Source organism: uncultured Exiguobacterium sp., from assembly GCF_964277885.1.
In the GTDB taxonomy this organism is placed as follows: Bacteria; Bacillota; Bacilli; order Exiguobacteriales; family Exiguobacteriaceae; genus Exiguobacterium_A.
The window spans coordinates 228,443-286,113 of the sequence record NZ_CAXYJR010000005.1 but is presented as its reverse complement, the minus strand read 5'-3'; the positions used below and the strand labels follow the sequence as shown (position 1 = coordinate 286,113).

The window sequence follows — 57,671 nt, the reverse complement described above, 5'->3', positions numbered from 1 at the left end:
AACGCGTTCTTGCTGAATTGTTTCCGAACACAACACACTCAACGATTGACGACGAAACAACAGATACGGAATGATAGTTATTAACATGAGAAACGGCTGAAAGGCCGCTTCTCATTTTTTTATTCCTACCGATCGATTACTAAACGTAAAGACAAAAAAGCCTCCTTCCTTAATGGAAAGAGGCATGAACGATTTAGTTACGGACGAACAAGGCAACGCTCTCGACGTGTGTCGTATGCGGGAACATATCGACCGGTGTCACTTCGACGAGTGTATAACCGAGTTCTGTCAACAGCTTCGCGTCACGCGCTTGTGTCGACGCATTACATGAGACGTAGACGATCCGCTTCGGTGCGACATCCGCAGCAGCACGTAAGAATTCTTCGTCACAGCCTTTACGGGGTGGATCGACGACGATGACGTCCGGCTGGATACCGGCTTTAACGAGATCCGGCATGACCTTCTCAGCTGCACCGTACTCGAACGTCACGTTCTCGATCCCGTTCGCTTGTGCGTTCCGGCGTGCATCATCGATCGCTTGCGGTACGATCTCAATGCCGTAGACGTGCTTCGCTTGTTTTGCGAGTGACAAGGAAATCGAACCGATCCCACAGTAGGCATCGACGACTGTCTCATCACCTGTCAACTGAGCGTACTCGAGCGCTTTCGCGTAGAGTTTCTCTGTTTGCAGCGGGTTGACTTGGAAGAACGAATGCGGTGAGATCTCATATGTCAATCCAGCGATCTGATCGCGGATGACAGACGGTCCGTACAAGACGACGTTCTTTTTCCCGAGGATGACATTCGTATCATCCGGGTTGATGTTGTGCTGGATCGACGTGACGTTTGGTAACGCCTTTAAGATCCCTTCAACGATCTTATCGATCCCGCGAAGTTGTTTGACCTTCGTGACGAGCACGACCATCAACTCGTTCGTGTGATACCCATGACGTGCCATGATATGACGGATGACACCTGCTTTTTTCTTCTCGTCGTACGCTGGGACTTTTAAGTCAGCGAGGACTTTACGAACCGCTTGGACGGCTTCGTCGTTTTCTTTGTTTTGGATCAAGCAGTAATCCATATCGATGATCCGGTGACTCCGTTTTTGATAGAAGCCAGCCATCAATTTGTTCGATTGGAAGGCAACTGGTACTTGTGCTTTGTTGCGGTAACCCCATGGATCTTCCATCCCGATCGTCTCATGGACGGGAATTTCAAGACCTGCTAGGCGCGCGAAAGCGTCACGGACACGATTGTGCTTGAACTTGAGTTCTGCATCGTATGACAAGTGCTGCAATTGGCAACCGCCACACTGGTTGTAAACCGGACAAGGCGGCTCGACACGATCGACACTCTTCGTCTTTTGACGGATGATGCGACCGAATCCGTAAGACTTCGTCGTTTTCGTGATCTTGATCTTGACCTGCTCCGTCGGTAATGCGCCCGGGATGAAGACCGTATAACCATCAATGCGCGCGACCCCTGATCCTTCATGTGTCAGGTCGACGATCTCGACGACGTGTTCATCGTTCTTTTGTACTGGAATCATGAATATCCTCCTTAAAAACCTCGCTTCACGCGAGGTTCATTTCTGCTTCTTGTAGTTGTGTATTAATCTGTTCCATCTCTTCGATCCGGAACTTTGGTGTCATGACTTCGAAATGAGAGCGAAGATTCGTCATCTCGCCTTCGCAAATGCCGCCAAATTCACCATCGATGTTCAAACTCATCTCTGATGTATTCTTCATGCGGACGAATGAGGTCGTGACATGCTCGATGCAAGGGTCCGAGAAATGATCCCCTTTCAAGGCAAGACGCATGACACGAATCAATTCGACGAGGTTACATTTCTTCAGAATAAAGAGATCAAACCGACCGTCATTAAGTGACGCGTTCGGTGACAACTTCTCGAATCCGCCGACGGAGTTCGTATTGGATGTCAAGAACAGCATGACTTCTCCTTTGAATATACCCTTTTCATGCTCCAGTTCGACATATGTCGGTCGGATTTGCGGAAGTTTCTCCATCCCTTTGACGTAGTACGCGAGCTGTCCGAGTGCCGTCTTCAGCTTCGAAGGCACTTCGTACGACAGTTCTGTCATGATGCCACCACCAGCGATGTTGATGAAGTAATGAACGCCTGCCGATCCCTCAATCTTACCGATATCGACCGGCATCGTATGTCCTGTGCAAATGACATCCATCGCCCCTTCGATCGTCAATGGAATACGCATCGCCCGACCAAAGTCATTCGTCGTTCCAACTGGTAGTACACCAAGCTTCGGACGCTTGCTATAAGCTGCCATACCGCTGATCACTTCGTTCAACGTACCATCGCCGCCTGCAGCGACGACAAGGTCAAAGTCTGCTTCGCATGCTCGTGCTGCTTCATACGTCGCATCGCCGACCGCTTTCGTCGAGTAGACAGATGTCTCATAACCCGCTGCTTCGAGTCGGTCGAGGATATACGGTAAATTTCGTTTAACCATCTCTTTCCCGGAAGTCGGGTTATAAATCACGCGCGCTCTAGGTCTCATAAGATTTTCTCCTTTTTGACTCAACCGTTCATTTGATACATAACTGTTTTATTTTACATGAACTTTCGAGACATTACAAAGCCAAAAAAGACAGCGCCCGTTTCCTCGCAGAAGTAAAGGAGGAACGGACGCTGCTCAATCAAGTACTTATTTTAATTTTTCAAGCTCTTCGTAGAAGAGTTGATCAAGGAGAGCAGGGTTCGCCATTCCTTTTGTTTTCTTCATGATTTGACCGATGACGAAGCCTTTTTTTCGGTCACGTCCACCGAGTAATTCCTCGACGACGGCGGGGTTCGCTTCGAACATCTCGACAATCAGACCACGTAATAATCCTTCATCCGAAATTTGTGCAAGACCGTTTGCTTCGACGTATGCACGTGGCTCAACACCTTCTTCGATGACGGCCGTGAAGACTTGTTTGGCGATTTTCGAAGAAATCGTGCCGCTTGCAATCAAGTCGATCATCTCTGCCAGACGAGCTGGTGTCATCTTGACTGTTTCGAACGTTTCCGTCGATTTATTCAAGTGACCTTGGATTTCACCGATCGTCCAGTTAGCTGCTGCTTTCGGCTCTGCGCCTGCTTCGAGTGTCGCCTCGAAGTACTCTGCCATTTCACGTGTGACCGTCAGTTGTTTCGCATCATACGCTGAAAGACCGAGTTCTTTTTGGTAACGCACGCGGCGGGCATCTGGAAGTTCCGGAATACCGGCACGAATCTCTTCTTTCCACTCATGATCCAGCACGAGCTTGACGAGGTCAGGCTCTGGGAAGTAACGGTAATCCGACGCCCCTTCTTTGACACGCATGAGGACGGTTTGTTTTTTCGTCTCATCGAAACGGAGTGTTTCTTGACGCATCACACCACCTGCAAGCAATAGTTTGCGGTGACGATCCTCTTCGAACTCAAGACCTTTTAAAACGTTTCCGAACGAGTTCAAGTTTTTAAGTTCTGTTTTCGTACCGAATTTCTCTTGACCGTATGGACGAACGGAGATATTACAGTCACAACGAAGTGATCCTTCTTCCATCTTAACGTCCGAGACGCCTGCATATTGCAAGACTTCCTTGAGACGTTCGAGGTAGGCGACCGCATCTTTCGGTGAACGCATGTCCGCTTCACTGACGATCTCAATCAGCGGTGCACCTGTCCGATTGAAGTCGACGACTGAGTGATTCGCACCCGTGTGGTTCATCTTACCAGCATCTTCTTCTAGGTGGACACGTTCGATGCGGAAACGTTTCGTTTCGCCATCGACTTCCGCATCAATGTAGCCATCGAAGCCGATCGGTTGATCGAACTGTGAGATTTGATACGCTTTTGGCGTATCTGGATAGAAGTAGTTCTTCCGGTCGAATTTCGTTTGATCGGCCACTTGGCAGTTGAGTGCCATTGCTGCACGCACAGCGAGCTCAACGGCTTTTTCGTTGACTTTCGGTAAGACACCCGGGTGTCCAAGACAAATCGGACACGTTTTCGTGTTCGTCTCCGCGCCGTACTCCCGCGCACAACCACAGAACATCTTCGTGTTCGTGCTCAGTTCGGCGTGGACCTCGATCCCGATGATCGTTTCAAAGTTCATGATACATTCGCTCCTTATAACTTCGGAAGCGCGAATCCACCTGTCGCAAGCTCAAACGCATGCGCAGCGCGATAGATCGTCGCCTCATCGAAATGTTTTCCAATGATTTGTAAGCCGACCGGAAGACCGTCGACGAATCCAGCTGGAACCGAGATGGCTGGGACACCTGCTAAGTTGATTGGAATCGTCAAGATGTCATTCGCATACATCGTGACCGGATCATCGAGCTGTGCACCGAGTTCGAATGCTGGTGTCGGTGCTGTTGGTCCGATGATGACGTCGTAGTTCGCGAGGACATCGTCGAAGTCTTTTTTGATCAACGTCCGAGCTTGTTGTGCTTTTTTATAGTAGGCATCGTAGTAACCTGAGCTGAGCGCGTACGTTCCGAGCATGATCCGGCGTTTGACTTCGTCTCCGAATCCTTGCGAGCGAGAATACTTGAAGACATCCTCGAGTGCGTCCGCTTCGGCACGGACCCCGTAACGAATACCGTCAAAGCGCGCGAGGTTCGAAGATGCTTCTGATGAAGCGAGTAAGTAGTACGTCGCAAGCGCATATTTCGAGTTCGGGAGTGAGACCTCATCGACTGTCGCACCGAGTGCTTCGAGTTTTTGGATTGCTTCCCGGATGTTGGCTTTGACGCCTTCACTGACACCCTCACCGAAGTATTCTTTCGGAACAGCGATCTTCAGTCCTTTGATATCGCCTGTCAACGCTTGTGTGTAATCCGTTGCCGCGACGTTCGCAGACGTCGAATCCATCTCACAGTGTCCTGCGATTGCGCTCAAGAGATAGGCATTGTCTTCGACTGTCCGTGTTAACGGACCGATTTGGTCAAGCGACGACGCGAACGCAACGAGACCGAAGCGTGAGACGAGACCATATGTCGGTTTCAAGCCGACGACACCACAATAGGCAGCCGGTTGGCGAATCGAACCACCTGTATCCGAACCAAGGCTGAACAAGACTTCGCCTGCTGCGACAGCTGCTGCTGAACCACCCGAAGAACCACCTGGAACATGTTGCGTATTCCATGGGTTGCGGACTGGTTTGTACGCTGAGTTCTCGTTTGAAGAACCCATCGCGAACTCATCCATGTTCAATTTTCCGATCGTGATCGCCCCTGCTTCGTGCAGACGCTCGACGACCGTCGCGTCATGTGCTGGTACGAAGTTCTCGAGGAATTTCGAACCACATGTCGTCGTCATCCCTTTCGTGACGATGTTATCCTTGACGCCGATTGGAAGACCAAACAATGGATTCGCTTCGTGTTTCGCGACATCATCCATTCGTTTCGCTTGTTCGAATGCTTCTTCATTCAATGAGAGAAACGCACCGATTTTTCCATCGACACGGTCGATTTGATCAAAGGATTCTTGGACGAGTTCAGAAACTTTGACTTCGCCATCCTGAATGAGTGTGTGTAGTGTTTTGACACCATGTTCAAAAAGTGACATCGGGTCATTTCCTCCTTATTCGAACACCGCTGGGACGCGGACTTGTCCGTCTTCCCAATCGGGTGCGAGTCGTTCTACTTCCGTACGCGGAAGTGATGGACGTACTTCGTCCTTACGTAGGACGTTCTTTAAATCGAGGACATGAGTCGTCGGTTCGACGCCTGTCGTATCGAGTTCATTTAATTGTTCGGCGAACCCGAGAATCTTCTCGAGTTGTCCTGTGAATTGTGCTACTTCTTCATCTGTCACGGCAAGGCGTGCCAAATGCGCCACGTGGCGGACTTGCTCCTCATTAATCTTTGCCATGTCATTCCACCTCCGGAACTTTTGCGATATATTTTACACTATTTCTAATCATAGCACTTTTCGTCCAGACAAAAAAGACGATGGTGCATCGGGGGGAGGTCCGCACCATCGTCTTTATAGGGGTAGCAAAGCTTCCGGGCGGAAAGCTTCTAGTTATGAAATACCCGGTTTAAATCAGACGAAACAAAAATACTGAATATTCACACTAAGACATCGACGAGCAGATAGACATTGAAGACGATGACGATCGAGACAATGATCCAGGCCAACGCGTTCATGAACCGACTATTCCGATGTTCTCCCATGTACCGCTCACTTGCTGTTGCCCGAATCAAGGGAATCAACGCAAACGGAATCCCGAACGATAAGGCAACCTGACTCAGGACAAGTGCCCGTGTCGGATCAAAACCGGAGAATAGCAACAGGATTGCCGGCAGCATCGTCACGGTCCGTCGAACGAACAACGGCAGTTGGAGATGGAGGAATCCCCGCATGATCGCGTCCCCCGACATCGTCCCGACGCTTGATGAAGCGAGACCTGAGACGAGTAAGGCAATCGCAAACAGATACGGTGCGATGCCACCGAGCGTGACATGTAGTCCTTCATAAATTTCTTCAAGCGAACCCGCTTGATACTTCGTGCCGTAAAAGACACTGGCCGCGATGACGAGCATCGCTCCGTTGACTGCTCCGGCAATCAACATCGCACCCCAAATATCGAAGCGTTGGATCCGTAGCAACGGCATCTTGTTCGCGACATGCCCCATCCGTCGTTTCGTTAAATCGGAATGAAGATAGATCGCATGCGGCATGACGGTCGCTCCAAGCATCCCGGCAGCAAGGACGATGCTCGACGTACCTTCGAATCCCGGTAGCAATCCTGCCGATAGATCACGGAAGACCGGATGGACTTCGAATACTTCAATCGCAAACGCAGCGGCGATGATTAAGACGAGTACCGCGATGACGGCTTCGAAATGCCGGAGTCCCTTTTGCTCGAATCCAAGGATGACGAACGACAAGACTGCCGTCAACAATGCCGCCATCCGTAAATCGATCGCAAATAGTAAATGAAATCCGAGTGCGGCTCCAACGAACTCCGCGAGATCGGTTGCCATCGCGACGAGCTCCGCTTGTACCCAGTAGAAGAAGCGAGAGACCGGCGATAACTCTTCCCGGATCACTTCCGCTAAACTAAGATTGCTGACGATTCCAAGTTTGGCTGATAGGAACTGAATGACGACGGCCATCAAGTTCGAGGCAACGATGATCCAGAGCAACAGGTAGCCATACTGGGCACCTGCCGTCATGTTTGTCGCAAAGTTTCCCGGATCGAGGTACGCGACGGCAGCAACGAACGCCGGTCCGATATATGTTCGTTTTCTTAGTAAATCTTGTGTAAGTGGCTGTGTCGCCATCTCGTTCACCTCACTTTTTGTTTTTTATTATACGCTCATTTTGCGCAAGTGCAACAAATATGTTTATGGTAAATAATAACGTATGAAGTAAACAAAAAAGGAGTGTCTCCTGTAATCAGGAAACACTCCTTTTGGTTAGTTAGACGATCTTCCGCTCAGGCTCTGCACCTTTTAGTTGTGCTTGTACTTGATCGAATTCATCGTAGATCGCTTGACTCGGTTCCTTCGTCACGAGACTACCGATGACGAGCGCAATCGTCGAAGCGATAAAAGCTGGAATCATCTCATACATTTCCGAAATGTATGATGGCAATCCGGCAACGTTCTGATTGATAAGGATCCAAGCGATGACGACGACGGATCCCGTAATCATTGATGCGAGTGCTCCCGTTTTGTTCATTCGGCGCCAGAGTAAGCTAAACAGCACGACTGGACCGAACGCCGAACCAAAACCAGCCCACGCGTATCCGACGAGCGTCAAGATCGACTTCTGCGCACCGAACGATAAGAAAATCGCGAGAAGCGCAACGACGAGAACCATGACGCGACCCATGACCATCAGTTCGCGGTCTGAGGCGTCACGCTTGAAGAAACGGTGATAGAAATCATTCGTTGCCGCACTCGAAGAGACGAGTAACTGCGTCGAGATCGTCGACATGATCGCAGCGAGTAACGCTGCCAGCAACAGTCCCGTAATGAATCCAGGGAAGAGATCACGTGATAATTGAATGAATACATTCTCTGGATTTTTTAGTCCAGCACTTTGTTGCGTGTAATAGGCATATCCGATCAAACCTGTCACCATCGCACCAACAATCGAGAACGTCATCCAGATCATCCCGACGCGACGCGCCGACTTCATCTCGTGTAAGTTACGGATCGCCATGAAACGAACGATGATATGCGGTTGACCGAAATATCCGAGTCCCCAAGCGAGGAGCGAGACGATACCAATCGTCGTCGTCCCTTTGAAGAGTTCCAGTTTCGAGCCGTCCGTCGACCGAATCGTCTCAAGTGTATCGTTGATCCCGCCACTTAAAGTCAGCGCGACAGCTGGTACGATCAGCAACGCGATGACCATGATCATCCCTTGGACGACGTCCGTCCAACTGACGGCAAGGAAACCACCGAGGAAGACATACGCGATGACGACGCCTGCTAAAATCCAAAGACCTGTCGTATAATCCAGTCCGAAGACCGCTTCAAACAAACGACCACCAGCGACAAAACCACTTGATGCGTACATTATAAAGAATATTAAGATAACTCCAGCTGAAACAGTACGCAAAACGCCACTTTTATCGTGGAATCGTTTTTCAAAGTAATCGGGAATCGTGATCGCATCCCCTGCATGTGCCGTATACGCACGCAGACGCGGCGCGACGAGTAACCAGTTGGCATAAGCGCCAAGCAATAAACCAACGACGATCCATCCACTGGACAGACCAGTTGCATACATCGCACCCGGTAATCCCATCAACAGCCAGCCACTCATGTCACTTGCTCCAGCAGAGAGCGCTGTGACGACGGGACCGATCGTACGTCCCCCAAGCATGTAGTCATTCATGTTCTTCGTCCGATAATACGCAATGACGCCTAGTGCGACCATCAGTCCGAGATACAGCAAAATCGCGAACCACATTCCGTTCATCCTTGCTCCCCCTTTTTTTCGTGATATAAGAAAAACGGGCATGCAGGTCGCACACCCGTTTCATCTATTAAACACCATTTCAGAACATTTCTGAAGTTGTTTTTGCTTGAAGATGTAAAGTCAAGTAATCTGGTCCGCCCGCTTTCGAATCCGTTCCAGACATGTTGAATCCACCGAATGGTTGGTAGCCAACGATTGCGCCTGTGCACCCACGGTTGAAGTAGAGGTTACCGACGTGGAAGTTCGCACGCGCGTACTCTTGGTTCGTCCGGTCTTGCGTGATGACAGCACCTGTCAATCCGTATTCCGTGTTGTTTGCGATGTCGATTGCTTCTTTGAAATCCTTCGCTTTCGTGAAGGCAACGACTGGTCCAAAGATTTCTTCTTGCATCAAACGATCCGTTGGTTGAACGTCCGCGACGACTGTCGGTGAGACGAAGAATCCTGTTGAATCATCCGCCGTACCACCTGCGACGATGCGTCCTTCTTCTTTTGCGACGTCGAAGTACGACGTAATTTTCTTGAACGCTGCTGCGTCGATGACCGGTCCGACATTGTTTGAGACATCTGTCGGGTTACCGATGCTCAGTTTATTCGTGTTCGCGACGACTTTTTCGAGCAACTCGTCATAGACAGAGTCGAGTGCGACGACACGTGAACAAGCTGAACATTTTTGACCCGAGAATCCGAATGCCGCTTTCGTGATCATGTCCGCTGCGTAATCGAGGTCAGCCGACTCATCGATGACCATCGTATCTTTTCCGCCCATTTCCGCGATGACGCGTTTGAGCCAGATTTGACCTTCGTTTAGTTTCGATGCCCGCTCGTTGATGCGAAGACCGACATCACGTGATCCCGTGAAGCTGATGAAACGTGTTTTCGGATGGTCGACGAGGTAGTCACCGACTTCTGCCCCTGAACCGGGTACGAAGTTCAAGACGCCTCCCGGAAGACCAGCCTGCTCCATCACTTCGACGAATTTCGCTGCGACGACCGGTGTCGTCGATGCAGGTTTCAAGAGGATCGGATTCCCTGCCACGATTGCTGCGACAGCTGTTCCAGCCATGATCGCGAGTGGGAAGTTCCATGGTGAGATGATGACACCAACACCGAGTGGAATGTAATCGTAACGGTTGTATTCGCCTGGACGACTCTCGACTTTTTTGCCGTCTTTTAAGACGAGCATCTGACGTGCGTAGTACTCGAGGAAGTCGATCGCTTCTGCTGTGTCGGCATCGGCTTCATTCCAAGGCTTCCCTGCTTCTTTGACGAGGTAGGCAGAGAACTCATGCTTCCGCTTACGGATAATGTTCGCTGCTTTGAATAGGACGTCCGCACGTACAGACGGATTGACGAATTTCCATGTTTCGAAAGCTGTGACTGCTGCTTGCATCGCTTCTTCTGCATGTTCCTGTGTCGCTTTCGAGACACGTCCGACGATCTCTTCTTTGTTAGCCGGATTGACGGAGACGATTTTATCTTCCGTCGTCACATGTTTCCCACCGATGACGAGCGGATAATCTTTGCCGAGTTCTTGCGTGACGAGTGCAAGTGCCTCTTCGAACGCTTTCTTGTTTACTTCTTGTGAGAAGTCCGTGAATGGTTCGTGTTTGTACGGAATCATCTCTATTCCCCCTTTAATCTCTACTTTAAATCGCTTACATTCTCCATTGTACAGAAGCATGAGTCCGCTTACAATTATTCTAGTCAAAAAAATAGAGGAGCGACCGATTTGGTCTCTCCTCACTTCTCTATTTATTCCTTCGCTTGTGAAAAGACGATCTCTTCGTGTTCGATCGAGACTTTAACGTCTTGTCCTTGGAACAACCAGTCATCTTGATCAGAGACAACGAAGTGGATGCCGTCAACGACCTCTTCGACCGCTGCCCGTTCGACTTCTTCCATATGAACGCCGACCGAGAAACCTTGTGTTAAATCCGTTGAGCCACCATATTTTGCGAAGAAGCGAATCGTATCGCCCGATTTTGCTTCCATCTCATCTTTGAAGTATTGCAATGCATCATCTGTAATATGAATTTTCATATCTTTCACTCCCCTTTCGTTTAGTGTACCGATATCCTACTCAAAAAAGCGAATTTCCTGTATGGTAGAGACAAGATTAGCTATGAAATCATCACGGAACACTCATCTTAGGAGGAATTCGAATGAAACGATCGCTCGTAGTGCTGCTTGCGACCAGTCTCGTACTCGTCGGTTGCGGAAACGATTCCCCGTCTTCTACAGATACCAAATCCCCGAAGACGACGGAAACGAAACAACAGAAGGCTGAACAAGCCGTTCTTGACGTCTATCAAACATACGAAAAAACGCTCGGTCAATCCGGAAGAGCAGATGCAAAAGACCTTGCATCGATTGAATATACAGGTGACGCAAAACAACTTGAGCCCCTCGCCGTCGGTGCAAAGAACTTGAACGTCGTTCCTGGCAAGGTCGTCAAGTCGTTCCAAAAGGGCGACGTCGCTTATATCATCCATGAATTTAAGGATGCGAAAGGATCGATTCTCCCGAACCGCGGATCGAAGCTGTTATTGAAGAAAGACGACGAGTGGAAAATCGTTCTGACACCGACGACATTCGATCCGTCCGTCTTCTCGACTCTAGGCGACATATTCACTGGATTTAACGCTGATGAGTATGGGGTCAATGCGAAGGCGGCTGATGAGATCGGAAAAACCGATGAAAAAGAGCAGGATGCCGTCTTTTCTCGTGTCAATGCGCAAACCGATTATATGGCGCTTGAGATGAACAGTAACATTTTGATGATTTACGGTGAGGCGCTTAAGAACGAAGGAAATCCTGAGACGCTCGTCGATTACTATCAAGACTATGCGGATTGGTATGAAGAAGAACAGCCACTCCTCATGAAGACAGCGAAAGCCGGGACGGATTATGAGAAATACTTGATTGCCCTCGATCCTTTAAAAGAAAGTCTTCAAAAGAAGCTTGAGAAATATGCGGATCAATTAAACATGGAATTAGGATAAGGAGGAATTTTCATGCAAGCACCTACATTCACCCTTCCGAACGCACAAGGAGAACCGATTTCCCTCGAGGATTATCGTGGAAAAAAAGTCGTACTCTATTTCTATCCGAAGGACTCAACACCTGGTTGTACGACCGAGGCATGTGATTTCCGTGATGCAACGCAAGCGTTCGAAGAAAACAACACCGTCATTCTCGGTGTTTCTGCTGATAGTCAGAAACGGCATCAAAACTTTATCGCAAAATACGAATTACCGTTTCAATTGTTATCAGATGTCGATCACGAAGTCTGTGAGCAATACGATGTCTGGCAACTGAAAAAGAACTACGGTAAGGAATATTATGGAATCGTCCGTTCAACTTTCTTAATCGATGAATCCGGTGAAATCGTCAAGGAATGGCGTAGTGTGAAAGTAAAAGATCACGTCGCAGAAGCACTTCAGTACGTACAAGAGCAAAAATGAGTTCAAGAACCAGTTGTTAGATGCAACTGGTTCTTTTTGTATTTAAAAATTCTAAAAACTCCTAATTTTATCCTTAAATAAAAATAATTTCTCGCAAAAAACGTTGGTATCACACATAAATTTAATAATTTTGAAATAATCTGAAAATATTCTATTGATTTTTCTGAATATTGTATTTATTATTGATAACAAGTTGATCCGGTGCTTTCCACAGCTTAAGAATAAAAGGCGATGACCCCTCTTATTTTTAGTCGGACACCGGATCGCTATCCTATCGGTTCTTATCGTTTCACCATATATATCTATTTCTTTTGGGAGGGATTTACTTTATGAAGAAGAAAAAGGCACTTGCACTCGTCGGAGCACTGACAATCGCTGGATCAAGTCTTGCGGCATGTTCAACGACAGATGAAGGTAAAAAAGAAGGCGGCTCGACATCAGGAAGCAAGTCTACGGACAAACAAATTCTGAACCTCGTCAGCGGCTCGGACATTCCAGCACTTAGTCCGACGGTCGCGACGGACTCCGTATCATTCACAGTACTGAACAACGTTCAAGAAGGTCTATTCCGTCTTGATGATAAACAGGAAGCGACACCAGGTGTTGCAGAAAGCGTTGATGTTTCAGAAGATGGACTTACATACACGTTCAAACTTCGTGATTCAAAATGGTCGGATGGTAGCGACGTTACAGCAAAAGACTTCGAATATGCATGGAAACGTGTCCTTGATCCGAAAAGCGGTTCACAGTATGCATACATCATGTATATCATCGATGGCGCAGAAGCGTATAACACAGGTAAAGGAAAAGCAGATGATGTCGCTGTTAAAGCGGTCGACGACAAAACACTTGAAGTCAAGCTGACACAACCAGCTGAATACTTCAAAACATTGACTGGTTTCGGTTCATTCATGCCGCTCAAGCAAGAATTCGTCGAAAAACAAGGGAAAAACTTCGCGACGAAGCCTGATACATTCCTTTACAACGGACCATTCGTTCTCTCGGATTGGAAGACGGAAGTCGGCTGGAGCTACAAGAAGAACGACCAGTATTGGGATAAAGATAATGTCAAGTTAGAAGAAATCAACTATAAGGTCGTAAAAGAAGTCTCAACAAGCGTCAATCTCTACGAAAAAGGTGATATCGATTTAGTCGGTCTGACAAGTGAGTTCGTTGATCAGTACAAAGACAGCGAAGACTTCGATACGCGTCTTGATGCAAACATGTTCTATATCCAAATGAACTTCAAGAATGAACTCTTGAAAAATAAGGATATCCGTAAAGCAATTGACTCAGGATATGATAAGAAGCAGATGACTGATGTTCTCTTGAACAACGGTTCGATTCCTGCGTACTACTACGTACCAAAAGACTTCGCAAAAGGTCCGGACGGTAAAGACTTCCGTGATGGTAACGAAGGTTTCGGTTCATTCGATGCTTCTTCTGCAAAAGCATCATTCGAAAAAGGTCTTAAAGAAATCGGTAAGAAATCAGTCAAACTCGAACTTCTCTCGTATGATGATGACAACTCGAAGAAAATCTCTGAGTACCTTAAGGGCGAGTGGGAGAAAAACCTTCCAGGTCTTGAAGTCACAATCAAACAACAACCGTTCAAGAATAAACTTGAACTCGAATCAAAAGGTGAGTTCGAATTATCCTTCGCAGGATGGGGACCTGACTACCAGGATCCGATGACGTTCCTCGACATGTGGGTAACGGGTGGACCTTACAACCGAGGAAAATACTCAAGCGATAAGTATGATTCACTTATCAAATCGGCTCAAAAAGAAGTAGATGCAGCAAAACGTTGGCAGTCCCTCAAGGATGCTGAAAAAGTACTCCTTGAAGATGATCAAGCAATTTCAGTTATGTATCAAAAAGGTGTTTCTCGTCTCAGCAAACCGTACGTTAAAGGTATCGTCAACCATAAAGTTGGTGCCGATACTTCGTACAAATGGGCTTACATCGAAGGAAAATAAGGCATACCCGAAGACCAGATTCGCTGACGAGCGTGTCTGGTCTTTTTTTCCACCTGCGTCCTTTGTCCTATTTTTCTGAATAGCATTAAAATTTCGTGTCATTCTGTTTTCATTTTTATATCTTCGTTTTATACTATCAAAGAATCCGATTCACTATATTTACAATAATTCATTAAAATTATTCATAATTAATGGAAATGAACCGATATATTTACCACAGAGGACTTTTGCCTCAATACTCTACTTCACTAGGAAGGAGGACTCACTCATGAAGCAACGCGTACTTACAAATCAAAAGAGTTATACGGAAGAACAACTCGAGATGATTGAAGCCATTCGCGCAGTCGGTGAACTCATCCAGGATCGTCCAAGGCGTACAGTCTACCGTCGTTATGCGCTCGTAAATGACTGGCCACAGCCAGAGAATATCGTTCGTCAATTCGGGTCTTGGCCTGAAGCGCTGTCCGCAGCCGGATACGAATGGAATGTGGATCAACAACCCGAAGAACTCGAGCGGGCGCCGAAGTATACAAAAGACGAGATCTTAAAATCATTCCATCGCTATGCTCAGGATGTCGGATCGACGATCACCTTGAAAAAGTATCAAATGTGGCGAAAATCCGTTCACCACGCACCGAGTCATTATCATATCGTCAAGATGTTCGGATCATGGCATGATGCCTGTACGGCAGCAGGTCTTGAAGCCAGCGTGACCTACTCTAAAGCAGAGCTCGCTGCATCGCTTCGTCAAGCCATCGAAGAAGTCGGATTTTCTCTTTCATTTGAAGCCTATCGAGAATGGGCGAAACGAAACAATAAACCCTCGACGAAAGCCCTATTACACCGATATGGCTCTTGGTCGGCTGCGATTCATGCGATTGAAAATGAAATCCGTCTCAACAAGCAACAAGCTCAATGAACTCATCCATCCTTTAGCCCTTTCCGCTCTTCGAGACGGAAAGGGTTTTTTTCACAAAAAAAAAGATGACGTTTCCGCCATCTTTTGAGATGTGATTCAAATGACCTTTTCTTTCCACTCATGATACGCTGCGACACGATCGCGCCCTTGGAACTTCGCACCGACATACATCGCACGGTCCGCATTTCGGATTAAACTGGCTAGATCGCCCAGTTCCTTCAACGTATCTACCCCTATGCTCGCTGTAATCTCGAGAGTATGACCCTCGACTACTATCGGATTAGCATGCAACGTCTCGCGAATTCGTTCTGCTACGATTCGAGCAGACTCTAGATCCGTATTCGGAAGCAAGATAACGAATTCTTCCCCCCCATACCGAGCTACGAGATCCGTGATTCGTGTCGCTTGCATCAATAATTTAGCTACTTCGAATAAGACGACATCGCCGATTTCATGACCGTACGTATCATTGATTTGCTTAAAGTGATCGAGATCGATCATCAATGCAGAGAAGGGATACAGATCACGTTGTTTAATCCGACGATCCCCCCACTCTTGTAACGCCCGATAATTTGGTAATTTCGTCATCGCATCCGTCCGGCTATCAATCAACAGTCGCTCTCGTTCATGTGCGCGTTCTACAGCCCATGACAGGACACGCAACGCGCGATACAATTCGTAACCAAAGTCTTTCGTAAACTCTCCACTGGCTTCAGAGGCAAGTAAGAGTGAGCAGTTGATCGTTTCCGTTGCTTCCGGTTGTATGAACAAGACAGATTGGATTTCTTCTGGTAAACAGTCGTACAATCGAATATCCCATTCCTGTTGCATACCGTAGAGTAAAACTTCTTCTTTTTCAATGATTTCCTCTATGACCTTCCCTTCCACATGGTCCGCCTTTAATTTACGTCCATCTTTTAGGGAATAGTAGACACTTTGTTTGGTGTCTTCGAAATCGAATTTAATCCATGCAATATCCGGTTTGACGAATTGATTGAGCTGCCGCAGGTACCGCTCGATGATAAATTGCGCGTCACCGTCTTTCCACGCCGCTTCTTTTAAACGTTCAATTTGTTCCCAATGCTCGATTCGATCCGATGCCTGGACCGAACTACCGAGAGAACGCTTGATGATGAAAAGTGCAAACGCTGCCATTACAAGCCCGCTATTCCCGTTTCCTTGCACGACAAGCGTACTGAAAATACCATAGAGTAATTCCGCTGTGATGACGACTGCCTCAAATCGTAACAGTTGGAACATGACATCACTTGGGATATTCTCGCCCAAAAGAAATCGGGAGAGTTGATATTGCAGAAGCAAGACGATCCATAGAATGAAGACCATCACGATTAATGGAAGAATGTTATCCGTCAGTTGAAAGGCATCACCATGTGTTCCGCCTAATGCATTATAAGCAAGGCCAGCTGGTACAATCAAGAAAAGTTCCAGCGCGACATTGAACGGATAATTATGTAGCATCCGTCGTCTTCCGACCGGGGTATGGATCGTACGTAATTGATAGATCAACATAGTGACCTGACCTACACAAATAGCTGAGAGCATACCATACGTTAAAAATGTGAACAATACAAAACCAAAATGAAACGTGAAGCTCATATGTCGTCGGCGAACCGGATCGACTACAAAAATAGTAGATAAAGCGGCAATCAATAAAAACGTGAACAAGTCGACGCTGAGGTTATAATCCTTAGACTTCGCAAAAAGATCGATGCCAATCACGATTAAGAAAAATACGACCCAGCTTCGAAGGAGATATTGTTGAAAACGACGCACTCGAACTTCCCCTTCCTGTTTAATCTATTTTTTAAAATTGTAATAAATTGTTAATTCTATTATTCAATTTTTTGAGCAAAATGTCGAACTTGAATCGTTTCATTTGATACACTCATTAAAGAGGTGATCTTTCATGACAAATACGTTTACTCAACATGCTTTTGATACGTTTCACATTGATGGTCTCGATTCACGAATGCACGCTATTCGCGAGCGGATCCAACCGATTTTTCGCGATATCGGACAAGAAATTACGCCGGACTTGACCGTCGCGATTGAAGAAGACATGCATGTCCATATCGCACAACATGCTAGACGCAAAGTAAATCCGCCACAGGATACATGGATGGCTTTCTCACCAGATAAACGTGGCTATAAAAAACATCCTCACTTCCAAGTCGGACTGTTTGATGACCATTTGTTCATTTGGCTCGCCTATATCTACGAGTTGCCGAACAAACAACAATATGCCTCACGATTACTAAAGCATACGGATTTACTAACCACACTCCCTGAAGACTTCGTCATTTCATATGATCATATGAAAAAAGATGCTGTTCCCGTACACGAGACCGACATCCATTCAGGGTTAGAACGCTTCCATGATGTCAAAAAAGCAGAATTCCTCGTCGGTCGTCACATTTCAGCAAAACAAGTGAGCGAATTGACACGCGAGGAGTTATTAGATGTGATTCGAAATACCTATTCGCATCTCGTACCACTCTATAAAACGATTAAATAAAAAGGATGGCCGAATCGGTCATCCTTTTCATTAGTTATATTTTACTAGAATTGACATGACTTGTGTACGGTCAGAGTTTAAATTTAGATAAATGTTGACCTGTTTTGAGGAAACAGTCATGACATTGAATGTTTTATCGAGTTTTGCTGTCGGATAGGCTTGTTTGACTTCCTTGACTGTAATCGTCCGTTTGACCTGTTTTGGATCATAGACGATGGCACTGACCTTCGCCTTCGTATCCTTCACACCATAAGTGGAACAGTAATGAAGGGCACGATCCGCAGACATAAGACCATTTCCACTCTGACACCAATTCGAATTCTTCTCCCCCTTATACGCCTTATGTACTTGCGCAAGTGTTGTTTTTTCAAGTGCGACTTTCTGATCAAGTGAGCGGGCTTGTTTCGATTGTGTTTGAATTTCTTGAAGCCACTTGATATCGGTTTGTTTCGTCGCTTCGACCGATTGATTATATGAAGTACCTGACACGATGCTGACAGTGAGTGCGGCAGTTAAGATGATTCCAAAGATTTGTTTCATGATGAAGTCCTCCTTCGCGCAAATGATACGCGGTGATAATAAACTGATTCCCCTATTTCAAAAAATTATTCAGTTTTTATAGTTTTTTTATGGGAATTTATTTTTATCTACGGATATATGAATAAAAAAAGAATCTAGTGTCGCATGACACTAGATTCTACCTCATTTCTTATGCATCTTAAACTCGAGGAACAACTCATTGTAATGTGCGAGCATTTTCTTCCCAAGGTTTTCGTAGACCTCAAGCGTATCGGTAACTTGTTTATCAGGATAGAATCGTTCATCCGTTCGGACCGATTTATCGAGTAATTTCAAGCCTTCTTTGTTCGGTGTCGAATAACCGACGTAGTCCGCATTTTTCGCTGAAATATCCGGGCGCAACATGAAGTTGATGAACTGATGTGCCCCTTCGACATTTTTAGCTGTCTTCGGAATGACGACGTTATCGAACCAGACGTTCGATCCCTCTTTTGGAATGACGTAATCGAGTTTGTCGTTTTCACTCATGATCTCGTTTGCATCCCCAGACCAGACGACTCCAAGTCCCGCTTCTTCGTTCGCAAGTAATAACTTAATTTCGTCCCCGACGATCGCTTTGACGTTTGGCGTCAAACGCATCAGGTTCGCTTTTGCTTCCTGCAGCTTCGACTCATCCGTCTCATTCAACGAATAGCCAAGACTGTTCAAACTCATCCCCATGACTTCACGCGCACCGTCAGCGAGTAGAATCTGATTCTTCAGCTTCGGATCCCAAAGATCCTTCCAGCTCGTCGGTTTTTTATCAATTAATTCTTTGTTGTAGACGATACCGACCGTCCCCCAAAAATACGGAATCGAGTACTTGTTTTTCGGATCAAAGGATAGATCTAGGAAACGTGAATCGATATTCTTGAGATTCGGGATTTTTTGATGATCGATCGGCAAGACGAGTTTCTCATCAATCATCTTCGCAATCGCATAGTCAGAAGGAACAGCGATATCATACGTCGTTCCCCCCTGTTCGATTTTCGTCAGCATCGCTTCGTTCGAGTCGAATGTCTGATAGACGACCTTGATGCCGCTCTCTTTTTCAAACTGTTTAATCAATGTCGGATCGATATAATCGCCCCAATTATAGATGTTCAGGACATTTTTCCCCGAATATCCTTGTGTCTCATTCAACTGATTCAAGGTGAATAAGATGACACCCGAGATCAGGAAAATCGCGGCGAATAATTGAATCAATTTTTTCAACGGTCATTTCACCTCCGGTCGCGAAAGCTTCGTACCAGCACGTTGGTTCAAGAAGTAGTAGCCAATGACGAGTAAGAACGTAAACAAGAAGATGACGGTCGACAGCGCATTGATTTTCATTGAAATCCCTTGACGAGCAAGTGAATAAATCTCTACGGATAATGTCGTAAAACCGTTTCCTGTCACGAAGAACGTCACTGCAAAATCATCAAGGGAATACGTCAATGCCGTAAAGAATCCGGCAAAGATTCCCGGTGTGATGTACGGCAGGATGACCTTCGTCAAGACATCCCAGCGACTCGCGCCTAAGTCCCGTGCCGCATCGACGAGCGTCGGACTCATCTCCTGCAATTTAGGCAAGACAAGAATGACAACGATTGGTACTGAGAACGCGATGTGTGACAGTAAGACCGACGTAAAGCCGAGTTGGATACCGAGTAACGTGAAGAAGATCAAGAACGATGCTCCAATGATGACATCCGGACTGACGATTAAGATACTGTTGAGCGTCAACAAGGATGTTTCGACACGCTTCTTGCGAACCGCCTGAATCCCGATCGCTCCGAATACTCCGAGAATCGTCGAGATCGCGGCTGACAACAAAGCGATGACGAGTGTGTTCAAGACGATGATCAACAAGCGTGAATCTTGGAAGACTTCCTTGTACCAATCCCACGTGAACGAATCGAAGTTCGTCATGTTGTCAGCGCTGTTGAACGAATAGAACGCGAGATAGAAAATCGGAGCATACAAAATGATGAAGACACCGATTAAATATAGATTTGCTAGTTTCAGACGTTTCATCAAGTCGTCGCTCCTTTCTTCCGTTTCGTGCTCGTCAAGGCAAGAATGATCGCCATCGCGATGATGAGAAAGACAGCAATCGTTGCTCCCATACCCCAGTTCTGTGTCACGAGGAATTGCTGTTCAATCGCCGTACCGAGCGTAATGACGCGGTTTCCGGCAATCAGACGCGTGATCATGAACAGTGACAATGCCGGAATGAAAACAAGCTGACATCCTGATTTCACACCGTCGAGGGTCAACGGGAAGACGACACGACGAAATGTCGTGAAGTTCGATGCCCCGAGGTCACGTGCGGCGAAGACGAGCGATGGACTCAGTTTTTCAATCGCGTTAAAGATCGGTAGAATCATGAACGGAATGAAAATGTAGACCGAGACGAAGACGAAACTGAAATCGGTAAAGAGAATCTGCTTCCGTCCGATTCCAATCGCTTCAAGTGTTTGGTTTGCGAGACCATACGTACTGAACAATCCGATGAAGGCGTACGTCTTTAACAATAAGTTGATCCACGTTGGCAAGATGACGAGCAGCAGCCAAAGTTGTTTATGTTTCGTCTTCGTCAGCAAGTAAGCCGTCGGATAACCGATCAAGAGTGAAAACAAGGTGATCAAAAAGGCATACCAGAACGAACTAAGTGTCATCGTCAAATACGTCGATGTGAAGAAGTTTCGGTAGTTCTCAAAAGAAAAATTGCCATCAAGATCAAGGAACGAATAATAGACGACGAGCACGATCGGTGCGATGACGAATAAGGCAATCCAGAATAGATACGGGATGAGATACCAGTTACGTGATTTCTGCATCATAGCACCCCGTCGTAGGATTCCAGACGTTTATCAAATTCTTCTTCCGTCTCGTTCAATCGCATGACGTGGATCGCTTCCGGATCAAATGTCAGTCCGATTTGTTCACCAACCGTCGCTTTTTTCGTACTGTGGACAAGCCATTCGTTACCGACTTCATCCATACAAGCGATTTCGTAGTGCACGCCACGGAACAATTGTGAGTCAACTGTAACTTGCAGTTTCCCTTGTGCCACGTTCGTGATTTCAAGATCCTCCGGACGAATGACGATTTCGACCGGTTCGTTCAGCTCAAGACCGCGGTCGACACATTCGAATTCTTTTTCTGCGAACCAAACCCGGTAGTCTTCGATCATGCGTCCTGGAATGATGTTCGACTCGCCGATGAAATCCGCGACGAAGCGGTTGATCGGTTCATCGTAGATATCTGTCGGCGTTCCCGATTGTTGAATGACACCGTGATTGAGAACGAAGATTTCATCAGACATCGCGAGTGCCTCTTCTTGGTCGTGTGTAACGAAGATAAACGTGATTCCAAGACGACGTTGTAAGTCGCGAAGCTCATATTGCATCTCTGTCCGTAATTTCAAATCGAGTGCTGAGAGCGGCTCATCGAGCAAGATGACTTCTGGTTCATTAACGATTGCCCGGGCAATCGCGACACGTTGCCGTTGTCCACCTGACATCTCGGTGATTTCCCGTTTCTCATAACCCGATAAGTTGACGAACTTCAACGCATCCGTCACACGTTGCGCGATTTCCGCTTCCTTCACCTTCTTGATCCGCAGACCGAAGGCGATATTTTCGAAGACGTTTAAGTGTGGGAACAGTGCGTAGTCTTGGAAAACCGTATTGACTTGACGTTTGTTCGCCGGTACATCATTGATCCGTTTCCCGTCGAAGATGATGTCTCCCTCTGTTGCTTCCGAAAAGCCAGCAATCAGTCGTAAGATCGTCGTTTTCCCGCAACCCGATGGTCCGAGTAACGTATAGAACTTTCCGCGTTCGATTTCAAAGCTGACTTGATCAAGAACTGTCTGATCGTCATAACGTTTCGTGACGTCCTTGAATTGAATGATCGTAGTATCTGCCAATCTAGTTCCTCCTTTATAAGTATGAGTCGGTCGCGGTCACGAGAACCTTCGTCTCTTGCGTTGACTCATTGCGTAATTGATGAATTTCTGAAGCCTTATAGTAAAGTGTCTCCCCTTGCTTCGCTAAAAAAGACTGACGTCCGAGCGTCAACGTGACGTTCCCCGTAAGCACATAGACGAATGTCTCCGCTCCCGACGGTTCATACGTCTTGAAGGATCCCCCTGGCGCTAGCGTCAGCAGGACCGGTTCCATCTCTTTTTCGTTCGATTCCGGGATGAGCCATGTGACATGATACCCCTGTTCTTCGTCAGCATATGTCGTGACATCTTCTTCTCCGTAAACGACTTTTTGATTGAGTGTATCCTCATCAAAAAAATCCTTCGGTGAGATGCCAAGAACTTCAAGAAGATGAAACAGTGTCTCGATCGATGGAGAACTAATCTCCCGTTCGAGTTGCGAGATATACCCTTTACTCAGGTCTGTTCTTTCCCCTAGTTCCTCTTGCGTCAATCCCTTTTGAAGACGGAGGTTCTTGATTTTTTGTCCGATTGAGTACAATCGACGTCCTCCTCTCATCGGCTTAGTTTAGTATAAGATGACTAAAAGTTTACTAATCACGTACCGATTATAGCGTATTTCGTTATTTAATCAACTAAAACGTTCGATATTTTTTAATGTTCATTTGACAGAGAGAGCGCTTACACCTACAATTATTATCAGGTACTAATTTGAGGAGGAACTTGTAATGCGGATCGCTTGGATCACTGATAGTACGACGATTTTACCGGATACGATCGCAAAACGTGACGATCTTTCGGTTGTCCCTTTACTCGTCATGAAGGATGGCGAAAGTTATATCGATGGAGTCGATGTGAATGCGGAAACCGTTTATAGCTGGATCGATGCAAAACATAAAGTGACGACGAGTCAACCTTCGATTGGTAGTTTTACCGAACACTACGAACGACTAAAAGAAGAATACGACATCGGTTTTGCTATCCATCTGTCGAGTGAGCTGAGCGGCACGTACAGTGCGTCCGTTCAAGGGGCAGAGATTGCTGGCTTTCGTCTGATTGCGATTGATTCCCGATGCGGTATCTACCCAGCTGGTCAACTTCTGGCGGAAGCGATCGAACTTGTTGAAGCAGGTCACTCGATCGAATCTGTCGAACAGATCATTCTCGAGCGTCGTTTCGATCACCACATCGAATTCACTGTCGCAAACCTCGATCAATTGCAGGCCGGCGGACGGATTTCCTCGACGAAGGCATTCGTCGGCAACCTGTTGCAACTTCGTCCATTGTTCCACTTCGAGGAAGGAAGAATTGTTCCATATCAAACCGTTCGAACGTTCAAGAAAGCCCATTCGAAGATTTTTGATCACCTTGTTTCGATTCTCGAGCGCGGTCAAGTGACAGACATCTCGTTATTCCATGCGACGGCGTATGAACTCGCACTGGAGTGGAAACAACGACTCGAAGCCCAGTTCGATGTCCGAGTACGGATCGATGATTTGACGCCGGTTCTCGGTTCACATACCGGAAACCCCGCCATTGGCATGTCCTTTTTGAACCCGACACGCCGACCGTGATGACTAATGGAATTGATTTTTGGGTAAACCTTCTTTAGAGAATAAAGGAGGTTTTTTGTTTGAAAAATAATAAATGGATTTGGCTCAACTGGGTCGGCTTCATCTTCACGATTGCCGTGAACGCCCTCGATGGCGGAAAGACAGGACGGATTTCTGACTCGATCTTTACGTTATTCAAACCGGCTGGTTATGCGTTTTCGATTTGGGGATTGATTTATACGATTTTACTCATCTGGTTGATTCTTCAAACGATTCCAAAATTCAAGGAACATGAACTGGCGAAGAAAATCGGACCGTGGTTCCTGATCAGCTGTTTGTTTAATGCCGGCTGGATCGTATCCTTCACCTTCGAACTGTTCGTTGTCTCTGTCGTCGTCATCGTTGGTCTCTTGCTGTCCTTAATCGTCATCTACTCTAAAATCGATCGTGAGACGAAAGGCTTACGCTTCAAGCTCCCCTTCTCGCTTTATCTTGGCTGGGTATCGGTCGCAACGATCGCTGACATTTTCCTGACGATCAACGCAGAAGGTGTGACATCTTGGCTTGGAATCGGTGATGCCGGTTGGACGATGATCATGCTAGTCGTTGGCGTCGTCGTCGCCCTTCTCTTTATGTTCGCAAACCGCGATCCGATTTACCCGCTCGTCTTCGTCTGGGCGTATATCGCAATCAATTTCGAGTCGGATAACGGTCTCGTCGATACGACCGTTCTCGGTAGCGTCGTCTTGTTGTTAGCCGGTTACATCTTCCTTCTCGTCCGGATGCGCCGTCGAGTCAGCGTGAGCAAGTGACGTTCCTTTCTCATTTGAACGGCGTATACTAGAGAAAAGGAGTGAATGACCATGAACATCACATTTACACCATCTGCTCAGGAACGAATCAATCAATTACGCGGTGAAGTATCCGGCCAACTGCATCTCTACTACGATACAGAAGGTTGTGGTTGCGGAAACTCCGGTATTTTCAGTATTCGTCTCGTCGATGAAGCGACACCGGAAGACATGACGATCGACTCGAATGTTGGTCCTGTCCTCGTCAAACGGTGGTCGAGTCATTTTCTCGATCAAGACATGACGCTCGATTATAATGCGGAGAAAAAAGCGTTGATTCTTAAAAGTGATGGACAATACTTCAATACGAACGTACTCGTGACGGATCAGACAGGCTGTGTCCTGACGGTTCGTTCATAAACACAGATGAAAAAGGCAACTTCCGCGACGGAAGTTGCCTTTGTTTGTGTTCGAACAGACAGATGCTGCGTTGAAAGCTAGATGGTCTGAGTATGATTGAATGTACTAGATGTCTGTCTGCGTCGTGCACGAGCTGGTAATATCCCAGCGCTTTGCGTCCCCCCAGACGTCGCATGCATCATCCTCGCATGCTTATCTAGTATACGAGCGAAAGTCGTGTTTGGATTGCCTTATCCGACATTCAGAACGGTCTCTTCAATCGCTTGCTGATTCAAATCCTTCACATGCATCGGTCTACTATAGTAGTAGCCTTGTCCATAATCACAACCGAGACGTTTCAGGAAAAGATGCTGTTCAAGCGTCTCGACACCTTCCGCGACGACTTCGATCCCGAGACTTTTGGCGAGCTGGATGATCATTTCCGTTATTGCTGTTCCGCGTTCGTCATGCGGCACTTCGTCGATGAACGATTTATCAATCTTCAAGATATCAATCGGAAGATGCTTCAAGTGTGTCAGTGACGATAAACCGGTTCCGAAGTCATCGAGAGCGATCGTCAGACTGAGTTGCTTCAATTCACCGAGCATCGTCATCGCCCGGTCAAGATTCTCCATGACGGATGTTTCCGTGATTTCGAGCTGGAGCTGCAGTTCGCTTCCATTTTTCAACGAGTGATGGACGATCTCTTTGATCATCAGATTATGCGACTCCGACCGGAAGTGCATCGCGGATAAGTTCACTGAGACTTGGCGAATGAAATAGTCTTCCTTCTTCCAAATCTCCATCTGTGCGACAGTCTCCTTCAACACCCACTCTGTCAATCGGTGAATCAAACTATATTTTTCAGCAAGCGGGATGAACTCCGCCGGTGAGATGAAACCGAACTTCGGATGATTCCAGCGAATCAAGACTTCCGCTTGATCAACCTTTCCCGTCGCAAGCGCAATCTTCGGCTGGTAGACGAGTGCGAATTCCTTGAAATCGGTCATCGCGCGACGTAACGATCCAACGATCAATTGTTCACGTTTATCGGAATGTAGGGCATCATCGTAAATGATGAACCGGTCCCTTCCTTCGTTTTTACCGATTCGAAGCGCACTTTCCATTTGACCGATCCGCATCTCAAGCGTCTCTTTCATATCCGGTAAGATGACACCAATCGTCGCTGTCAAATGGATCGGCTGATCGTCTAAATGGATGGGTTGTCGCACATCTTCTAGAATTTGTTCCAACGTCGTCGCTAACCGTTCAGACGATACTTTTTTGATGAGAAAGAACTGCGTTCCGTTATAGCGAATACATGCCTCATCTTCTTCTAAGGAGGCGCGCATTCGATCGGCGAACTCACGAATCACTGCATCCCCCTTATCAAATCCAAACGTATCATTCACCCACTTGTATCCGTCCAGATCAAGCAAAGCCATCGCCATCTCCTCTTTAGAGCGTCCGTAATGTGTATCGACTTTTATCATATGATGATCCAGCCATCTGCGGTTATGTAATCCGGTCAAATGGTCGGTATACGCCATCATCTGTAATGCGCGTCGTTCCAGATGAATGTACAGTCCCGCAATTAAGATAATAATCAAGAATACCGGAATCGCTACATCGTTTAAGATATTGGATGTGATCGGATTACTCGTGATCCGCCCTGCTTGATCACTTGGGATACAAAAAGATGTTCCTAACATACCTACGTAATGCATGGAAGAGATAGCAAAGCCCATTACAATCGCAATGGGAATAAGAATTCTTTTCTTATCAACATGTCGTAAACGATGTAAGAGTAACAAGGCAACATATGCCACAGTGATCGCAATTAGGACGGATAAGGCGAACAACCCTTTTTCATAGCGAATCGAGCCGCCAAAGTCCATTGCCATCATGCCAAGATAATGCATCATCGCAATTCCAATTCCCATCAAAGAACCTGCTAAAATCACCTTGTTACGCGTGATTGCAGAGGAATAGAGCAGATAAAAAGCAATGAAGGCAGCTAAAATCGCTGGAATAACAGATAAGAACATTAAAATCCAGTCATAATGAACCGTGACGGATAAAGCGAAAGCACCCATACCGACAAAGTGCATTCCCCAAATCGACAGTCCCATCGTCAAAGAAGATAGGAATAGTGCTCGTTTTTTTAAAGAAGTCGCTTTTGCCAACCGTCGATTTAATTCAAGCGATCCATATGAACCAATGATCGCTACGAGTACCGACAGTACAACTAATCCCACTTCATAATGCTTTGTTAAGATAATCCATTCATTCATTGTATGTGGCCTCTCCTTATAGAACTGACTTTCTTCTTAGTATCGACGGTTGTGAAGTATATTTTCAGTCAAAACTTACATTTCATGTGATTTTCTTATTATTTTCTATCTCTCAGTCATGATTCTTCAATGAATTCCACATACAAAAACGGATTCGCCATAGACGAATCCGTACGTTTTTTGAATTAGAGTGCTACTGATGCCACGATTTCTCCCGTCGGTTTTGCTAGATCCGGTTCTGGCTCGACCGTAATCGCTACGGCATCGACATCCCCATTTCCTTTAAGTGGGAAAACCGCTGCTGCTTCGCCGTCTTTTTCAATGATGCCGTTCGCAGTCGGTGTCTCTCCCTTGATGGTCCATAACTGATAGAGCTCTCCTTTTTTCAATGGAGGTAAATCCTTCAATTGAACGAGCATATACGATTTATCGTTTTGTGTGAAAATCATGCTTGATCCTTTAATGGACGCGTTACTTTCAAAATTGCCCATTCCTTTGATCTCATCCATTGCTAGCGTCTCCGGTGTATCCGTACTTTCGTCTTGCGACAAGAAGTACGCATTGGCTCCAAGTGAGAGAATCAGTGCAGCGGCAATACTCATCAACCAGCCAAGCGGAACACTTTTTTTCTTTGTTTGTTGCTGACGTGCTTGTTGAATGTCTACCGGAGTAATTATCGGTTCTATCTTAGGCGACTCTTTCTCTACAGAACCTAATACTTCTCCAAGAATGCGTGCTTTCATTCCTGTAGGAACAGGTCGCTCCGGAAGCGATTCAGCGATGGGAAGCATGAGTTCTTCCATTTCTAAAAGCGCTTCACGACAGTCTTCGCACGTCGCAAGATGCGCTTCGAACGCGTCGCGATCTGCTGAAGAGAGTGTTCCATTGAAGTAATTGATCAAGTCATGACAACGTTCTTCCATCTCGTTCCCTCCCATCTAATCGTTTTCTTAATGCTTGAATCGCACTTCTGATCCGTGTCTTGACCGTTCCAAGCGGTAAGCCAAGCCGCTCTGCGATTTGTTGTTGTGTCAATCCTTGAAAATAAACCAACTCAATCAGATCTTGTTGTTCCGACTTCAACTCGCCCACAGCGCTACGCACTTCTGCTGCGGTTTCACGTTGCATGACGGTCCGTTCGACGGGTTCGTCATATCCCCCGTCTCGCTCTTCAACTTCAATCGTCGGCTGTCTTTTTTCACGACGTAAGCAATCAAGCGCTGCGTTACGTGTGATCGTTAAGATCCAAGAGGAAAACTTTCCTTTTTGTGTATCAAAATCAACACGACCATTCCAAACTTTCATCCATACTTCCTGAATAACTTCTTCGGATAAACGATCATTATTCGTAAAGCGAAAAGCGAATGAAAATAACAATCGCTCGTACTTCTCATACAAAGTCTCGAGTGCTTGTTCGTCACCGCCACGCATCAGATGATAAAGCGATTCATCGGATTGAGTATGCATCCTTTTCCTCCTCCTGATATCAGCTTCATCATATAGTATACGAGAGCTAACACCAAATCGTTTTAATTTTCATCGATTTTCTAAGTAAATTCCCCACCACACCCATATTCCCTGATTCCATGAAAAGTATAGCTTAAAATTCGATTAAATTGACAGTAATACCGTTATGGGCATAGCATAAAGATAGTACACATACGTTAGTTCTAGTAAGAAACGGAGGAACACAAATGGATTATGATCGAAAAATGAAAAATCGTGTCAGTCGTATCGAAGGACAATTGCGTGGCATCCTTCGCATGATGGAAGAGGGTCAAGACTGTCGTGATGTCATCACACAACTTTCTGCTGCCCGCTCCGCGATTGATCGTACGATCGGTGTCGTCGTCAGTTCGAATTTAATCGAGTGCGTAAAGGAAGCCGAACAAAATGGTGACGGTCAGACAGAAGAGCTTGTGAAGGAAGCCGTAAATCTTCTCGTCAAAAGTCGCTAATTACTATAGACCACTTCTCAGAGTAATTTATATCTGATTAAAAAAACAGGGGCAAGATTTCATTGAAATCTGATGCCCTGTTTTTTTGCGATTTAGTATAAAACTTTGAGTTGATCCAAGTACACCTTACTTTTAATGGTTGTTCCCTTTTTCGTTACATCCGTTTCAACAAAATACAGCGATTCGATTTTAAGAGGTGTTGGCCACGTCGGATCGAGTGTCGCTTGTACCGTTTTAAATCCTTTCCAATCTACCTTCTTGACGAAATCCACGACATGTCGATTTCCCGCAGCATCTCTCACTTCTGAGCGAAGCCAAGGCGCGCGTCCATCTCCGTACACGTCAATCGTCAGTGCACGGGCAGGAGAAGGTATGATCCATGACGCTTTTTTAATGTACATGGCTCCGTTTTGTTTCGTCCATCCTGAATAATCGTATGTCATTTCGAGCGATTGTTTACCAGAAGTCTTCTGTAAAGAACTGAGACGAACAGCATAACTCGAAACGTACGGAGACACAGCTTCATAGACACCCTGTTCGAAGGAATCGATAACTTCCTCTTTTTTCATAGCCGAAACGGTGACCGGTAATCGAACGATTTTCCCGCCAGACGAGACTGTGAGTTCCGTCTTCCCGACTTTTTTTGCTACTACATTCCCCTTCGTGACGGATGCGATGCTACCGTTCGCGACCTGATAATTGAGTTGAGCAGCAGGAATACCGACACGTCGTCCGTTTAACCATCCTTCTGATGAAATCGCGAGGCGTTGCCCTACTTTTAATAGAATCGGACGACCGCCATTCACGGTAAGACCGGTCAAGCGATTCGTGATTGGAATCGATACGGTACGTTTGGCATGGTCAACTTGCATCGTTCCCGTCCATTTTCCTGGAGTCAGCGGTGCCGTGATTTGTAGTCCTTTGACACCTATCCCCTTCCAAACAATTGATTTCTTCGTTGCATCTACAGGCTGGCCATTCGTATCCGTCAACTTTAGTCCAAATCCACTTGTTTCACCCACATACAATTCTTTAGGGGCTGTCAACAGAATCGTTGCCGCCTGATTCGATGGAATATAATGCGTCGCTAAGAGAAGACCATTCGTAATGGAACGACTTCTTCCGTCTGCCGGTACATTCGCTGTTCGAGGTAAAAACTCCCCGGCGCGTCTGACCATCAGCTCTGTCGACCCTCCTCCATCGAATGCGAGGGCTGACGTCACACCTAGACGCTTCATTTGTTCGACTGCCTCAAGCATCGTAATACCTTTTGAGTCAGAGCGAGCTTGGTCGACCGTGATGATCTGAACCGTTCCATCCGCGGTCGTCCCGATCAGTGTCCGCGCTTTACGAGCAAGCATCAAAAAACGATCATGATTCAAGGCTAAGCTCTCCAAATTATATCCAACACCGTTTTGAATCAACCAGTTATATCCGGAGACAGCCTCTTGGATATCATTTCGAATTTGCAGGTTCGATAACTGAACTAAATTCAATTGTGTCGAGAGCAGACCATCCGATTTTTCTTCAGCTGCTTTGACGAGAGACAGCAACGCTTCTTTTTGTTTTCCGAGTCCGACCAAGACGACACCTGCGTCCGGTAACTTAATTTCTTTACGGAATGTCGTATCTACCGATTCAATCGTCCACTGATAGTTCTTGCCAAGAGTGAATGCTGACGTCGTCGGTCCCTTTAAGTAGACGATGGCGATCTCTTTTTTCATCGCTTCTGATGGTTCGATCAGCTTCAAGATTTTCGAAGCATGATGCGCAGAACTAAAGATGCCGATTCGATTTGCTAAATTTTCATTCCGGTTGACCGAATGAATCGTTACCCGTTTCGTACCGGACGTCACGGATCCAATGATCCCGAATGAACCGATTTCTGGATTTCCTTGTCCATTGATCGTGAAAGAGGGAAATTTCGTTGCAGAATCTTTTACGCTATGGCTGACTAATACTTGATTTTGCTGAATCTGAAGACCAATCGGCAGTCCTGATGCTACTCGGTACATATCTGCATTGATTGCCGTTACGACACGTCCCCCACTCGCTGTCACGCGACTGACTTGAGAAGGCAAGGACTCTGTTGCTAATACACGATCTCTTCCTTTCGTTGTCACCCAGTAGTTCCCAGCATCTGGCTGAATCGTTATATGTCGAAATAACTGTGGGGTTCCCGAGAGTGTTTCTGATTTCGTCGTATAGGTGACACCTTTTGAAATCGTTTCTGCCTGTATGGGACCAACAGATTGAAAAAGACAAAAAGATGTTAATAAAATACAAATTTTCTTGAACATGTTCCACCTCCGTTATATATTATGCCTTTTTTAGTAAATAAATGACATAATAAATTTAGAAGAGGTTTATTTTTATTCGGAACAGGTATAGAAAACAGTTAAACGATTCTTTTATTTTGTAAGAAGAAACACATGAATTCATACATGATGTAGGAGGCACTTTCCATGACTGTATCTTTATTTATCGATGTTGCGTGCAAGACAGGGGAATCTCCCGTCTACGACGCGAAAACGAAACGTTTCTACTTTGTCGATATTCCGAATCAATTGCTTTTTTCATATGATCTCGTCACTGAAGCACTTAAACCGTATACGTTACCAAGTGCCATCACATCGATTGCCTTGACGGATGCGCCAGATTTATTACGTGTAACGTCAGCACACGGCTTCGGTACATTTGATCTCAAGGAAGGACATCTGTCTCTTGAGCATCAATTGTCCCTACCAGATTCTGACCGTATGAATGACGGAAAGCTCGATCCGACCGGACAATATGTCGCCGGTAGCATTAATGAAGAAGACGGTAAGACGGCTGGACTGTTCCGTCTACGTCATGACGGTTCCATTGATGTCTTACATGAAGACTTGACGAACTCTAACGGGCTCGTCTGGTCAGAAGATGGCAAGACGCTCTATCATATCGATACACCGACGAAAAAAGTCTATGCCTTCGATTATGATCCGGACGCGCTACTTTCGAATAAACGCGTCGCCGTTGATCTCGAAGAAGAAGAAGGATTCCCGGATGGTATGACGCAGGATGCTGAAGGTCATGCTTGGATCGCGCATTACGCCGGATCATGCATCACACGCTGGAATCTCTCGACAGGCGAAAAACTAGCACATGTCGATTTTCCCGTCTCGAATCCGACCTGTCCGATTTTGTATGAAGATCGGTTACTCGTCACGACAGCTGCTGATGGGGATGAGACACCACACGCCGGCGCTGTCTTCGTCGTCACATTTGAATGATTAGCAAAGGAGGGATCATCTTTTTAGAGGTGATGCCTCCTTTTCCACACAATTCGTCTAGACGCATCTAAAAAAACAGACGATACTAAAGAAGAAGACTATTCATTTTTTGAAGGAGTGAAGCCGATGCGTGTCACGATCATCGAACGTTTACATCAACTGCAGACGACCCCATCCTTTTTCCCGGTCAATTGCTACCTGTTTGAAGAAGCAGACAGTTTAACATTGATTGATGCCGGACTCGGAATCAACGCAAAGGCGCTTTATCACTACATCCGTAAACAAGAAAAACCGCTCGGTGCGATCATCCTGACACACGCTCATGCCGATCATGTCGGATCACTCGACTTCCTTGCGAATGCCTTTCCTCTTGCCCAAGTCTGCATCAGTTACCGTGATGCTGCATTGCTCAGCGGGGATGAGACGCTACGCGAAGGCGAAACGACACCTTTAAAAGGCGGTATTCCGAAAAACATCAAAACACGTCCGGATCGATTGCTCGAAAGTGGTCAACAAGTCGGTAGTCTCAGCGTTATCGCCTCACCTGGACATACGCCCGGTTCGATTTCGCTTTGGCATGAAGGGAGCCGGACGTTGATTGCCGGAGATGCTTTTCAGACACAAGGAGGGCTCGCCGTCTCCGGTGACGTCCGATGGCAATTCCCGTTCCCGGCACTTGCGACATGGGATCCGGATGTTGCCCTTCGCTCCGCTGATCAATTGACGGAACTGTCTCCGGATATCCTTGCCGTCGGACATGGTCCGCTTATCCTTGGACCGAGTTACGAGATGCGCCAAGCCGTCGATCGATTCGCGCAAGTCTTACAAACGAAAAAATTATCACCTTTCAAGTAACCTATCCACACGAAAACATCCACGGACGTATTTTCCGACACGTCCGTGGATGTTTTTTCCTTCAAACCGCTCTATTCTGTTCTGTAACACCATAACGATAAACACGTGCTTCATAGGGACGTAATTCATCCGGGGTATCCCGGTAGTTCGATACGAGTAACTTTTCCTTCGGTAAGATAAAGGCGGTCTGCATCGGTTCGTCGTATACGTTGAGGACGATCCGCCAGACTTCTCCTTCTAGTTCCCGTTCATAAATATAGAGATACGGATCATGCAGTGCCAGGTCTCGGTACGTACCGTAGACCATGATTGGATGATCCTTGCGCATCTGAATCAACGTCCGGTAAAAAGCAAGTACGGACGATGGATCTGCTTCTGCTTGTGCGACATTGATGTCCGTATAATTCGGATTGACGGCTAACCACGGTTTTCCACTCGTAAAGCCTGCCGCATGCGTATCGTCCCATTGCATCGGCGTGCGGGAGTTATCACGGGCGAGTAACTGCATTGACGAGAGTACGACCTCCGGGTCCTCGCCACCAGCGACGCGCTCTTCGTATCGATTTCGAAAGGCGACATCTTGATAGAGCGATGGATCTGAGAAACGAATCCCCGTCATCCCGATCTCTTCTCCTTGATACACGTAAGGAATGCCCGGTAACGTATGCAACATCAAACCGAGTAGTTTCGCGCTCTCGACGCGGTATCGTTCACTGCCGAAGCGCGTCACTTGCCGTGTATGATCATGGTTGTTGAGAAACTGTGAATTGACACCTAATGGGTATAAGACATCATACCAGCGTTTTTGAATCTCCTTGAATCGTAAGAGATCCATCGCCTCCATATCGTCCGCGATCTCGAAATGAAACAGCGTCCGAAGTTCGTTCCGTTCTTCACTGACATATAACAGCCCGTCTTCTGGACCGACGAACGGAATCTCACCGACTGTGAACAAGTCCTTCTCGGCAAGGACGTTCGCATGCATCTCCTGCAGGAAGTCATGTACGCCGGGCTGATTCCCGAGATACGATAAATCAAACGGATTGACGACATCCTCAAGCGTCCGTTTTTTAATCAAATTGATGACATCCATCCGGAAGCCGTCAATCCCTTGAGCAATCCACCAGTTCATCATATCGTAGATCGCTTGCCTCACAGCTGGGTGCTCCCAGTTCAAGTCCGGTTGTTCTTTCGCAAAAGAATGGAAATAATACTGCCCGCGTTCTTCACTCCACGTCCACGGGCTTGATGCAAAGTACGAGCGCCAATTGTTCGGTGGCGTCCCTTTCGTGCCGTCTTTCCAGATGTACCAATCATCCTTGTCATTAATCCGGTCCCGCGACTGGCGGAACCAGTCATGCTGGTCACTCGTGTGATTGACGACTAAATCAAGTATGATTTTCAATCCACGGGCGTGAGCCGCCGTAATCAATTCCTGTAAATCCCCCATCGTCCCGGCCTTATCCATGATCGTGTAATAATCGGCAATATCATAGCCGTTATCAACGTCCGGGGAACGATAACACGGATTCAACCAGACAACATCGACACCAAGCGAAGCGATATAATCAAGTTTTTCGATGACACCTCGCAAATCACCGATTCCGTCCCCATTCGAATCCTTAAAACTACGCCAGTAAACTTGATAGACGACTGCCTCTTTCCAGCTAGCTCGCTTCATCTCCTCACTCCTCTCCCTAACTCTTTATTCCCGCTCCACTTGTCTGTACCTGTTAATTCAATAATTTTTTTGAATTTCGAAAAAGTTCTTTTCTTTTGACTGAATATTCGTTATCCTTGACGACAATACCACGAAGGAGGCATTCACCCATGAAACATTTCGCTCCATCCATCGCTATCGATCGGCTTCCTGCTCCCGTCTTCGCTGAGCTTGCGAACCGGATTGGTGCTGTAAAAGCAGCCGGACACGATGTCATCACACTGGGTCAAGGAACACCCGACCAGACGACACCTGTACATATTCTCGACGCCTTAAAACAGGCGATCGATGAGCCAACAAACCTTCAATATCCACCGTTTCGTGGACATGATTTTCTAAAACAAGCCGTCGCAAGCTTTTATGCGAACGAATTCGGCGTCACGATCGATCCGGCAACGGAAGTCGCGATTCTTCTCGGTAGTAAAGCCGGAATCGTCGCCTTACCGCAAACAATCGTCAACCCTGGAGAAGGTGTCATCGTCCCGGATCCAGGATATCCGGATTATCTGTCTGGTGCTGCACTTGCTGGCGCATTTCCGATTACGCTTCCGTTGCTTGAGAAAAACGGCTTCTTACCCGATTATGACTTGCTTGATACAACGGACGTCGAGCGTGCCCGGATGTTGTTTCTCAACTACCCGAGTAATCCGACGGGTGCGACCGCGACAGCAGAAGCCTTCGAACAGACGGTCGCTTTCGCCGATGCCCATGATATTTGCGTCGTCCATGACTTAGCCTACGGTGGCATCAGTTTCGATGGTCCAACGCGAAGCTTTCTGCAGACGGAAGGGGCAAAAGACGTCGGAATCGAGCTATTCTCACTCTCGAAACGCTTCAATATGTCCGGCTTCCGGATCGCCTTCGCAATTGGAAATCCGTCTGTCATCTCAAGCATCGAGACGTACCAAGAACATCTCTACGTCAGTGCCTTCACACCGATTCAACATGCGGCGACCGTCGCTCTGACGAGTGATCAGACATGTGTCCATGAGTTAAGTAGCTTATATGAAACACGACGCGATGCGTTGTTCGCAAAACTCGATGCGATCGGCTGGAGTGGACCACGTCCAGGCGGTTCCTTCTTCGTCTGGCTTCCAGTTCCTGAAGGTTACACGTCTCAAAGCTTCACCGATCATCTACTTGACGAAGCACACGTCGCCGTGACCCCGGGATCCTTCTTCGGTGAATACGGTGAAGGCTACGTCCGGATCAGCTTGATTGCTGACGTCGAACGTCTAGAAGAGGCCGTCGACCGAATCGGAACACTCAGTCTGTTCCGGACACCCGTTGCGGAATAATTCTGAAAAAACATTTGACAGATGGGAATCATTTCCGTTAAAGTAAGTCCCAACAGTATAACTACTTATCGAGAGCGACCGAGGGATTAGGCCCAACGACGTCCGGCAACCACCTATTAGGAACGGTGCCACATCCTACAGAATGATTTTCATTCTGAGAGATAAGTTACGAAATCTTACACTTTCGTCGCTTTTTTCTGGTTGCTCTGCTACTAGGAAAAAGCGACTTTTTTTGTATGAGGAGATGAGCGGATGATTGAATTCAAACACATTACAAAACGGTTCGTCCGAGACCGGACCCCGATTTTTGCATTACGGGATGTCGATTTAACGATCCAAAAAGGAGAAATCTTCGGGATCATCGGTGAGTCCGGTGCCGGTAAAAGTACATTGCTTCGTCTCATCAACGGGCTTGAGCATCCGACACAAGGAACCGTCAAGGTCGACGGTGTCTCGCTCGGCGGGATGCCAAAATCGGAACTACGTCAACTTCGCTTGCGGACAGGAATGATCTTTCAGCATTTTCAACTGATCCAATCGCGCAACGTCGCGGATAATATCGCTTTTGCGCTCAAGGCGGCTGGTGTCAAACGCGCAGATTTTCCGGAGCGAATTCGCGAACTCGTCTCACTCGTCGGCCTTGAAGGATTTGAGACGAACTTCCCGAGCCAATTAAGCGGTGGTCAGAAACAGCGCGTCGGGATTGCCCGGGCACTCGCGAATGATCCGACCGTCCTGTTATGTGACGAAGCAACCTCTGCCCTTGACCCCGTTACGACACTACAGATCCTTGAACTGTTGAAGGATTTGAATGAACGACTCGGATTGACGATCGTCCTCATCACGCATGAGATTGATGTCGTCAAACAGATTTGTCATCGTGTCGCGGTCATGTCGCAAGGAGAGGTCGTCGAAGTCGCCTCTACTTATGACTTGTTCAGCCAAGCCAAACATCCGGTCACACAACATTATGTCGACACGGCATTACAAATCGAGCTACCGGAACGCATCTTACAGGCAACACCGGGTAAGATCATCCGCTTGCAATTTACGGGCGAGAAGACCGGTGAGAGTACATTATCGGAAGCAATCCGCCGTTACGATATTTCAGTCAGCATCTTGCACGGCAAGGTCGACTATATTCAAGACGTCGCCTTCGGTGTTCTGATCGTCAGCTTGACGGGATCTCCTGATCAAATCGCTCCTGCCCTCGACTGGCTCGCGACGGAACTTCATGCTCTCGAGGTGATTCAGGATGTGGCTTGATCGTATTCAAACGATGTTACCCGAGTTGTTGAAGGCGCTCGGTGAGACGGCATGGATGGTCGGAATTTCACTTGCTTTTGCATTGGTCATCGGGATTCCGCTCGGGATTCTCTTGTTCGTCACCGATCGCGGTTTATTCTTTCAAAACCTTGCCGTCCGACGTGTCCTTGACTTCGTCGTCAACATCGTCCGGTCCTTACCGTTCATCATCTTGCTTGTTGCCCTTATTCCATTAACGAAGTTCTTACTCGATAATACGATTGGTCCGACGGCTGCATCCGTCAGCCTCAGTGTCGCAGCGATTCCGTTTCTTGCACGACTCGTCGAGACGTCACTACGTGAAATTCCGCCCGGTTTGATTGAAGCAGCGGAAGCCTGCGGGGCGAAACCCTTGCGGATCATCGTCAGCGTCCTTTTACCGGAAGCACTTCCCGGCATCATTCAAGGCATCACGCTAACGACGATCAGTCTGATTGGCTTCTCGGCAATGGCTGGGATCGTCGGCGGCGGTGGTGTCGGTGACCTCGCGATCCGTTTCGGCTACTATCGCTATGATAATTTCATCATGATCGTGACAATCGTCGTCCTCATCGTCATCGTCCAAAGCATTCAAGCACTTGGGAATCAACTGGCGCGAAAAACAGATAAACGCTAATCATACATACAAAGGGAGAGTAGAATTATGAAAAAACGATATGCCTTTTTAGCAACAGCCTTACTCGGTGCAGGAGTCCTCGCAGGATGCGGAGATAGCAGCGCTGATGAAAAAGACAAGACGATTAAGATCGGTGCGACAAGCGGTCCGTATAGCGATATGGTCAAACAAGCGATTCAACCACAACTCGAAAAGAAAGGCTATAAAGTCGAAATCGTCGAATTCAGCGATTACATCCAACCGAACATCGCCCTCGGTAGCGGAAACATCGACGCCAACTTGTTCCAACACTCGATCTATCTCAAGACGTTCTCTAAAGAAAAGAACCTCGACTTAAAAGGACTCATCACGGTTCCGACAGCACCGATGGGACTATACAGCAAGACAGCGAAGACGCTTGACGACGTCAAGACAGGTGCTGAAGTTGCAACGCCGAATGATCCGACGAACCAAGCACGGGCACTGAACTTGCTTGCGGAACAAGGGTGGATTGAACTCAAGCCGGACGCTGATCCACTGACCGTTTCAGAAAAAGATATCGTCAAGAATCCGAAGAAACTCGTCATCAAACCACTCGAAGCGGCTCAACTGCCACGCGCCGTCGAAAGTGTCGATATCTCAGCCGTTCCAGGAAACTTCGCACTTGCTGCGAAATTCGACTTACTCGATGCGTTAGCGCTTGAGACGATGGACGAACAATACCGTAACCTCGTCGCTGTCCAAACGAAAGATGCGGACAAGCAAGTCGCAAAAGACTTAAAAGCAGCCGTCGAATCGGACGCTTTCAATACAGTCATCGAAAAATCATTCAAAGGCTTCAGCAAGCCTGAATGGGCAAACTGATAAAAAATGACCGGAATTCAAGGAGAGATACTCTCTTTGAATTCCGGTCATTTTGTGTTAGAACCGATACCACATCAGTTCTTCATCATGATAGGTATCATCGATTTTCAGCGCCCGTGGTTCGATCGCGTATGATTCAAAACTAAGCGACCGATAGAGAGCTTTAGCGGCTTCATTCGTCCGGACGACCGAGAGATGAACCTGCTCGATCCAAGGACGTTCCTGTAATGCTTGTAATGCCTCTTGTACCAATTGCCGTCCAATCTGTTGTTTTCGGACGCGTGGCGTGACGTACATCGCAAATAAATCGGCTCGATGTCGCATCTTGAACGGCTCGGAGCAGACGATGGTGACGACACCAACGAGTTCTCCTTCATGAAACGCACCGAACGTCGCTGCTTGTTCGTTCTGAAAGCGCATAGCATATTGCTCGATCGGTCGATCTTTTTCCACTTCATAATCGGACCCGAACGCTTCCGGATGATTTTGCAACGCTTCTAATCGCAACGCTTTATAGAGTACTGCATCTTCTGCATTCAATTGACGTATTTCCAAATGCTCCACCTCCTGCCTTTAGTGTAAAACAGATCGCCTCATGAAAAAGAGGACGACATCGCGAAATATCGTCCCCCATTCTTCTATTTAAGGCGTCCGGAAATTAATCGTGAAGTATGGCGCATTACTTCGGAATGCCACACCGACATCTGCTTGCTTGTACTCTTTTTTCAGAATGTTTTCCCGGTGCCCTTTTGAATTCATTAAGCCCCAATGTGCTGCAAAGACATTTGGATAGCCCATTGATAGATTTTCACCAGCATAGCTGAACGTAATACCTTCACGCTTCATTCGGTCAAACGGATCACGTCCTTGCGGATCTGTATGCGAGAAGAAGTTGTTCTTCGCCATATTTTCGCTATGCCCGCGTGTCACTGGCTTTAATGCCGTATACGGAGCTAACGGATTCAACTTATAGTCAGCCCGTTCCCAATTCATCAAACGAAGCATCAATTTTTCATCTGTTGTACGTAAAGCATTCGAAGCGGTACCGTAGAAACCTTTTTTCTTTGCTTCAACGTCTTTTGGAATTGCAAGTGTCGCTTTGACCTTATTGCCATCATGTTGGTCGAAGAAATAGGTGACGTAATTCCCCTTCTTCTCATAGACGGCTGCATGATCCAGATTCAACATGTAGTTCGTGTTGCCTTTACGGTAGGACTTCACTGCGGTCCACCCTTTTTTCTTCAGCGACGATTCAGTATCCTTGTTCAAGACCGCCCCTTGCGTCGTTATACCATTTTTAAATCGGTACTTCCCATACTCTTTCCCGTCTTTCGTCAACGAAACGAATTCCTCACTCGCAGTTCGCCTGACTTCCCAGTCATAACCTGGGTATTCACTGCTGTATCGATCAATCAGCTTGCCACCGCTTTTCGGATAATCGGCTTCTGCTTGTTCCATTGGAATGTTCTCGTAGCCGAAAAAAGCTACTGCTGCTACTCCGATGATCAACCATTTTTTCATGTCTTCGTTTCGCCTCCTTTAATCATTACCTTTATTTTAAAAGAAAATGATTCTTCCGAACAGTTATTGGCTCTTAATTGTTAAAATCACATCTTACGTCCACAAATTCGACACATTTTATGAGAACGTTCTCATATTAGTAAAATGCTTTAGTGATGAGGATTCTTAAAAGTATTTAGTACATATTCTAAACCATCTTCCCCTTTTCTTAAAATGTGTGAACATTCTTTTATTTCGTCATTCAAGATTTTTGATTGCTCTCGGAATTCCTACTCGGTATCATTAGAATTCGTAAGCCAAACTTTCAATGCTTTTCCAAATAACATAATGAAATGAAGGAGTTGACCTATGGTTTTACTGTATTTCATTTATGAGTCCATCGCCTTTTTACCAATTCAGCAATACTTATTTTCTGGATGGATGATTCTCGTAGCTTTGACCGTATCGTTTAGTTTAGCTAATGCGCACGAAGATGTCCGATTGAATCAACGCCTCGGTTTCGAATTACTTGTTCCCGGTTCTGGAATGCTACTTTCTAAAAAATTCATTCCCGGTCTTGCTATCATTCTATTTTTGATCTTGATCCACTTCACGTATATGTTCCGCGTCATCCCTCTCCCTATCGCTTTAATCTCAACACTCTCGATTAGCATGCTTTCTCTTTTCTCACTCTTTTTACCGTCACGCAAAAAAGCGGACCATTAAGTCCGCTTTTCATCATAATACCGTTCAATTACTGATATTTTTTAGTCTCTTTTAATTGGCATAGGTTAACAAGCTCTAACCAAATCGTTTTTCCTTTTTTCGTCTTCACTTGAATATATGGTCGGTCTTGCGATACACGTAGTGCGAGTAACTCACCTTGTTGCTCTCCAGTTGTTCCGCTCGCTTTTAGCCAATGACGACCTAATTTCCATTCGAGGAAAATGTGTTTTCCTTTTTGAACGGCACGCCACTTTCCGATTTCTGCAACTCCTTTGACTGGTACTACCGTTTCTGCACCTTGAATCGAGATGATCGCCGGATCGTGGTCACTCGCGCTACCATCTGCTTCCATATACTCCGAGTTGATGTTGACAATATCAGAAGACGTATAACGTTTTAAGTTATTCGAGATCAAGATGTGATCAAGCACCTGAGCATTTCCGTTATAGACGTAAGAGTAACGCTCGGATTCTGGAAGATCGTCGACTGTGTTCCAGAGGTTTTTCCCTTTCAGGATATTTAACGTTTCTGAGAACTGGAAGTCATTGAGGTCACCGAGGACGACGACATTCGAGTCTTTGACTTCCGTCTTCAACTCAGAGACGAAGTTTTGGACGATGTTCGCAATCGCATGACGCTGGACTTCACTCTTACGCACGACCGGTTGGTTTTTACCGAAGTCTGCTCCATCGCCACCTTTAGAGTTGAAGTGGTTGACGATGACATGGTACGAATCACCGTTGAAGAGGAATTCCGCGACGAGTGGTTTCCGTGAACTGGCAAAGTTCGGATCCGTCGGTTGAATACGACCTGGGTTTTTCGTCAGCTTGCCGTTTTCGACTGCAACAGCTTCCGTTGCGCCACCTTTTTCTCCTGGTGCGAGTGATACACGTGCTGGATTGTAAAGGAATCCGACACGGATGTTTCCGCCCGGCTGTCCACCGTCCTTCTTGTCTTCTGGTGCAATGTCCGTATAGGCATACCGGACACCTGTTTTCGCTTCGATTGCTGCAATCAATGTCTCGAATGATTTCGAAGCGTCAACTGTTCCGCTATCCGTTGCACCATCGTTATCCTGCATCTCTGTCAAACCGACGATGTCCGGCGTTTTCAGGAATGTCGCGATGCCTTCTGAGACACGATCGACTTTTCCAGCATCCGCTGTTGAGGCGAAGTTCTCGACGTTGTAAGAAGCGACAGTCAATCGTGATTTACCTGTTTCGATGTTCGTCGGTTGACGATCCGCTTCGCGCGTGACGAGTTTCGGAAGGTCCGCTGCTTTGGCGAGTACTTTGTATGCCGAATAGTTATAGCTCATGACGCCTTCGATTGTTCCATCAAATGTATCACCAGCTTTCGCCCGGTACGACGAACTGCCCATCTCGACAAAGAGACGCTCTGGGTTGACGTTGTCCTTCGTCAGGATTGGTGTGCCACGTTTTGTGTAGACCTTGTTTGCGTCTGTTTGTGTCCGAACTGGGATCGTTCGGTTTGCTTGCGGTCCGGTGACGATCGCGTTCGGTAAAGCAACACGCATGCCTTCTAAGCTTTCGTATAAATCGATCGCATCTTCTTTTGGATCAAACTGCGCGAAGGAATCATTGTCGACGACTTGTGTCGGAATCAAGACCCCTTTATCACCAAGAACGATACTTGCTGGTAAGCCTTCATTAAGCGCACCTTTCACGAGATTGACCGTACTGATTTCCGTGACAGCAAGGTCTGTATCTGCTTTATCGCTGTATCCACCAAGCAACCACTCTTTGACATATCCTGTCGTCGCGACCTTTTGTCCAACGGCAGCACCATGGTTTTTCGCGTAGACGAGAATCCCTTCCGATGTCCGGCTGTCATTATCCGGATTCGGATCCTGCATGTAGAAGTTGTTCGCATCGACGACATACGTGACGACACCTGTCGTCCGGACGAGCTGGTCTGCATAAGGCGACGTATGCGCAACGCCTTGAATGCTGCTGATTTTCGTGATTGGTGGTGCGATATAGTACTTGAATGTCGAGACAGCTGACGTTTTACCATCCTTGACGGCAACCGCTTGAATCGTCACTTCGTCGTTGATCGTGATCGGTGACGTGTACACTGGACTGTCGACAGTTGGTGTCGAACCATCGACCGTATAATGGATCGTTCCTTCACCTGACAATGTCACTTGATCCCCACGCTCGACTTCACCGACTGGAGTAGCCGTTGGTGCTGCGAGAACATCGCCCGCTTCTGTCTGATGGCTTCCGAGATTCGTCAGTGTATCAACCAGGAAGCTTGTCCACTGTGATGGTTCGTACGTTTTAGCACCAGACGTGACGCCCGCATTCCGAACGAGTGTCGTATCTTTTGCGAAATCAGCTGACGAACCGATTGGTCCAATGATATCAAGGACGACATCGCCCTTTTTCAATGCAACCGGATCATTTCCGTTGAAGTTCAATGATCCCGTCGTCAATTGTGCTTTTGCTTTGATGTCCGCATTCGCACTCGAGTTCGCGATGACGAACGTCTTCCCTGGATCCACTTTCCCCGAAAGTGTGATTTTCGCTTCTGACGGTCCACCGTTCGTGTATTGAACAAGAGTATAGTCTGCTAAATCAATAATTTGCCCCGACCCATTGTATAGCTCGATTGCCTTGTTATTACTTGTTCCTTCTATGTATTCAGACAAGATGACGCCTTCGCCTTCTGCCCCGACAAGACCCGCTTGTGGAAGGATTCCTGCTGTTAATACTCCGGCCAATGCCCACTTTCCAAACGTACTGCCGTATTTCATGATGAGACCCCCTATTGAATTTTCTGACACTTCTTCATAATATCAGATTATATTCTCAATAGTGTATATTTTTCGTAAAAAAAGATACCATCCTTCGTAAATGAAAGAAATGGTATCGCTTACAACTATTCAATGTTCGTCTTTGTGACTTTCGTACCATTTTTCAGCTTGCGATGTCGCGATCGGAATGGCGCGTCCCTCTTCATAGCCGTCTTTTAATAAAGCGTTCGCGATCTCGATCGCTTTCTTTCGAAGCGGCGGATCAAAGTTCTTGAATGACTCCGGATAGTCGTTCTCATTCCATGGCATGTCGTCACCCCCTTCTTTCAGCATTACCCGAAAAAAGGCACAAAAAAAACGCCTCATCAGCGTGTCGTTGTTTTTGGTTGTCATGAGAATCGAGGATTACAGGTGATCAAAACACCTGAAACGACGAAAGCCCTACCTCTCTTTCGTTGTTACGGCTCCTTGGCCGCGCCAGCTGAATCAAGCATTTTAGCAAGAATCGTGATGCGTCTGCAACGGACGCATGATACTGGGATTTTTAGAAATAGCTCGGGAATGAGCGGAAAAGTATCGATTGGAAGGTTTATCTTGCTGGGTCAACTTCTCCTCGTAGTATGAAGAAGGACAAAATAAAAGCGATGACTTATGTCTGACTCATTTGTCAGTAGCGGTCTAAAAATCCTGACCTGTCGATTTAATTGTATGATATGGATTGAAGATTCTCACATGAGTGATCATCCCCGATTCATGACTTATAATAATCTATCACACTTTTATTTATAAAGTCAATCTTTCTTTTTAAAAATCGTTTTTGTTCATGTTGGAATCTGAGTTGCAACTACCATCAAAGCCGAGTATCGTGAAGAGGACTCATTACTATAGAAGAAACGAGGGAAATCCATCATGTCGAATCGACTTATCCATGAAACGAGTCCCTACCTATTGCAACACGCTCATCAGCCTGTCGATTGGTACCCGTGGGGCGAAGACGCCTTTACTGCCGCACGGGAGACTGGCAAGCCAATCTTTTTATCAATTGGTTATTCGACGTGCCATTGGTGCCATGTGTTGTCTCACGAAAGCTTCGAGGATGAAGAAACGGCACACCTCTTAAACGAACGCTTCATCGCAATCAAAGTCGACCGGGAAGAACGTCCTGACATCGACCACTTGTACATGACAGCGGCTCAAGTCATGAACGGACAAGGTGGCTGGCCGCTAAGTGTCTTCATGACAGCGGATCAGCAACCGTTTTATATCGGGACGTATTTTCCGAAAACGCCTCAATTCAATCGACCAAGTTTTCGTCAGGTGACACTCCAACTCAGCGAACAATTCCGGCGTTCACCAGATAAAATCGCCCAAGTCGGTCAGAACATGTCACAGACGCTCCGCGACGTATTGCAGCCTGCGACGTCTACCCGTGCTTGGGATGAATCCATCATTCACGACACCTTTGATCAAGCGATGCGACAATTTGACCGTCAACACGGTGGATTCGGAGAAGCACCGAAATTTCCGTCGCCTGCCCTGCTCCGTTTCTTACTCGATTATTATCAGTTCACAGAAGACGAGACAGCGCTCCACATGGTCATGCGATCGCTAATCGCGATGCGTGACGGCGGGATGACGGATCAAGTCGGCTACGGATTGTTTCGTTACACGGTCGATGCCAAATGGGAAATTCCTCATTTCGAGAAGATGCTGTACGACAATGCTTGGTTCGCGACAGTATGCATCGAAACCTACCAAGCATCTGGTCAGACTCGCTTCCGTCGCTACGCGGAAGAAGTACTGACATTCGTAGAACAGGAGCTGACCGCACCGGACGGCACCTTCTATGCCGCACTGGATGCGGATAGTGAAGGGGGCGAGGGACATTTTTATACGTTCACGGCAGCTGAACTGACTGACTTGCTCGGACCAGACGCACTGTTCCCGCGCTTCTACCACGCTTCACCATCAGGAAATTTCGAAGGACGAAACGTCTTTTACCGGACGGGACGAACACTTGAGGCATTCGCACGTTCTGTTCACTTGTCGCCTGCTGAAACAGCGGTGCAACTCGAACGTGAGCGCCAGCTTCTCCTTCGTGCGCGAAATGAACGTTCGCGTCCATTTCGCGATGATAAACGGTTGACCTCATGGAACGCGATGATGATCTCGACGTTCGCTAAAGCCGGTCGTGTCTTTGGTGAACCGCATTATACACGTGTTGCCACGCGTGCGATGACCTCACTCGAACGATTCGTTCGTACTGAACAACACCTTGCTGTTCATTACCGAGATGGACGAGCGACTGGTCACGGTTTCCTTGATGACTATGCGTACTTGATCGATGCACATCTTGAATTATTTCAGTCCACACACCACGCTCTCCATTTAAAGGAAGCTTTAGCATTCGCAGACGTGTTGCAAGATCAATTCCAAACAGCAGATGGTTATTTTTATCTGACCTCGTCCCGCTCCGATGAGCTACTCGTTCGTCCACTCGATCTGTATGATGGGGTCACACCGGCCGGAAATAGCGTTGCCTTGAACGCCTTCTTCACGCTCAGTCGCCTCACCGGGCGTCTCGTTTATCAGGAAAGTGCCGAACGGGCGCTCACAGCTTTAATCGAAGAAGTTGAGCAACAACCAACCGGATTCGCCTCACTTGTCAGTACCTTTACCTACCGGCAGATGGAACCGAAGGAATTGATTATCTTGATTCCGGAAGGCGTAGACATCCCGCTCGAAATCAAGCAACTGCAACAGTTACGGTTACCGGAAGTTGCGTTGTTGATCGGTAAGAAAGGTGAGCTGATGCCGCACGTCCCTCTCCTCGCGGAATATCCAGAACCAGACGAGCCAACGGCGTATTTCTGTCATGATTTTGCTTGTGAACGCCCGACGACGAATTTAACAGAAATCCTCGCACGTCTCAATATCTGACCCTATTCCCTCTTGTTTAAAAAAACAGGAGGGTTTTTCAAAAAACCAGACCCCTTTTTTCAAAAAAATCCAATATTTTCTTCATAAAAATCCGATATGGTCGATAGTAGGAATAGGCATAAGTACGTACACCTTAGACTAGACATCCTAGAAGCCGATTCCGTCCGCTTGGACGAATATCTACTAGGAGGAAAGATACTTTGAATACGACATTCATCTCGAAACCTTTGAAGGTGTTCGCGAGTCTTCTTATCGTGTTTAGCATCATCCTATCATCTCTACCGATAGTGAACGCAGAGACAACGAAAGTAACGGCTTACCGTCTATCAGCAGATACGAATCTGTACGATAAGACGACATCTTCACGGAAACGCTTGTTGACGATCAAGACCGGAACGGTCGTTTCATCCGCATATGATGCCGGAAGCTACAAAAAAGTAACATATGGCGGAAAAACGGGATATGTCGCTTCAAAATATTTAGTGTTGTATGAGAAAAAGCAAGCAATCTCTGGACAACGCTACATCGTCTCTACGAATACGGCGATTAAAAGTGCGGCACGTGCGACAGCAACGACGATTGGTACATTGCAGCAAAAAGATGCGTATTATACGACCCAACGGATCACTGATCCATATGGTAAGACGTGGTACCGCCTGAACTACGCAGGAAAAACAGGATATGTTCCGTCGGGTGCAACTCCTGTTTCCTATCAAAAGATTGCGAACGAAACATTACGTACGACGGATACGTACACACTACGTACCTATGCAGGAACGGGTTATCCAAAAATTGAATCGATTCCAGTTGGGACAAACGTTGAAGTAGTCGGAAAAATCGACGGCTGGTATAGCGTTCGTCACGGGAAGAACAGTGGATACATGCATCGTGACGCTTTTTTGCAAGTTTCTAAACAAAGCGTCAAAACGATTCCTACTACACGTGTTCTCTTGAAAAAATCCGTCGAAATCAAGGCATCTGCCGCTTCGACGAGTAAAACGATTGCTTCGTTAAAAACAGGCGATGTGTATTACACGACGACACTCGTAACGGATTCACAAGGTAATGCGTGGCATAAAATCAAAAAGGATGGTCTAACTGGTTATCTTTTAGCGAATCAAGGAGCGCCCGTGAATTACGAAAGTCTGACGAACATGTCTTTCGTCACAACAGCCAAAACGACGATTCGCTCTTATGCAGGTAGTTCGTATGCAGGGATCAAGTCGATTCCTTCCGGTGCTAAACCACTCGTCTCAGGTCGAATCGGAACATGGTATCGCGTCACGTATGATGGGGTGACGGGATATGCGTCAGCTTCGACGTTCAAGACGACTGCTATCGTTCAAAAAATTTCGGGCACACGCTTCTCCGTCACATCCTCTGCCGATATCTTAGCGGCTCCTGAAGCAGATGCGCTCAAAATCGCTACGCTTCAAGAGGGTGATATCTATTACACGACACGCCTCGTCACACTCGGCTCTAAAAAATGGTATCAGATTGCAAAAGACGGAAAGACCGGTTACATCGCTTACGGAACAGGAGAAAAAGTCTCCTATCAAGCGGATGTCGTGACGATGAAGACAACCGATATCACAAAATTGAAATCCTATGCTGGCGTGTCTTACGCGTCCATCACATCCATCCCAAGCGGAACCAAAGTATCCGTAACAGGATCCATCAATGAATGGTACCGTGTGACATATGCGGGAAAAATCGGATACGTGCATCAGGATGATTTGAACGAATATATCGTGACGTCTACGATCTCAGCAGCCCGTTATGTATTAAATACATCCACCGATGTCAAAACGACGTATCAGGCGGATGCTGATACATGGAAGACGCTAAAAGATGGAGACGCCTATTATACGACGCGCCTTGTCACGAACGGTCATGGTCAGTCGTGGCATCGTATTTCAGTGGACGGGCAAACAGGATACATCCGAGCCAACCAAGGAAGTCCGATTTCATACCGTAAGATTTCAGCCCATCGCTATAAGACGGTAAAAGCGGCTTCTCTTCAGTCATACGCTGGTCCGACATATAGCGAAATCGCTTCACTGCCAAACGGAACGATCGTGCAGGTGAATGGTTCGATCGGGACATGGATGAACGTAAGTGTTAATGGAAAAACAGGGTATATCGATGGGGCTCTTTTAACACCTTATACAGAAACGAAAAAGATTAGTGGCGCTCGTTTCCTCGCGAACGAGAACTTAATCATTCGAAATTCACCTTTAGAAGAAGCAACAGCACTTACTACACTAGCTAAAGGAAACGTCTACTACACGACTTCACTGATTACATCGCATACGAACAAACAATGGCATAAGGTAACGATCAACGGACAAACCGGATATGTCGATACGAACGCATCTACAAGTAAGATTGACTATGTATCGAAAGATTCGTTATACGTCCGAGCTACCAGTCCTACTCCGCTTCGCTCGTATGTCGGTAGTTCTTACCAAGTCGTGACGACGATTCCTTCGAACGTCGTTGTCAACGTAACCGGACAAATCGGACAATGGTATAAGATTTCCTATCAAGGTAAATCAGGCTATGCGTATAATGGAACACTCGTGACGACATCTTCAAAACTAAATGTCTACAACTCCATCGCGACGCCGTATACATTTGATACCTTCATCAGTACTCAAATGAAGTTAAATCCTTCACCACAAACGGATTTATATAAAAACAAGATGATGTATGTCAGCTCGATGTATGTTCGATTCGGTGGATCGGAAGACCCGGTCAATGGTACACTCGCGACCGTATCGTCAACGACACCACTCAACATTCGATCGGGTGCGGCGACGGATAGCCATATTTATGGACAATTCCAGCCGAAGCAGATGATTAAGGTCTATCAACGAATCGGTGATTTCTATACGACGTATCCACGCGTCTATACATCTTCAACCGGATACTGGACACTCGGTTGGATGAACGCACTCGAGTCCGATGTCCGAAACGTAGCAGATCCATTAAAAGTCAGTCGCTCTTCTAAGGAATTTTTCCAATTCCTTGACTTATCGAAGACGACAGGTGCATCTGCCGCAACATTAGATAAGATCATCAGTACAAAAGGTATCTTTGGTAAATGTACGACCGGAAGCTGTGGACAAGCATTCATCGACGCTGGTACAGCCTTTTCCGTCAACGAAATCTACTTGATTTCCCACGCGCTACTTGAGACAGGAAATGGAACGTCGACTTTAGCGAATGGTGTTATGTGGAATGGAAAAATGGTCTACAACATGTATGGTATCGGTGCTGTCGATTCAGATCCAATCAACGGTGGAGCAAGAACAGCATACGAAAAAGGATGGTTCACACCAGAAGCAGCCATCATGGGGGGCGCCGAATTCATCGGAACCCAGTATATTCATCATGCATACAATCAAAATACGCTCTATAAGATGCGCTGGAATCCAATGAATCCAGGTCGTCATCAATACGCGACAGACATGGGATGGGCAGCCAAACAAACGACTCGCATCTACGATTTATATCAACAGATGGATAGTTACACTGCTGTCTTCGATATCCCGGTATTTGCTCGTTAAGGAAACATCTCTCGTATAATTCAACGCAAAAAGAAAGACCGTTCCGGTGATCATCGGAACGGTCTTTCTTTTTTGATTCATAAGATGAAATTCGTGATGGTGCGAAGAGAACCCCTGCATTTACGCGGAAGAGCCCCCTAGCGTTCCATGTCATCGGCAACGATTTGGATATCGATCCCTCTGACATGACGCATGATTTCATTGATGATTGATCCGCGCCGGATTTCCTGCCAACGGGTCCGCGCAGATTGACCAAGGACGATTTGAGTGATGCGATGATGTTTCGCGGCAGCTGTGATCGCTTGAGCGATCGAGCGCTCCCCTTGAATCCGGATCAACACTTCCGCTCCGAATAAGGCACCGCTCTCGCGTACCATCGCCAAGACTTCCTTCTGCTTCACATTCAATTGATTTTCCGCTGCCGGTAAGATCGTTAAAACATACAGTTCTGCCTTCAATCGACTTGCCATCCGGAAACCACGGTAAATCAACTTCCGCGCATTGTCATTGAGCTGGATACAGACGAGAATTCGTTCTTGTAACGACGCCGGATCCTTTTCAATCAACAAGCGTGATTGATAGACTTGATCGTCGACTTCGTCCGCGACCTGACGTAACGATAGCTCCCGTAAGCTCGCAAGATTCTGAAGCGAGAAGAACGAATTCAAGCTCTGTTCAATCTTTTCCTTCTTATAAATCTTTCCTTGCTCGAGTCGTTCCCGTAACGTCTGTGGCGTGACGTCGACGAGTAGAATCTCATCGGCTTCACCGAGAAACGGATCCGGGATGCGTTCCCGAACCTCGACGCCCGTCACTTCTTTGACCTTAAAGAGCAAGCTTTCGAAATGCTGGATGTTGACGGCCGAATAGACATTAATTCCTGCTTCAAGCAGTGCTGCGACATCTTGATAGCGTTTCTTTCGTACCGATCCTGGCGCATTCGTATGCGCCAGTTCATCGATCAGTACGATATCCGGGCGACGGGCAATGATCGCGTCCACGTTCACCTCAGGGAATGTCTTGTCCTTATAGACGACTTCGAGTAGCGGGACCTGTTCGAGCTGTCCGACCATCTCCGCCGTCTCTTTTCGACCATGCGTCTCAATCAGACCGATGACGACATCCTTACCCTCAAGCGTCAATGTTCGTGCATCGGCAAGCATCTTATACGTCTTTCCGACACCAGGAGCTGAGCCGATGTACAGCTTCAGCTTTCCTCGTGTCATGACTTACTCCGATCAAGTGCTAAGTTCAAGCGCAGGACATTGACGTAATCATGGGTTCCTGCTTCCTTCGTGATTAACTTTCGTACTTCTTCACGCGACAGGTCGCGTGCGGTTGCGATACGCTTCGCCTGAACCAAAGCATAATCGACTGAGATGTGCGGATCGAAGCCAGAACCGGATGTCACGAGGGCATCGTCCGGAAGCGAAGCGCCGTCCACTTGGTTCTGTTTCTGTAATTCCGCCATCTTCGTGCCAAGCTCCGGGTTCGATGCTGCTAGGTTATCCCCAGCAGACGCTCCCGCTAATTGATCGACCGCTGATGGACGTCCGTGAAAATACTGTTTCGACGTGAATGGCTGCGCAATCAATTCCGATCCGATGAATTTTCCGTTTTCTTGCACTAAAGAACCTTCAGCTTTATCCGGTACGAGTAGTTGACCGAACAGGGTCAATAAAGCGGGAAAGACGATCCCGCATAACGCCGTGACGAAGACCGTCACACGAATGGCTTGTTTCATGATTCGTTTTCTCCTTAGAGGATGCTTGCAAGCAAGACATCGATGATTTTAATCCCAATGAACGGTACGACGACACCGCCAAGACCGTAGATCAGCAAGTTACGACCGAGTAATTGATCCGCCGTCATCGGTTTGTAGGTAACCCCCCGCATTGCGAGTGGAATCAACATCGGAATGATGATCGCATTGAAGATCAAGGCAGACAAGATTGCACTCGTCGGGGAATCAAGACGCATGATATTGAGCACTTCCATCTGCGGGATCGCCACCATGAACATTGCCGGGATGATCGCGAAATATTTCGCGACATCGTTTGCGATCGAGAACGTCGTCAACGCCCCTCGTGTCATCAAGAGCTGTTTCCCGATTTCGACGACTTCGATGATCTTCGTCGGATTCGAATCGAGATCGATCATGTTCGCTGCTTCTTTTGCGGCCTGAGTTCCGCTGTTCATCGCCAGACCGACGTCTGCCTGAGCGAGTGCTGGTGCATCATTCGTTCCGTCTCCTGTCATCGCGACGAGGTGACCGGCTGCTTGTTCCTGCTGGATGACACGAATCTTGTCTTCCGGCTTACATTCGGCAACGAAATCATCGACGCCTGCTTCGCGGGCAATCGTTGCTGCCGTCAACGGGTTGTCACCCGTACACATGACCGTCTTGATACCCATCTCACGCAACCGATCGAATCGTTCACGCATGCCCGGTTTCACCGTATCTTTCAAATAGATGACGCCAAGGATCGTTGCGTCGATCGCAACGACGAGTGGTGTTCCGCCAAGACGAGAGACCGCATCTACTTTCTCTTGCAAATCATTTGGAATAGCGCCGCCTTGTTCCTTGACCCATTCTTGAATCGCTTGCCCCGCCCCTTTCCGTACATGGCGTCCATCTCTTAAGTCGAGTCCGGACATTCGTGTCTCTGCGCGGAACGGTACGATTTCCGCTCCATCTAACCAATGTTGTTCCACCGGCATCGCCCGTAATTCAGCGAGTTCAAGAACAGAACGACCTTCTGGCGTCTCATCAGCGAGTGAGGCAAGAATTGCCCCCTCGAACGCCTGCTCAGCAGTGCGTCCACCGACTGGCGTGATCTCCGACGCCATCCGGTTACCGAACGTGATCGTTCCTGTTTTGTCCAGGATGATCGTTTGGATATCGCCTGCTGCTTCGACCGCCTTCCCGCTCATCGCGATGACGTTGAAGCGGGTGACGCGGTCCATCCCGGCGATGCCGATTGCAGACAATAATCCACCGATCGTCGTCGGAATCAAACAGACGAGTAAGGCGATTAAGATTGGACCAGGAAGACTGAATCCAAGGTAGTTCGTAAAGACGGGTAATGTCATGACGACGAGTAAGAAAATCAATGTCAAGCTCGTCAAGAGCGTTGATAACGCGAGTTCGTTCGGTGTCTTCTGACGGCTCGCTCCTTCGACGAGGGCAATCATCTGATCGAGGAATGATTCTCCTGGATTACTCGTGATTCGGACTTCGATCTCATCACTGACGACGAGTGTACCGCCGATGACCGAGGAGAAATCACCGCCTGCTTCCTTAATGACGGGTGCGGATTCACCGGTAATCGCTGATTCATCAATCGAAGCAAGTCCTTTGATGATTTCACCGTCCCCCGGTACATACTCCCCTGCTCGGACGAAGACGATATCGCCCTTGCGGAGTGTCGCAGACGAGACGCTTTGAATCAGTTGTCCAACACGTTTACGTGCCATGACATCTGCTTTTGAAGCTTTCAGTGAGTCCGCCTGGGCTTTCCCGCGTCCTTCCGCGATCGATTCCGCAAAGTTCGCGAATAAGACCGTCAGGAAGAGAATAATGCTGACCGTTAAGTTAAAGCCACGCATCTCATCAATGAAAATCGTATAGCCGATTGCGAGCAAGCAACCAATCCAGACGACAAACATGATTGGTTGTTTGACCATATTGACGGGATTTAATTTTTTAAAGGCATCGATTGTCGCTTGACGCGCGATCGAGCCACTGATTGCTGATTTGGATTGGTGTTCCGGCTCCCCGTTCGGTTGGTGTTCCTCGGGCGTCGGATGCATGATTCGTTCCATCATATGCTTTTATCTCCTGTTCACATCGTCAGCCAATCCGCGACCGGTCCAAGTACGAGCACTGGCAAGAATGTCAATGCACCGACGAGTACGACCGTACCGAGGAAGACTGTTCCGAAGAGTGGTGTGTCTGTCTTAAACGAAAATTCATCTTGCGGAACCGATTGCTTCGCTTTAAGCGAACCCACGATCGCAAGCATCAAGATCAAAGGGATGTAGCGTCCGAAGAACAACGCAAATGACGTCGAGACGTTCCAGTAGACGTTTGCGTCGCCGAGTCCTTCAAAACCGGATCCGTTGTTCGCCGTCGCGGACGTGAACTCATACAAGACTTGCGACAGTCCGTGATAACCTGGGTTCGAGATACCGGCGACACCTGGTGCAGCGTACATCGAGATTGCTGTTCCGACGAGAATCAGGAATGGCGGCACGAGTAGCGCGATCGCGATCATCTTCACTTCAAACGTCTCGATTTTCTTCCCGAGGAACGTCGGTGTCCGACCGATCAAGAGACCTGTCAGGAAGACCGCGACAAAAGCATAAAGCAAGACGTTCAGGAATCCTGCTCCTGCTCCACCGTAAACCACGTTGAGCATCATATTGCCGAGCTGGATTAATCCTGCAAGCGGATGCAGTGAGTCATGCATCGCGTTGACCGCACCGGTTTCAGCTGCCGTCGTGATCGAACTGTAGAGCGCCGTTCCGATTTGACCAAACCGTAATTCCTGACCATGCGCCGTTGGATTCGCAAGTAGGCTACCTGCCATCCCAATCGTCATCATGATGAAGAGAAGCGTCATGACACTAAGGAACAGTCGTCCTTGTTTCGCTGAACCGATGATTTTGCCGTAAGCGATCGGAAGAGACATCGGAATCAGTAGCATCAAGAACATCTGGATGAAGTTGACGAACTGGTTCGGATTCTCGAATGGATGCGCTCCGTTGGCACCAAAGAAACCACCACCGTTGTTCCCGAGCTGTTTGATGACTTCAAAAGCAGCAACCGGTCCACGGTAAATCAACTGCTTCGCTCCTTCGAGCGTCGTGACGCTGACTGCTCCTCCGAATGTCTGCGGTACACCGAGTAGAATCATCGCTAAACCGAAGACGAACGAAATCGGTAAGAGGATTCGGAAGATGAAGCGGAAGAAGTCGGCATAGAAGTTACCGAGTGGTTTATTCGCAAGTCCACGAATGACAGCGATACAGACCGTGAATGCCATCGTCGGAGCGACGAATAACATCGTTCCGAGGACAAACGTCTGCGAGAGATACGAGAGTGCCTCACCCGAATAGTGTTGTTGATCGGTATTCGTCATAAAACTAATCGTCGTATGAAGCGCCGTCGACCAGTCGAGGTTCGCAGCACCGTTCGGATTTAAAGGTAGAATACCTTGGAAACGAAGCAATAAATAACCACCGATGAAAAATAACAAGTTGACGAGCAAAAGGCTCTTCGAATAGCCGACCCACGATTGATCGTGTTTCTTTTCATCAACGCCGAGTAACAACAAGAGTCGTCGTTCGACCTTACCGATTGTATCGACCCGACGCTCTGCGACAGGTGCGAAGTATATCCCGATGTATCGACCAAGCAAGACCGCCGCGCAAAGTGCGATGACGAGTAGGATCCAAAATTGGATCATGAATTGAGTCCACATGTTTTTCTTTTCTCCCTATGCGATTAGAATTTTTCTGGATACATCAGACAATAACCGAGATACAAGAAGACGAGGCAGCCCGTCGCCAGTAAAAACCATGTCATTTGCGGTCACCTGCTCTCCACTGGACACGCTCGATCAGATGAATCATCCCGAACGTCGTACCGAAGAAGAAGGCAAGTAGTAAGATACTCCACAGCTCTCCCATCATGAAATTACCCCCATATTATTCAATATTTTTACAATTAAACACGACAAAAAGGCGATGTGAGGCGAAAAACGGCCCCAGCATCGCCTTAATAACTTGGCATACTGAAAAAGAGTCGTTCCCTCCTAAAAACGCCTGCGAGGTTAGCTGTCGGATTCGGGCATACCTAGGAATTAGCCCTACCTTTCCCGTTCGGAAAGGATTCACCCCGTGTCACGGTTCGTGACGGTTGGGTCCCCCGCTTCAATCATGAATTCGGCGTACTTTGAGATCGAAGCATTAACATGTTAGTGTTCGTTGATGAGATGGATATTACTCCGATTTTTTACGGTTGTAAATAGAAAAGTTGAAAAAAAAATAGTCTGATTTTTTAATGACTTACTTTCTAAAAATAGTGTTTTTCGTCCCTATGCTATAGAAGAAAAAAAACCGCAGAAATCGATTCTTTCATCTAAAATGGAAGAGCTCCTTTTTAGATTGAATCGCTCTGCGGTTTCATGAGCAAACCAGAATTATGATTGCTGATTCATTTTGGCATGGACCGTCAAAGGAGCTAGCATCGTCACCCATAGGGCGACCACTCCAGAAACAAGAATCACAATATCGCGTTCGAATCCAAGCGTCAGTAACGTGATACAACTACCGACGAGGACGAGACAAAGCGTCGCGATCATGACGAACCGCGATTGTTTCAACATTTTTCTCATGTGGCATCTCTCCTTTCCTTCCATATTCCTTTTCATCGTAACAAAGATTGATATCAAATGCGTCGATGACACTTGATTGTGATGTTTCTGTCATCTCGCAAGTAATGATAGCAGACGACAGGAAAACAGATTTGTTACACTGAAAGGGCAGTTAAAAAAGGAGGAATCGATATGCTACAGGACCATTCATTTCAACGCGTCGACGGAACGTCGGCATCCTTAAGTGACTATCCCGCTCAAGCGTGGCTAATCGTCAATACAGCCAGCAAATGTGGCTTGACGCCACAGTTCGAAGGACTCGAGCAATTGCATCAAGATTATCGTTCGCAAGGATTGACCGTGCTTGGTTTCCCGTGTAATCAGTTCGCGAATCAAGACCCGGGAACAGACGAAGAGATCCAGTCGTTCTGCCAAGTCAACTACGGTGTGACGTTCCCCGTCTTTTCAAAAATCGATGTCAACGGTGAGCAGGCTCATCCGTTATTTGAAGAACTGAAAGC

At 47.1% G+C, this 57,671-nt stretch carries 50 protein-coding genes and 2 riboswitches (2 of these 52 running past the window's edge); of the genes, 20 read left to right on the top strand and 30 right to left on the bottom strand.

Features of this window, described 5'->3' with window-relative positions:
• A protein-coding gene (locus ACHWTJ_RS03170) for a bifunctional glycosyltransferase family 2 protein/CDP-glycerol:glycerophosphate glycerophosphotransferase (protein WP_294743954.1) crosses the window boundary here: on the top strand, positions 1-74 show its final stretch. It extends 2,068 nt beyond the left edge of the window; only the last 74 of its 2,142 coding nucleotides appear in the window; the start codon falls outside the window, past its left edge; it ends in the stop codon at positions 72-74.
• A 119-nt stretch (positions 75-193) separates the two neighbouring features.
• On the opposite strand, the gene rlmD is transcribed toward ACHWTJ_RS03170, so the two are convergent.
• From rlmD to ACHWTJ_RS03125, 9 genes are all read right to left on the bottom strand, one after another.
• Entirely contained in the window at positions 194-1,552 is a 1,359-nt protein-coding gene (rlmD, locus tag ACHWTJ_RS03165; protein WP_035396153.1) for a 23S rRNA (uracil(1939)-C(5))-methyltransferase RlmD, read from the bottom strand.
• A 25-nt stretch (positions 1,553-1,577) separates the two neighbouring features.
• A complete protein-coding gene (locus ACHWTJ_RS03160; protein WP_294743956.1) occupies positions 1,578-2,540 on the bottom strand; it encodes a diacylglycerol kinase in 963 nt (320 codons plus the stop codon).
• 147 nt (positions 2,541-2,687) lie between these two features.
• A complete protein-coding gene (gene gatB / locus ACHWTJ_RS03155) occupies positions 2,688-4,121 on the bottom strand; it encodes an Asp-tRNA(Asn)/Glu-tRNA(Gln) amidotransferase subunit GatB (protein ID WP_294749538.1) in 1,434 nt (477 codons plus the stop codon).
• Between the two features lie 14 nt (positions 4,122-4,135).
• A complete protein-coding gene (gene gatA / locus ACHWTJ_RS03150) occupies positions 4,136-5,578 on the bottom strand; it encodes an Asp-tRNA(Asn)/Glu-tRNA(Gln) amidotransferase subunit GatA (protein WP_294744938.1) in 1,443 nt (480 codons plus the stop codon).
• A gap of 15 nt (positions 5,579-5,593) precedes the next feature.
• Positions 5,594-5,884 (bottom strand): Asp-tRNA(Asn)/Glu-tRNA(Gln) amidotransferase subunit GatC, encoded by a 291-nt coding sequence (gene gatC / locus ACHWTJ_RS03145; protein ID WP_023469336.1) that lies wholly within the window; start codon positions 5,882-5,884, stop codon positions 5,594-5,596.
• A 200-nt stretch (positions 5,885-6,084) separates the two neighbouring features.
• A complete protein-coding gene (locus ACHWTJ_RS03140) occupies positions 6,085-7,302 on the bottom strand; it encodes an Nramp family divalent metal transporter (protein WP_394679096.1) in 1,218 nt (405 codons plus the stop codon).
• 139 nt (positions 7,303-7,441) lie between these two features.
• Entirely contained in the window at positions 7,442-8,953 is a 1,512-nt protein-coding gene (gene putP / locus ACHWTJ_RS03135; RefSeq protein ID WP_294744933.1) for a sodium/proline symporter PutP, read from the bottom strand.
• A gap of 79 nt (positions 8,954-9,032) precedes the next feature.
• Positions 9,033-10,577, bottom strand: a complete 1,545-nt coding sequence (pruA, locus tag ACHWTJ_RS03130) for an L-glutamate gamma-semialdehyde dehydrogenase (protein ID WP_294744931.1) — start codon at positions 10,575-10,577, stop codon at positions 9,033-9,035.
• A gap of 131 nt (positions 10,578-10,708) precedes the next feature.
• Positions 10,709-10,996 carry a HesB/YadR/YfhF family protein gene (locus tag ACHWTJ_RS03125; RefSeq protein WP_294743968.1) on the bottom strand — a complete coding sequence of 96 codons (288 nt, stop codon included), beginning with the start codon at positions 10,994-10,996 and terminating at the stop codon, positions 10,709-10,711.
• Between the two features lie 122 nt (positions 10,997-11,118).
• Between ACHWTJ_RS03125 and ACHWTJ_RS03120 the strand changes: the two genes are divergently transcribed.
• The 4 genes from ACHWTJ_RS03120 (at position 11,119) to ACHWTJ_RS03105 (ending at position 15,318) form a co-directional block, all read left to right on the top strand.
• Positions 11,119-11,958: a hypothetical protein gene (locus tag ACHWTJ_RS03120; protein ID WP_294744925.1), complete on the top strand. Its 840-nt coding sequence runs from the start codon at positions 11,119-11,121 to the stop codon at positions 11,956-11,958.
• Between the two features lie 12 nt (positions 11,959-11,970).
• Entirely contained in the window at positions 11,971-12,420 is a 450-nt protein-coding gene (bcp, locus tag ACHWTJ_RS03115) for a thioredoxin-dependent thiol peroxidase (protein ID WP_294743972.1), read from the top strand.
• 329 nt (positions 12,421-12,749) lie between these two features.
• Positions 12,750-14,399, top strand: coding sequence for a peptide ABC transporter substrate-binding protein (locus ACHWTJ_RS03110; RefSeq protein WP_294744922.1), 1,650 nt, complete (start codon positions 12,750-12,752; stop codon positions 14,397-14,399).
• A gap of 268 nt (positions 14,400-14,667) precedes the next feature.
• The gene (locus ACHWTJ_RS03105) at positions 14,668-15,318 is read left to right on the top strand and encodes a homing endonuclease associated repeat-containing protein (RefSeq protein ID WP_023469344.1); all 651 of its coding nucleotides are present in this window, start codon (positions 14,668-14,670) and stop codon (positions 15,316-15,318) included.
• A gap of 96 nt (positions 15,319-15,414) precedes the next feature.
• Here the strand turns inward: ACHWTJ_RS03105 and ACHWTJ_RS03100 are convergent, their stop codons facing one another.
• Positions 15,415-17,112 carry a GGDEF domain-containing protein gene (locus ACHWTJ_RS03100; RefSeq protein ID WP_294743977.1) on the bottom strand — a complete coding sequence of 566 codons (1,698 nt, stop codon included), beginning with the start codon at positions 17,110-17,112 and terminating at the stop codon, positions 15,415-15,417.
• Between the two features lie 133 nt (positions 17,113-17,245).
• On the opposite strand from ACHWTJ_RS03100, the gene ACHWTJ_RS03095 reads away from it, so the two are divergent.
• On the top strand, positions 17,246-17,854 hold the full coding sequence (locus tag ACHWTJ_RS03095; RefSeq protein ID WP_294743979.1) for a YktB family protein: 609 nt from the start codon (positions 17,246-17,248) through the stop codon (positions 17,852-17,854).
• A 30-nt stretch (positions 17,855-17,884) separates the two neighbouring features.
• Here ACHWTJ_RS03095 and ACHWTJ_RS03090 read toward each other — a convergent pair whose 3' ends face one another.
• From ACHWTJ_RS03090 to ACHWTJ_RS03065, 6 genes are all read right to left on the bottom strand, one after another.
• Positions 17,885-18,394 (bottom strand): hypothetical protein, encoded by a 510-nt coding sequence (locus ACHWTJ_RS03090; RefSeq protein ID WP_294743981.1) that lies wholly within the window; start codon positions 18,392-18,394, stop codon positions 17,885-17,887.
• Between the two features lie 162 nt (positions 18,395-18,556).
• The gene (locus ACHWTJ_RS03085; RefSeq protein WP_294743983.1) at positions 18,557-19,627 is read right to left on the bottom strand and encodes a PotD/PotF family extracellular solute-binding protein; all 1,071 of its coding nucleotides are present in this window, start codon (positions 19,625-19,627) and stop codon (positions 18,557-18,559) included.
• Between the two features lie 3 nt (positions 19,628-19,630).
• Positions 19,631-20,431: an ABC transporter permease gene (locus tag ACHWTJ_RS03080; protein ID WP_294743985.1), complete on the bottom strand. Its 801-nt coding sequence runs from the start codon at positions 20,429-20,431 to the stop codon at positions 19,631-19,633.
• Positions 20,431-21,237, bottom strand: a complete 807-nt coding sequence (locus ACHWTJ_RS03075) for an ABC transporter permease (RefSeq protein WP_081780411.1) — start codon at positions 21,235-21,237, stop codon at positions 20,431-20,433. Before ACHWTJ_RS03075 ends, ACHWTJ_RS03080 begins: the two co-directional genes overlap by 1 nt.
• Positions 21,237-22,331, bottom strand: a complete 1,095-nt coding sequence (locus ACHWTJ_RS03070; RefSeq protein ID WP_294743987.1) for an ABC transporter ATP-binding protein — start codon at positions 22,329-22,331, stop codon at positions 21,237-21,239. The genes ACHWTJ_RS03075 and ACHWTJ_RS03070 overlap by 1 nt, the downstream gene beginning before the upstream one ends.
• A gap of 13 nt (positions 22,332-22,344) precedes the next feature.
• Positions 22,345-22,908, bottom strand: a complete 564-nt coding sequence (locus ACHWTJ_RS03065) for a helix-turn-helix domain-containing protein (protein ID WP_394679095.1) — start codon at positions 22,906-22,908, stop codon at positions 22,345-22,347.
• A gap of 169 nt (positions 22,909-23,077) precedes the next feature.
• On the opposite strand from ACHWTJ_RS03065, the gene ACHWTJ_RS03060 reads away from it, so the two are divergent.
• From ACHWTJ_RS03060 to ACHWTJ_RS03050, 3 genes are read left to right on the top strand one after another with little or no spacing between them, the layout of a single operon-like run.
• Positions 23,078-23,923, top strand: coding sequence for a DegV family protein (locus ACHWTJ_RS03060; RefSeq protein WP_294743992.1), 846 nt, complete (start codon positions 23,078-23,080; stop codon positions 23,921-23,923).
• 59 nt (positions 23,924-23,982) lie between these two features.
• Positions 23,983-24,714, top strand: coding sequence for a tryptophan-rich sensory protein (locus ACHWTJ_RS03055; protein WP_294743993.1), 732 nt, complete (start codon positions 23,983-23,985; stop codon positions 24,712-24,714).
• A gap of 51 nt (positions 24,715-24,765) precedes the next feature.
• Positions 24,766-25,113, top strand: coding sequence for an iron-sulfur cluster biosynthesis family protein (locus tag ACHWTJ_RS03050; protein ID WP_035410282.1), 348 nt, complete (start codon positions 24,766-24,768; stop codon positions 25,111-25,113).
• A gap of 230 nt (positions 25,114-25,343) precedes the next feature.
• Here the strand turns inward: ACHWTJ_RS03050 and ACHWTJ_RS03045 are convergent, their stop codons facing one another.
• From ACHWTJ_RS03045 to ACHWTJ_RS03035, 3 genes are all read right to left on the bottom strand, one after another.
• Entirely contained in the window at positions 25,344-27,386 is a 2,043-nt protein-coding gene (locus ACHWTJ_RS03045; protein WP_294744915.1) for an EAL domain-containing protein, read from the bottom strand.
• Positions 27,387-27,571: 185 nt separating this feature from the next.
• Complete coding sequence (locus ACHWTJ_RS03040) at positions 27,572-28,309, bottom strand: anti-sigma factor (RefSeq protein WP_294743997.1); 738 nt, start codon at positions 28,307-28,309, stop codon at positions 27,572-27,574.
• Positions 28,290-28,853 carry an RNA polymerase sigma factor gene (locus ACHWTJ_RS03035; protein ID WP_294743999.1) on the bottom strand — a complete coding sequence of 188 codons (564 nt, stop codon included), beginning with the start codon at positions 28,851-28,853 and terminating at the stop codon, positions 28,290-28,292. Before ACHWTJ_RS03035 ends, ACHWTJ_RS03040 begins: the two co-directional genes overlap by 20 nt.
• A 227-nt stretch (positions 28,854-29,080) precedes the next feature.
• Between ACHWTJ_RS03035 and ACHWTJ_RS03030 the strand changes: the two genes are divergently transcribed.
• Complete coding sequence (locus ACHWTJ_RS03030; protein WP_035410294.1) at positions 29,081-29,344, top strand: metal-sensitive transcriptional regulator; 264 nt, start codon at positions 29,081-29,083, stop codon at positions 29,342-29,344.
• Positions 29,345-29,436: 92 nt separating this feature from the next.
• Here the strand turns inward: ACHWTJ_RS03030 and ACHWTJ_RS03025 are convergent, their stop codons facing one another.
• A complete protein-coding gene (locus ACHWTJ_RS03025) occupies positions 29,437-31,644 on the bottom strand; it encodes a phosphodiester glycosidase family protein (protein ID WP_394679094.1) in 2,208 nt (735 codons plus the stop codon).
• 165 nt (positions 31,645-31,809) lie between these two features.
• Between ACHWTJ_RS03025 and ACHWTJ_RS03020 the strand changes: the two genes are divergently transcribed.
• Together ACHWTJ_RS03020 and ACHWTJ_RS03015 are read left to right on the top strand one after the other, a co-directional pair.
• Entirely contained in the window at positions 31,810-32,616 is an 807-nt protein-coding gene (locus tag ACHWTJ_RS03020) for an SMP-30/gluconolactonase/LRE family protein (protein WP_394679093.1), read from the top strand.
• 126 nt (positions 32,617-32,742) lie between these two features.
• Entirely contained in the window at positions 32,743-33,471 is a 729-nt protein-coding gene (locus ACHWTJ_RS03015; protein ID WP_294744006.1) for an MBL fold metallo-hydrolase, read from the top strand.
• 61 nt (positions 33,472-33,532) lie between these two features.
• Here ACHWTJ_RS03015 and ACHWTJ_RS03010 read toward each other — a convergent pair whose 3' ends face one another.
• The gene (locus tag ACHWTJ_RS03010; RefSeq protein ID WP_394679092.1) at positions 33,533-35,152 is read right to left on the bottom strand and encodes an alpha-glucosidase; all 1,620 of its coding nucleotides are present in this window, start codon (positions 35,150-35,152) and stop codon (positions 33,533-33,535) included.
• Positions 35,153-35,301: 149 nt separating this feature from the next.
• Between ACHWTJ_RS03010 and ACHWTJ_RS03005 the strand changes: the two genes are divergently transcribed.
• The 4 genes from ACHWTJ_RS03005 (at position 35,302) to ACHWTJ_RS02990 (ending at position 39,253) form a co-directional block, all read left to right on the top strand.
• Positions 35,302-36,489, top strand: a complete 1,188-nt coding sequence (locus tag ACHWTJ_RS03005) for an aminotransferase class I/II-fold pyridoxal phosphate-dependent enzyme (RefSeq protein ID WP_294744909.1) — start codon at positions 35,302-35,304, stop codon at positions 36,487-36,489.
• Between the two features lie 62 nt (positions 36,490-36,551).
• A riboswitch (SAM riboswitch) is annotated at positions 36,552-36,657 on the top strand.
• A gap of 84 nt (positions 36,658-36,741) precedes the next feature.
• Positions 36,742-37,755, top strand: a complete 1,014-nt coding sequence (locus ACHWTJ_RS03000) for a methionine ABC transporter ATP-binding protein (protein ID WP_294744906.1) — start codon at positions 36,742-36,744, stop codon at positions 37,753-37,755.
• Positions 37,745-38,410 (top strand): methionine ABC transporter permease, encoded by a 666-nt coding sequence (locus ACHWTJ_RS02995; protein ID WP_294744905.1) that lies wholly within the window; start codon positions 37,745-37,747, stop codon positions 38,408-38,410. The genes ACHWTJ_RS03000 and ACHWTJ_RS02995 overlap by 11 nt, the downstream gene beginning before the upstream one ends.
• A 27-nt stretch (positions 38,411-38,437) precedes the next feature.
• The gene (locus ACHWTJ_RS02990) at positions 38,438-39,253 is read left to right on the top strand and encodes a MetQ/NlpA family ABC transporter substrate-binding protein (protein WP_064299347.1); all 816 of its coding nucleotides are present in this window, start codon (positions 38,438-38,440) and stop codon (positions 39,251-39,253) included.
• A 57-nt stretch (positions 39,254-39,310) separates the two neighbouring features.
• Here the strand turns inward: ACHWTJ_RS02990 and ACHWTJ_RS02985 are convergent, their stop codons facing one another.
• Positions 39,311-39,808: a GNAT family N-acetyltransferase gene (locus ACHWTJ_RS02985; RefSeq protein WP_294744015.1), complete on the bottom strand. Its 498-nt coding sequence runs from the start codon at positions 39,806-39,808 to the stop codon at positions 39,311-39,313.
• Between the two features lie 87 nt (positions 39,809-39,895).
• The gene (locus ACHWTJ_RS02980) at positions 39,896-40,774 is read right to left on the bottom strand and encodes a CAP domain-containing protein (RefSeq protein ID WP_394679091.1); all 879 of its coding nucleotides are present in this window, start codon (positions 40,772-40,774) and stop codon (positions 39,896-39,898) included.
• A gap of 348 nt (positions 40,775-41,122) precedes the next feature.
• On the opposite strand from ACHWTJ_RS02980, the gene ACHWTJ_RS02975 reads away from it, so the two are divergent.
• Positions 41,123-41,479: a hypothetical protein gene (locus ACHWTJ_RS02975; protein ID WP_294744018.1), complete on the top strand. Its 357-nt coding sequence runs from the start codon at positions 41,123-41,125 to the stop codon at positions 41,477-41,479.
• A gap of 28 nt (positions 41,480-41,507) precedes the next feature.
• On the opposite strand, the gene ACHWTJ_RS02970 is transcribed toward ACHWTJ_RS02975, so the two are convergent.
• Positions 41,508-44,258, bottom strand: a complete 2,751-nt coding sequence (locus ACHWTJ_RS02970; RefSeq protein WP_394679090.1) for an FN3 associated domain-containing protein — start codon at positions 44,256-44,258, stop codon at positions 41,508-41,510.
• Between the two features lie 129 nt (positions 44,259-44,387).
• Positions 44,388-44,567 (bottom strand): hypothetical protein, encoded by a 180-nt coding sequence (locus tag ACHWTJ_RS02965; RefSeq protein ID WP_294744022.1) that lies wholly within the window; start codon positions 44,565-44,567, stop codon positions 44,388-44,390.
• Positions 44,568-45,167: 600 nt separating this feature from the next.
• Here ACHWTJ_RS02965 and ACHWTJ_RS02960 point away from each other — a divergent pair.
• Entirely contained in the window at positions 45,168-47,198 is a 2,031-nt protein-coding gene (locus ACHWTJ_RS02960) for a thioredoxin domain-containing protein (RefSeq protein WP_294744024.1), read from the top strand.
• A 200-nt stretch (positions 47,199-47,398) separates the two neighbouring features.
• Positions 47,399-50,770 carry an SH3 domain-containing protein gene (locus tag ACHWTJ_RS02955; RefSeq protein ID WP_294744892.1) on the top strand — a complete coding sequence of 1,124 codons (3,372 nt, stop codon included), beginning with the start codon at positions 47,399-47,401 and terminating at the stop codon, positions 50,768-50,770.
• Between the two features lie 137 nt (positions 50,771-50,907).
• On the opposite strand, the gene ACHWTJ_RS02950 is transcribed toward ACHWTJ_RS02955, so the two are convergent.
• The 5 genes from ACHWTJ_RS02950 to ACHWTJ_RS02930 form a co-directional block, all read right to left on the bottom strand.
• Positions 50,908-51,996: a universal stress protein gene (locus tag ACHWTJ_RS02950; RefSeq protein WP_294744028.1), complete on the bottom strand. Its 1,089-nt coding sequence runs from the start codon at positions 51,994-51,996 to the stop codon at positions 50,908-50,910.
• Positions 51,993-52,514, bottom strand: a complete 522-nt coding sequence (gene kdpC, locus ACHWTJ_RS02945) for a K(+)-transporting ATPase subunit C (protein ID WP_023469375.1) — start codon at positions 52,512-52,514, stop codon at positions 51,993-51,995. The genes ACHWTJ_RS02950 and kdpC overlap by 4 nt, the downstream gene beginning before the upstream one ends.
• 14 nt (positions 52,515-52,528) lie before the next feature.
• The gene (gene kdpB, locus ACHWTJ_RS02940; protein WP_394679825.1) at positions 52,529-54,595 is read right to left on the bottom strand and encodes a potassium-transporting ATPase subunit KdpB; all 2,067 of its coding nucleotides are present in this window, start codon (positions 54,593-54,595) and stop codon (positions 52,529-52,531) included.
• A gap of 20 nt (positions 54,596-54,615) precedes the next feature.
• Positions 54,616-56,256 carry a potassium-transporting ATPase subunit KdpA gene (gene kdpA / locus ACHWTJ_RS02935; protein ID WP_394679089.1) on the bottom strand — a complete coding sequence of 547 codons (1,641 nt, stop codon included), beginning with the start codon at positions 56,254-56,256 and terminating at the stop codon, positions 54,616-54,618.
• A 325-nt stretch (positions 56,257-56,581) separates the two neighbouring features.
• Positions 56,582-56,735: riboswitch (cyclic di-AMP (ydaO/yuaA leader) on the bottom strand.
• A gap of 241 nt (positions 56,736-56,976) precedes the next feature.
• Positions 56,977-57,171, bottom strand: coding sequence for a hypothetical protein (locus tag ACHWTJ_RS02930; protein ID WP_023469379.1), 195 nt, complete (start codon positions 57,169-57,171; stop codon positions 56,977-56,979).
• Between the two features lie 171 nt (positions 57,172-57,342).
• Here ACHWTJ_RS02930 and ACHWTJ_RS02925 point away from each other — a divergent pair, with 171 nt between their 5' ends.
• Positions 57,343-57,671, top strand: partial view of a glutathione peroxidase gene (locus ACHWTJ_RS02925; protein WP_023469380.1) — the 5' portion only. Its footprint extends 151 nt past the window's final position; only the first 329 of its 480 coding nucleotides appear in the window; the start codon lies at positions 57,343-57,345; its stop codon lies beyond the right edge, outside the window.

Coding starts and splice junctions, on each gene's coding strand:
- kdpB (WP_394679825.1), bottom strand. CDS start 54,595: ATGGAACGAATCATGCATCCGACGCCCGAGGAACACCAACCGAACGGG.
- ACHWTJ_RS03035 (WP_294743999.1), bottom strand. CDS start 28,853: ATGCATACTCAATCCGATGAATCGCTTTATCATCTGATGCGTGGCGGT.
- ACHWTJ_RS03050 (WP_035410282.1), top strand. CDS start 24,766: ATGAACATCACATTTACACCATCTGCTCAGGAACGAATCAATCAATTA.
- ACHWTJ_RS02995 (WP_294744905.1), top strand. CDS start 37,745: ATGTGGCTTGATCGTATTCAAACGATGTTACCCGAGTTGTTGAAGGCG.
- ACHWTJ_RS03005 (WP_294744909.1), top strand. CDS start 35,302: ATGAAACATTTCGCTCCATCCATCGCTATCGATCGGCTTCCTGCTCCC.
- ACHWTJ_RS03060 (WP_294743992.1), top strand. CDS start 23,078: ATGCGGATCGCTTGGATCACTGATAGTACGACGATTTTACCGGATACG.
- kdpA (WP_394679089.1), bottom strand. CDS start 56,256: ATGTGGACTCAATTCATGATCCAATTTTGGATCCTACTCGTCATCGCA.
- ACHWTJ_RS03030 (WP_035410294.1), top strand. CDS start 29,081: ATGGATTATGATCGAAAAATGAAAAATCGTGTCAGTCGTATCGAAGGA.
- ACHWTJ_RS02930 (WP_023469379.1), bottom strand. CDS start 57,171: ATGAGAAAAATGTTGAAACAATCGCGGTTCGTCATGATCGCGACGCTT.
- gatC (WP_023469336.1), bottom strand. CDS start 5,884: ATGGCAAAGATTAATGAGGAGCAAGTCCGCCACGTGGCGCATTTGGCA.
- ACHWTJ_RS03110 (WP_294744922.1), top strand. CDS start 12,750: ATGAAGAAGAAAAAGGCACTTGCACTCGTCGGAGCACTGACAATCGCT.
- ACHWTJ_RS02980 (WP_394679091.1), bottom strand. CDS start 40,774: ATGAAAAAATGGTTGATCATCGGAGTAGCAGCAGTAGCTTTTTTCGGC.
- ACHWTJ_RS03140 (WP_394679096.1), bottom strand. CDS start 7,302: ATGGCGACACAGCCACTTACACAAGATTTACTAAGAAAACGAACATAT.
- ACHWTJ_RS03045 (WP_294744915.1), bottom strand. CDS start 27,386: ATGAATGAATGGATTATCTTAACAAAGCATTATGAAGTGGGATTAGTT.
- ACHWTJ_RS03105 (WP_023469344.1), top strand. CDS start 14,668: ATGAAGCAACGCGTACTTACAAATCAAAAGAGTTATACGGAAGAACAA.
- ACHWTJ_RS03040 (WP_294743997.1), bottom strand. CDS start 28,309: ATGGAAGAACGTTGTCATGACTTGATCAATTACTTCAATGGAACACTC.
- ACHWTJ_RS03090 (WP_294743981.1), bottom strand. CDS start 18,394: ATGAAACAAATCTTTGGAATCATCTTAACTGCCGCACTCACTGTCAGC.
- bcp (WP_294743972.1), top strand. CDS start 11,971: ATGCAAGCACCTACATTCACCCTTCCGAACGCACAAGGAGAACCGATT.
- ACHWTJ_RS02960 (WP_294744024.1), top strand. CDS start 45,168: ATGTCGAATCGACTTATCCATGAAACGAGTCCCTACCTATTGCAACAC.
- rlmD (WP_035396153.1), bottom strand. CDS start 1,552: ATGATTCCAGTACAAAAGAACGATGAACACGTCGTCGAGATCGTCGAC.
- ACHWTJ_RS03065 (WP_394679095.1), bottom strand. CDS start 22,908: ATGAGAGGAGGACGTCGATTGTACTCAATCGGACAAAAAATCAAGAAC.
- pruA (WP_294744931.1), bottom strand. CDS start 10,577: ATGATTCCGTACAAACACGAACCATTCACGGACTTCTCACAAGAAGTA.
- ACHWTJ_RS03020 (WP_394679093.1), top strand. CDS start 31,810: ATGACTGTATCTTTATTTATCGATGTTGCGTGCAAGACAGGGGAATCT.
- ACHWTJ_RS03010 (WP_394679092.1), bottom strand. CDS start 35,152: ATGAAGCGAGCTAGCTGGAAAGAGGCAGTCGTCTATCAAGTTTACTGG.
- ACHWTJ_RS03025 (WP_394679094.1), bottom strand. CDS start 31,644: ATGTTCAAGAAAATTTGTATTTTATTAACATCTTTTTGTCTTTTTCAA.
- ACHWTJ_RS03075 (WP_081780411.1), bottom strand. CDS start 21,237: ATGCAGAAATCACGTAACTGGTATCTCATCCCGTATCTATTCTGGATT.
- ACHWTJ_RS02975 (WP_294744018.1), top strand. CDS start 41,123: ATGGTTTTACTGTATTTCATTTATGAGTCCATCGCCTTTTTACCAATT.
- ACHWTJ_RS03015 (WP_294744006.1), top strand. CDS start 32,743: ATGCGTGTCACGATCATCGAACGTTTACATCAACTGCAGACGACCCCA.
- ACHWTJ_RS03125 (WP_294743968.1), bottom strand. CDS start 10,996: ATGAAAATTCATATTACAGATGATGCATTGCAATACTTCAAAGATGAG.
- gatA (WP_294744938.1), bottom strand. CDS start 5,578: ATGTCACTTTTTGAACATGGTGTCAAAACACTACACACACTCATTCAG.
- putP (WP_294744933.1), bottom strand. CDS start 8,953: ATGAACGGAATGTGGTTCGCGATTTTGCTGTATCTCGGACTGATGGTC.
- kdpC (WP_023469375.1), bottom strand. CDS start 52,514: ATGAAACAAGCCATTCGTGTGACGGTCTTCGTCACGGCGTTATGCGGG.
- ACHWTJ_RS02950 (WP_294744028.1), bottom strand. CDS start 51,996: ATGACACGAGGAAAGCTGAAGCTGTACATCGGCTCAGCTCCTGGTGTC.
- ACHWTJ_RS02965 (WP_294744022.1), bottom strand. CDS start 44,567: ATGCCATGGAATGAGAACGACTATCCGGAGTCATTCAAGAACTTTGAT.
- ACHWTJ_RS03000 (WP_294744906.1), top strand. CDS start 36,742: ATGATTGAATTCAAACACATTACAAAACGGTTCGTCCGAGACCGGACC.
- ACHWTJ_RS03120 (WP_294744925.1), top strand. CDS start 11,119: ATGAAACGATCGCTCGTAGTGCTGCTTGCGACCAGTCTCGTACTCGTC.
- ACHWTJ_RS02970 (WP_394679090.1), bottom strand. CDS start 44,258: ATGAAATACGGCAGTACGTTTGGAAAGTGGGCATTGGCCGGAGTATTA.
- gatB (WP_294749538.1), bottom strand. CDS start 4,121: ATGAACTTTGAAACGATCATCGGGATCGAGGTCCACGCCGAACTGAGC.
- ACHWTJ_RS03080 (WP_294743985.1), bottom strand. CDS start 20,431: ATGAAACGTCTGAAACTAGCAAATCTATATTTAATCGGTGTCTTCATC.
- ACHWTJ_RS03095 (WP_294743979.1), top strand. CDS start 17,246: ATGACAAATACGTTTACTCAACATGCTTTTGATACGTTTCACATTGAT.
- ACHWTJ_RS03160 (WP_294743956.1), bottom strand. CDS start 2,540: ATGAGACCTAGAGCGCGCGTGATTTATAACCCGACTTCCGGGAAAGAG.
- ACHWTJ_RS02990 (WP_064299347.1), top strand. CDS start 38,438: ATGAAAAAACGATATGCCTTTTTAGCAACAGCCTTACTCGGTGCAGGA.